Below are 54,385 nucleotides of genomic sequence, written 5' to 3' on the forward strand. Positions count from 1 at the left end.
GCGTAGCAGCTGTCGAGCCTTGGCGAGGCTGCGTTTGCGGCGCGTCTGACACACCGCCGACGCAGCCTCGCCAAGGCTCGACAGCTGCTACGCAGGGGGCTCGGCTCAAGATGTGTAGATACCTATGCCCCGATGAGGCCCTGATAGTCACTCAATGCTTAAGCTGACACCCCCGCATCCGCCCTCAACCCCAGCCCCTCGATCGCCGTGATCGCACACTGCTCATCAATATCCGACGTATCCCCGCTGATCCCGATCGCCCCCAGTACCGCCCCCGCCTGATCCCGAATCAACACCCCACCCGGCGCCGGCACCACGCTGCCCTGCCCCAGGCTGTTCAACGCTGCGATAAACGCCGGCCGTTGCTGTGCGTCCAGCGCCAGCAAGCGCGAGCCCTTGCCCAGCGCAATCGCACCCCAGGCCTTGCCGATGGCGATCTGCGGGCGCAGCAGGCTGGCGCCGTCTTCGCGCTGCAGAGTGATCAAGTGGCCGCCGCAGTCGAGGACCGCAACGGTCAGCGGTGCGGCTGAGATCGTGCGCCCTGCGCTGAGGGCCTGGCCGGCCAGGTGGGTGGCAATCTTCAAGGTTAAAGCGCTCATGGTGCCGTCCTTCTTTTGTTATTGGGAAAGCGGTGGAAGTCTGTTTGATCAGATGCTCGACCAAACAAATAGAACACAATGACATTTATTTTTGTATACAATATTTTCAAACAAAGACTCCATACGTCGAAAAAAGCCGTTCCGACGAACGCAAAGACCAATCAATAAAATGGATTGACCTGCGCAGCCCGCCGTGAATACACTTTGGACAGACACCACTTGTATACAATTACAAAACGCAAGAGGCACCAAAATCATGAGCAAAATGAGAGCAATCGAAGCCGCCGTCCTCGTCATGCGCCGTGAAGGCGTGGACACCGCCTTCGGTATCCCAGGCGCTGCGATCAACCCGCTGTACTCAGCCTTGCAGAAGGTGGGTGGCATCGATCACGTCCTTGCTCGCCACGTTGAAGGCGCCTCGCACATGGCCGAGGGTTACACCCGCACCAAGGCCGGCAATATCGGCGTGTGCATCGGCACCTCGGGCCCGGCGGGCACCGACATGGTCACCGGCCTCTACAGCGCCTCGGCCGACTCGATCCCGATCCTGTGCATCACCGGCCAGGCGCCACGGGCCCGCATGCACAAGGAAGACTTCCAGGCCGTGGACATCACCAGCATCGTCAAGCCGGTGACCAAGTGGGCGACCACCGTCCTCGAGCCGGGCCAAGTGCCGTACGCGTTCCAGAAAGCTTTCTATGAAATGCGCTCCGGCCGCCCTGGCCCGGTGCTGATCGACCTGCCGTTCGATGTGCAGATGGCCGAGATCGAATTCGACATCGACGCCTACCAGCCGCTGCCACTGGCCAAGCCACTGGCCACGCGCATCCAGGTCGAAAAGGCCCTGGCCCTGCTGGATCAGGCGGAACGCCCGTTGCTGGTGAGCGGCGGTGGCGTGATCAACGCCGATGCCAGCGAGCTGCTGGTGGAGTTCGTCGAACTGACCGGCATCCCGGTGATCCCGACGCTGATGGGCTGGGGCACCATTCCCGACGATCACCCCCAGATGGTCGGCATGGTCGGCCTGCAGACGTCCCACCGCTACGGCAACGCAACGCTGCTCAAGTCCGACGTGGTGCTGGGGATCGGTAACCGTTGGGCCAACCGCCACACCGGTTCAGTGGAGGTATACACCGAAGGGCGTAAATTCATTCACGTCGACATCGAACCAACCCAGATTGGTCGCGTATTCACCCCGGACCTGGGCATCGTGTCCGACGCCGGCTCCGCGCTGACGATGTTCATTGAAGTGGCCCGCGAGTGGAAAGCCGCCGGCAAGCTCAAGGACCGCAGTGCCTGGCTGCATGACTGCCAGCAGCGCAAGGCGACCCTGCAGCGCAAGACTCACTTCGACAACGTGCCGGTCAAGCCGCAACGGGTGTACGAAGAGATGAACCAGGTGTTCGGCAAAGACACCTGCTACGTCAGCACCATCGGCCTGTCGCAGATTGCCGGCGCGCAGTTCCTGCATGTGTACAAGCCCCGCCACTGGATCAACTGCGGCCAGGCCGGCCCGTTGGGCTGGACCATTCCGGCGGCGCTGGGCGTGGTCAAGGCCGACCCGAGCCGCAAGGTGGTGGCGCTGTCCGGCGACTATGACTTCCAGTTCATGATCGAAGAGCTGGCGGTGGGCGCACAGTTCAAGCTGCCGTACATCCATGTAGTGGTGAACAACTCCTACCTGGGGCTGATCCGCCAGGCCCAGCGCGGGTTTGAAATGGACTACTGCGTGCAGTTGTCTTTCGACAACCTCAACGCTCCCGAGCTGAACGGCTATGGCGTCGACCACGTCGCAGTTGCCGAAGGCCTGGGTTGCAAGGCCCTGCGCGTGTTCGAACCGGGACAGATCGCGCCGGCGTTGCGCAAGGCCGAACAAATGATCGAGGAGTTCAAGGTACCGGTGATCGTCGAGATCATTCTGGAGCGCGTGACCAATATTTCCATGGGCACCGAAATCAACGCCGTCAACGAATTCGAAGACCTGGCCCTGGTCGGCAACGATGCACCGACTGCCATTTCCCTGCTCGATTAAGGAGAACCCTATGCCGCGCTTTGCCGCCAACCTGTCCATGCTGTTTACCGAGCAGGACTTTCTCGCTCGCTTCAAAGCCGCTGCCGATGCCGGTTTCCAGGGTGTCGAGTACCTGTTCCCCTACGAATTCAGCTCGGCTGACATCAAGGCCCAGCTCGACGCCCACGGCCTGACCCAGGTGCTGTTCAACCTGCCGGCCGGTGACTGGGCCAAGGGCGAACGCGGCCTGGCGTGCCACCCGGACCGGGTCGAGGAATTCCGTGCTGGGGTCACGCTGGCCATCGCCTACGCCCAGGTGCTGGGCAATACCCAGATCAACTGCCTGGCGGGGATTCGGCCCCAGGGTGTGGATGATGAAACCGTGGAAAAGACCTTTGTCGCCAACCTCAAGTACGCCGCCGACAAGCTGCAGGCGGCGGGCATCAAGCTGGTGATGGAAGCGATCAACACCCGCGACATTCCGGGTTTCTACCTCAACAACACTGCACAGGCCCTGTCGATTCGCGAACAGGTGGGCAGTGACAACCTGTTCCTGCAGTACGACATCTACCACATGCAAATCATGGAAGGCGACCTGGCCCGGACCATGGCGGCGCACCTGGAGGAGATCAATCACATCCAGCTGGCGGACAACCCTGGGCGCAATGAGCCGGGAACCGGGGAGATCAACTACCGCTTCCTGTTCGAACATCTGGACCGCATCGGGTACGCGGGTTGGGTCGGCTGTGAATACAAGCCGCTGACCACCACCGAAGCGGGTTTGGGCTGGCTTAAAGCCCACAACGCCATCTAACCGACACCACACAAAACCTTGTGGGAGGGGGCTTGCTGTGGTGAGGGGGGCTTTACCACTGACCCCATGGGGCTGCTACGCAGCCAGCGCGGGACAAGCCCGCTCACCACAGCAAGCCCAGCGCCCACAGAGAATAAAAAGAGGACTTCATCATGGCTAAAATCGGATTTATCGGCACCGGCATCATGGGCCAGCCCATGGCCACGAACCTGCAGAAAGCCGGTCATCAACTGTTTCTTTCCGAACACCACGGCAAGGCGCCGGCCGAGCTGATCAGCGCCGGCGCCGTGGCCCTGGCCACCCCGCAGCAAGTGGCCCAGGAAGCCGAGTTCATTATCGTCATGGTCCCCGACACGCCGCAGGTCGACGACGTGCTGTTCCGTGCCGACGGTGTGGCGGCGGGCCTGTCGCCGAACAAGGTGGTGATCGACATGAGTTCGATATCTCCCACGGCCACCAAGGCGTTTGCGGCGAAGATCAACGAGCACGGCGCGCAGTACCTCGACGCCCCGGTGTCCGGCGGTGAAGTCGGCGCCAAGGCCGGGACCTTGAGCATCATGGTCGGTGGCGAACCACAGGCCTTCGAACGCGCCCTGCCGCTGTTCCAGAGCATGGGCAAGAACATCACCCTGGTGGGCGGCAATGGCGATGGCCAGACCGCCAAAGTGGCCAACCAGATCATCGTCGCGCTGAATATCCAGGCGGTGGCCGAAGCGCTGCTGTTCGCCGCCAGGAACGGCGCCGACCCGGCCAAGGTGCGTGAAGCGCTGATGGGCGGCTTTGCCTCGTCGAAGATCCTCGAAGTGCATGGCGAACGCATGATCAAGGGCACCTTCGATCCGGGTTTCCGCATCAACCTGCACCAGAAGGACCTGAACCTGGCCCTGGCCGGTGCCAGGGAACTGGGGATCAACCTGCCGAACACCGCCGGCACCCAGCAGGTGTTCAGCACCTGCGCGGCGCTTGGTGGCGGGAATTGGGACCACTCGGCGCTGATCAAGGGATTGGAGCATATGGCGAACTTCTCGATTCGCGATAAGTAACCCCCCTTTGAAAGGGCTGCACCTCTAATAACAAAAATCCCCCGGGAGCCCGCTTATGTCGGTCGATCCGCAACACCTGCTTCGCGAGCTGTTTGCCACAGCCATCGACGCCGCCCACCCCCGGCACGTCCTCGAACCCTGCCTGCCCGCCGACCGCAGCGGCCGCGTGATCGTGATCGGCGCCGGCAAGGCGGCCGCCGCCATGGCGCTGGTCGTCGAGAATTGCTGGCAAGGCGAAGTCTCGGGCCTGGTGGTGACCCGCTACGGCCACGGCGCCCCTTGCCAGAAAATCGAAGTGGTCGAAGCCGCCCACCCGGTGCCCGATGCCGCCGGCCTGGCGGTGGCCAAGCGCGTGCTGGAATTGATCAGCAACCTGGGCGAAGACGACCGGGTGATCTTCCTGCTCTCCGGCGGCGGCTCGGCACTCCTGGCACTGCCTGCCGAAGGCATCAGCCTGGCCGACAAGCAGGCCATCAACAAAGCCCTGCTCAAATCCGGCGCCACCATTGGCGAGATGAATTGCGTACGCAAGCACCTCTCGGCAATCAAGGGCGGTCGGCTGGCAAAGGCGGCCTGGCCGGCCACGGTCTACACCTACGCGATTTCCGATGTGCCGGGCGACCAGGCCACGGTCATCGCCTCCGGCCCCACGGTCGGCGACCCCAGCACTTCGCAACAGGCCCTGGCGATCCTCAAGCGCTATGGCATCGACGCACCGGCCGCCGTGCGCAGCTGGTTGCAGAATCCAGCCTCGGAAACCGTCAAGCCCGGCGACCCGGTACTCGCCCGCAGCCACTTCCAACTGATCGCGCGCCCGCAACAATCCCTGGAAGCGGTGGCGGTGAAAGCGCGCCAGGCCGGTTTCAGCCCACTGATCCTCGGCGACCTGGAAGGCGAGGCGCGGGACGTGGCCAAAGTGCACGCCGGCATCGCGCGGCAAATCGTGCAGCACGGCCAGCCGCTGGCGGCGCCGTGCGTGATCCTTTCCGGCGGTGAAACCACCGTCACCGTGCGCGGCAACGGCCGTGGCGGGCGCAACGCCGAATTCCTGTTGAGCCTGACCGACAGCCTCAAAGGCCTGCCGGGCGTGTACGCCCTGGCCGGCGACACCGACGGCATCGACGGCTCGGAAGACAACGCCGGCGCAATCATGACCCCGTGCAGCTATGCGCGCGCCGAAGCTCTGGGCCTGTCGGCCAGCGACGAGCTGGATAACAACAACGGTTATGGCTACTTCGCCGCCCTCGACGGCTTGATCGTTACCGAGCCGACCCGCACCAATGTCAATGACGTGCGCGCCATCCTGATCCTTGAGACTGCCCGCCATGACGCCTGACAAGAAGGTCAAGATCCTCGCCACCCTGGGCCCGGCCACCGACGGTATCGACGACATCCGCGAGCTGGTGCAAGCCGGGGTGAATATCTTCCGCCTCAACTTCAGCCACGGTGAGCATGCCGATCACGCCCGGCGTTACCACTGGATTCGCCAGGTGGATGAAGTGTGTTCCACGGCGCTGGAGATTGCCCAGGCCCAGGGCATGGCGCAGCGCGGGCAGACGGGGTCGACCAACTCCTTGCGTATAGAGACGCTGATCTAGCGCCTGTAGAGGCCCCATCGGGGGCAAGCCCCCGATGGGAACAACTCGGTCTCACTGAATACCCATCATGCACACCCCAACCTGCCCCGACTGGGCCGAAGCCCTGCTCAACGGCTTCAGCCAGATCTTCCTGCAACGCCATCCGTTGTGCGGCCTGCTGTGCCTGTTGGCGATCCTGATCGGCGCCCCGGCCTTGCTCGGCGGTGCGCTGCTGGGTGGGGTCGCCGGGTTGCTCACGGCCCAGCGTCGCGACTATCCCAAGGCCGGGCGCCAGGCTGGACTCTATAGCTACAACGGCGTGCTGCTTGGTTTGCTGATCAGCCAGCATTTCGCCTGGTCGGCCTTGTTGCCACCGCTGATCCTCGCGTGCGGCGGCTTGAGCGCGATTCTCACGCGGCAGTGGCTGAAACACGCCAGTCGGCCGCACGACCTGCCCGCCTACACCGCGCCCTTTGTCGGCCTGGGCTGGCTGCTGCTGGGCAGCGTCCCACACAGTGCCTTCGCCCTCGGCGAGCCCGATACCCTGGCGGTGCTCAGCGCGCCGTTCACCGGCCTCGCGCAAATCATGCTGCTGGACCAGCCGCTGGCGGGCGCGCTGATTGCCCTCGGCCTGTGGCTGGCGAACCGGCGTGCCGCGGTCTGGGCCGTGATCGGCGCCAGCAGCGGCGTAATGATCGCCTTGCTGCTGGACGACACCAGCGCCGCCCTCCTCGGCCTGCACAGCTACAACCCGGCTCTCGCGGCCCTGGCGCTGAGCCAGGCACGGCGCCAACCCTGGCTGCCGCTGCTCGGCATCCTGCTGGCGATCCTTCTCACACCGGGCTTTGCTGCCCTGCATCTGCCGGCACTCACCGCGCCGTTTGTCCTTGCCTGCTGGCTGGTACTCGCCGGCGCCCGAATACTCAGGAAACCCTGCATGGACAGCCCCTTCGAATCCCCCTAGGCTTGCTCGATATTCGATTCAGGCGGGCTTTATGGACAGCAACAACGACTGGCGTCAGCGGCTCTACGTCATGGTTTTTCAAAGCGACACCGTCGCCGGGCGGCGCTTTGACGGCATCCTGCTGTTGATCATCCTCGCCAGCCTGGTGATCGTGATGCTCGACAGCATCGACCAGGTCCACCAGAACTACGCCGATGTGCTGGCCTACATTGAATGGGGCTTCACCCTGATCTTCCTGATCGAGTACGGGTTGCGCCTGTACTGCTCGCCCAAGCCGTTGCGCTACGCCTTCAGCTTTTACGGGCTGGTGGATCTGCTCGCCATCGTGCCCGGCATCCTTGCGCTGTACTACAGCGACGCGCAGTACCTGCTGATCATCCGCATCATCCGGATGCTGCGGATTTTCCGCGTGCTCAAGCTCAGCCCGTACCTCAAGCAGGCCAACTACCTGATGGCGGCGCTGCGCGGCAGCAAGCAGAAGATCGTGGTGTTCCTGGTGAGCGTGTGCACCCTGGTCACGGTGTTCGGTACCTTGATGTATGTGATCGAAGGCCCGGAGCACGGCTTCACCAGTATCCCCAAGGGCATCTATTGGGCGATCGTGACGCTGACCACCGTGGGCTTTGGCGATATCGTGCCCAAGACGCCGTTGGGCCAGGTGATTTCGTCGCTGGTGATGATCACCGGTTACTCGATCATCGCCGTGCCCACGGGGATTTTTACTGCCGAGCTGGCCAGTGCCATGCGCGGTGAGCAACTGCAACACGACTGCCCGGTGTGCAGGAAAAACAGCCACGAGCCCAACGCGGCGTTCTGTTCGCGCTGCGGCAGCAATCTTTTTAAGAAAGTGGAATAAGCAAAGTTCTTTTTAATCTTTAAGCGACTAAGTGCCCCCGGCTATAGTCGCTGGCAATGTGCCTCCCCTCTTCTCCCGAACAACAAGGAATGAGCAGTGAAAAAACTCGTAAGCGCCTCTCTCCTGGCCGCCGGCCTTGCCCTGGCGGGCGCCGTCCAGGCCGCCCCGGTCACTCTGCTCAACGTCTCCTACGACGTGATGCGCGATTTCTACAAGGACTACAACGCCGCCTTCCAGAAGCACTGGGAGGCCGAGCACCCGAACGACAAGCTGACCCTGCAGATGTCCTTCGGCGGTTCCAGCAAACAAGCGCGCTCGGTGATCGACGGCCTGCCGGCTGACGTGATTACCATGAACATGGCCACCGACATCAACGCTCTGGTCGACAACGGCAAACTGGTGCCGGACGACTGGGTCACCCGCCTGCCGAACAACAGCGCGCCGTTTACCTCGGCCACCGTGTTCATCGTGCGCAAGGGCAACCCGAAAGCCCTGAAAGACTGGCCTGACCTGTTGAAAGATGGCGTGCAGGTGATCGTGCCCAACCCGAAAACCTCGGGTAACGGCCGCTACACCTACCTGTCGGCCTGGGGTTATGTGCTCAAGAACGGCGGCGATGAAGACAAGGCCAAGGCCTTTGTCGGCAAGCTGTTCAAACAGGCGCCCGTGCTGGACACCGGTGGCCGCGCCGCCACCACCACGTTCATGACCAACCAGATCGGCGACGTGCTGGTGACCTTCGAGAACGAAGCGGAAATGATCGCGCGTGAATTCGGCCGTGACCAGTTCGAAGTGATCTACCCAAGCGTCTCCGCCGAAGCCGAGCCGCCGGTGTCGGTGGTGGATAAAGTGGTCGAGAAGAAAGGCACCCGCGTGGCGGCTGAAGACTACCTGAAGTACCTGTGGTCGCCGCAAGGCCAGGAAATCGCCGCCAACAACTACCTGCGCCCGCGTGACCCGAAGGTGCTGGCCAAGTACACCGACCGCTTCCCGAAAGTCGACTTCCTGTCGGTGGAGAAGACCTTTGGTGACTGGCGCACCGTGCAGAAAACCCACTTCAATGATGGTGGGGTTTTCGACCAGATCTACTCCGGTCAGTAACTGACAAATGTGGGAGGAGGCTCGCCCCTCCCACATTTAGATCTGGGTTTTGCAGCTACATCGGCGGTGTCACGCCATCCTTGCCGGCTGAGATGGCTTGGGCCGTGATTTTCCCATCCGCCCCCTGCGCGGCAAACAACACCACCTTCACCCCCGGCTTGAGCAAGCTGCGGTCCCCCGGTTCCAGGTTGACGATCGGCACATCCTCCGGCACCACGATCTTCTGTTCGCCGCCTTTGTATTTCACGGTCAACGTCCGCCCTTTGCTGACCACCAGGTCGCCGACGGTGCCGTTGGTCATGCTGCTGCCTTCCTTCAGGTCAAACGCCCGATGCCCGTCCCCCGTGCCAGCCATGGCTGGCGGGAACACATGCACTTCCAGCGCCGTGAGAGTACCGTCGGCGTTGGGCATGGCGGCAGAGCCGATGTAGCTGCCGGGTTTTATTTCGTCGATCCTGGCCAGGGTAACGGCGCGCACCTGGGTATCCTTGGTCAGGTGCACGGTGACGTCTTCACCGCTGTTGACCTTGACCTGCATCGCATCCCCGTCCATCGCGGTGATTGCCCCGCGTACGCCTACGCGCGGGGCATCGGCGGCATTGGCCAGGCCCAGGGCCATTGCAGCAGCGAGGCTTGAAGCCAGGAGTATCTTGTTGAACGTGATTTTCATGGCGCTGGATTTCCTGTTTCAGCAGTTGTTTCTGAATGTATCATCACCCGGCATAAGTGATATCACCACAAACGGCCTACTCGCCGTTGAGCCTTGTCTTTACTCTCGCTCGCCATCTACCTTCGCTTTTATGAGAACACCATGAATGCTACCCCACACGCTACGAGCACCATGACCCGCGCAATGGTGATGCTGTTTGCGTTTTGCTGCGGCGCCATCGTCGCCAACATCTACTACGCCCAGCCGATCATCGAACTGATCGCCCCCGACATCGGCCTCACCCCCGCGATGGCCAGCCTGATTGTGTCCCTGACGCAGATCGGCTATGCCCTCGGCCTGTTTTTCCTGGTCCCCCTGGGCGACCTGCTGGAAAACCGCAAGCTGATGATCATGACGACCGTGGTGGCGATTGCCAGCCTGTTGGGCGCGGCCTTTACCGAACAACCGAACCTGTTCCTGCTGGTGTCGTTGCTGATCGGCTTCAGTTCGGTGTCGGTACAGATCCTGATCCCCCTGGCCGCACACCTGGCGCCTGCCGAGTCTCGGGGCCGGGTGGTCGGCAGCATCATGGGTGGCCTGCTGCTGGGCATCCTGCTGGCGCGGCCAGTGTCCAGCGTCGTGGCTGACCATTTTGGCTGGCGCGCGATGTTCATGGCCGCCGCCGCGTTAATGGCGTTTATCAGCGTGGTGCTGATGCTGACCATCCCCAAGCGCCAGCCTGACCACAGCGCCAGCTACGGCCAATTGCTACGTTCTTTGGGCACCCTGCTGCGTGAACAACCGCTGCTGCGCCAACGCGCGTTTTACCAAGGTTGCATGTTCGCCACGTTCAGCTTGTTCTGGACCGCCGCCCCGCTGGAGCTGGTGCGCAACCACGGCCTGAGCCAGACCCAGATCGCGATCTTCGCCCTGGTCGGTGCCATCGGCGCCATTGCCGCCCCCATCGCCGGGCGCCTGGCCGATGCCGGCCACACCCACCGCGCGTCGCTGCTGGCCATGGTCTTTGCGGTGTTGAGCTTCCTGCCGGCCTTCGTGCACCCGCTGTACAGCGTCATCGGCCTGGCGGTGACCGGCGTGGTCCTGGACTTCTGCGTGCAGATGAACATGGTCCTCGGCCAACGCGCCATCTACGCCCTCGACGCCAACAGCCGCAGCCGTTTGAACGCGCTGTACATGACCAGCATCTTCATCGGCGGTGCCTTCGGCTCGGCGATTGCCAGCAGCGTGTACGAACACGCTGGCTGGCTGGGTGTGATGCTGGTGGGCAGTGCGTTCCCACTGGTGGCGTTGTTGCGGTTCCTCAGTGCGTCGCGGCAAACGGCTGTCGCCACCGCCTAGGAACGCACCAACTTCTCCAAAGCCGCATCCGCCAGAAATGACGAGCGGCTTTTGACCTTGTGCTCGCGCACATACCGGTCGATTCGCTGGATGACATAGCCGGGCAAGGTCACATTGACCTTCTCGGTCTTGCCCAGATACGGCGAGATGTCCAGTTCCAGCATGCCCCAGCCCATCCCGGCGTAATCTTCGTGGGTGTGATGATCGGCCACCGACGTTGGCATCGGAATCACCCCGCCCTCTGCGGCGATCTCCTGCAGCAGGATGTGCGCGACTTCTACCGCGGCGTTGTAGGCCTCTTCGAAACTGTCCCCGGCGGTGACTGCGCCTGGAATATCGGGGATCTGGATTCCGGTGGCGGTGAAGTCATCGCCCCATTCGATACAGATTGGGTATTGCATGAATGCTCTCCTTAAAACTGAAACAGCCCGGCACGTTTCCTGATGCTTCTGATGGTGCCCAGCGGCAGATCCTTCTTCGGATGCGGCACCGGGATCGTGTACGGGTTATAGCGGTGGGTAAAAATAGGATGACTGCCCGTGACCCGATCCAGCACCCAACCCGCCTCTTGCAGCTCCTTGATCAATAGCCTGCTTTGCACACCAGCCTCCTTGGCTCGGCCCAAATAAAAGTAACCCTAGAGTTATCTTTACTCAAGCACAAAATAGGTCAGGCTGACTGATGGTTGTTTTGCGCGATGTTGAAAACCGCCAACCGAGTGACATGCCATGGGCATTCCCCACAGGCTTGTCTGTGCGTTGCAAGGGCCAAGGCGCTGGCGTTTGCCGACCATGGCAGGCGCTGATCAAGGCTTGAGCCTGTCAGCGCCTCGTCATGGCAGTGTTATCTGCGGGCATCCGACGGCTGGACGATGTTTTGTATCCACTGCAACAAGGCTGAGAACGCCTTGATCATTACCTCGCGTAACGCTGCAAGCGGGTCCGTGCTGCTATCCGGCGGGGGCGCCGGCGGCGGCGCAGGGGCCGGTGTGGGGACAACCTTCGGTGCGGGTTTAACCTCCGGCTTTTGCCCCTGCCACTGCACATCGCCGGGTTTGATCTGGCCAATGCTCTTGACCACCAGGTCGGCGCTGCCGCTCCCCTTCAGATCTATCTCCAGGCTTGAACGCCCGGTGGCCGCGTCGTGCCTGAGCAATGCCTCGCCGGCGCGACCAGAGAATCGATCAGTGAACGTCAGGGCACCGACGCGCGCCTCTTTCAATGCACCCGAGACGTCAATCTTGTCCGTCCCGCTGGTAAAGTCCTCGATCAGGTCAGGCTGCTGCGGTGTGGAGTCGCTGGCCTTGTCGTAGTCAAAAATATCCGCCCCGCCGCCGCCCCGCAGCCTGTCTGCACCCAAGCCGCCCTTGAGCCGATTGTCCGCCTCATTCCCCGTCAAGACATCACGTCCGGCCCCACCGATGGCGTTTTCAACCACGCAGCCCTTGGCGATGGAAACATTGCCCTTCAAGCCGCCCACATCGGAAAACGACTCGGCGTTCAAATTGATGTTCTGGTTCTGGGAAAACCCGGAACAATCCAGGGTGTCGTTACCGCCCCCATCCCATATGCAAAAGATAGCTTTATCCCTGGCACTGGTGAGGGTCATGGCGTCGCGGCCGGTATTGGAATTGAAACCGTAGGTGGTGTCGGTGTTGCGGGTTTTGTGATTGGCCCCATAGAGCCGCTGAACGGCTGCGATGTCATCCATCATCGGGGCAGAGGGATTCGAATACCGAAAATCATGGCCGGCCTGGTTCGTCTCCGACCAGTAGCTCATCACACTGCGTGCCTTTGTATCGCCGGCATACCTGGCACCATTGTTGTAATCAGCACCGCCGCCATTGTAGTCACCCGGATGCTGCAGGCCGATGGCGTGGCCGATTTCATGCACGGTAGTGACTGAAAAGTGACTGCCCTGCGCCGGCGAACTACTTTCTCGCAGTGTGCCGACCGTGGCCGTGGTGGTGGTAATGCCGCGCGAGGGTGAGCTGGCGACGCCACGGTCACCGCGCGGGTTGTTTTTGATGTGGACCGTGCCGTCGGCGCCGGCTGCCCGTTCCTTGAAACTGATGTTGGCCACGTCCTCCCAATATTGCACCGCCTGGCGCACTCGGCGTTGCTGCGCGACGCTGAACGTCGGGTCTACGGTATAGGAGAGGTCGATCCGCTTGTCGCCATTACGGTCGTGGAAATGCAGATTATTGCGGGTGATGTACTTTCCGGCCTGTTCCGTCGTGAAGGTTGGTTTGCGACCGGCGCCCACACCATAGGGGCCAGGATCGGAAGGCGGCAGGTTTTCAAGTGAGAAGTTGAGCCGAGAACGTTCAGAGCAAATCATGGGCAGTGCGCTCCCTATAGTAAGTTAATGAGTCGAGTCAATCAGAATCGACGCAATAAACTCCCATGCAGAAAACGCTCAGGACAGCGCTGATTTAGTTCGTACTGAAACACACTAAGGCGGCGCAACATGCGCTAAGACAGGCACTAAACCACTTGCAATTTAAACAACTGAACACACACTTTCGCGCAAAAAAACTTATTGGATTTTCAGGAAAAAAACATAATCCTACAAAACCGTGCTGATTTGACTACACCAAATCCGGCCTCACCCAGATACATGCACTTAAGGTTTTCCGCCGAATTCGCTGCATGTCAGGATCTCGCCGCTTGACATGCCCCGCACGTCACCGGTGCAGGCAGGGTCAGGCCCATACGCAATGCCCCTGGTTCAGGCAACACAGCAGGCGCTCGACCGTGTGTTCCAGTGGCCCGGAGTTATCCAGCACAAACAACCCCGAGCCATTGCCGGCGATCAGTTCGGCGGTGAACCGTGCATTGCGCGCCAGACGCTCCTCGATATCCGCCTGGGCCTCACGCCCCCGCGCCACCAGGCGCTGGCGCAATACGGCTTGATCCACCGCCAGCAACAGCACCCACACATCCGGGTAGCGCTCGCGGGTCTGCGCCAGGTGCGCGCGAGAACCATTGACCAGCACGTCCTCCCCCGCTGCCAGCCATTCGTCGATGACCTTGGGGATGCCGTAGGACAACCCGTTGGCGTGCCAGCTGAGGGCAAACGCACCCTCGGCCTGCATCACGGCGAATTGCTCCGGGCTGACGCCCTGGGCCGCCTCGCCCACCGCTTCCGCCGAGCGCGTGATCACGCGGCGCACAATCCGGCAACCGCGCTCGGCCAACCGCGGGCGTGCAGCCTCCAGCAGGCTGTCCTTGCCCGAACCCGATGGCCCGATGAGATAGATCAACCTGCCCGCCATCAAAACACCCTCTTCGCTTGTCGCCAGACGTGTTGCACCACGGGAAGCCCTGCGCGACTCCTGGCTTGGGCCAGGTCGGCGCGCAGGCCAATGGCGATTTGGCCCCACACTGGAAAGTATATCCAGCAATCCCTCGGCAGCGGCCACATTACCGAAGTGCGCGCCGCCTCAATATTTTCTGGGCGTAGTGCTTACTCAACCCTGACGGGTTGGTGAGGTTTTTTGAAAGTCGCGTGTTGCGGTGATTCAGTCCGTTTCAAAGGGCGAGATAGCCGGAAGTATCTTCAATTCAAAATCTTCCAGAGCCAACATCGCCCCATTTGAAGATGATTCAAGCCGCAAGCAGGTGCTAGCGGTGGTACGGATGGTTGAGATTGCGCAGTTGTTAGGGGGTGCGGCACTGGAGCGGGAGTGTACTGTGGCTTGATGGCCGAGGAGATCTCCTGTGGGAGGGGGCTTGCTCCCGATAGCGGGAGGTCAGTCAGGCATTAATCAACTGAAAGACCGCTATCGGGGGCAAGCCCCCCTCCTACATTTGCCCTCCAGTGTCTGGAAGAATGGGTTTCACAGGCATGAAGAAGGCGACTCGAAGATCGCCTTTTGTCATTGCGCGTACTGCTTGCTCAATCCCGGCGGCACGCCTTGCACGTCGGTGTCTTCCCAGGGTCCGTTGGGGCTGATGGAGCGGCTCCAGCCGTTGCTCCAGCGGTAGTAGGTGCGCTGGCGGTAGAAGGTGTCGGGCTGGTCGTCGAGCACGTACACCTGCATCTTGCCGTCCCAGTGGCTGGCGGCGCCCGGTGGTGGGGCGAAGGTGGGCGATTTGGTCGGCAGTGGCTTCGGCGGCGGGGTCACCGGGCCAGAGGGCTTGGTGCTCGGCTGGGTCGAAGGGCCTGACGGCGGGATGGTCGGGCCGGTCGGCGCAGGCGGTGGGCGGTGGACCGCACAGGCGCTCAGGCCCAGTACCAGGCTGAGCAGGGTGATGCGTGCAAATGCGGTCATGGGCGTTTCCTCGAAATTACTTGTCCGGACTGTCGATGGTCAGCTGCTGCAGTGCAGTGGTGGTGCTGGCCAAGGGTTGGCTGCGGCCGATCCACTCGCCGGTGGTCGGTTGACCGGCCCGGGATATGCGCGCAACCAGTTGGACTTCGGGGAAGTTGGACAGTTTCAACTGCGGCATCATCGCGTCGGCATCGCCGAGTTCGACGGTGACAGGCAACTCGGCAACGGTGACGCGCTTGGCCGCCAAGGGTGCCGGCGGGCCGCTGACGGCGCGGGCGAAGATAAATACGCTGTCGGTAGGCAGGGATTTGGCCTTAACATCCGCGGACAAATCCACGCGCACTTTAAGAACCGCTCCAGGCGCCGGGGCGACGGTGCCGCCGCTCTCTTTCAACTTCTCGGCTGCGCGGTCGATGCCACCTTGCAACGCGACACGGGAACTGTCTTGCGGCGGCAACTGGGCCAGCAGACGCTTCCAGTAGTCGATTGCCTCTTGATAACGCTGGCCTTCGAACGCGGCGATACCGAGCAGGCCGAGGCTGGTGACTTCCTTCGGGTCAAGCTTCAAGGCTTCGTCGGTCAGCGCCTGGACCTTGGGCGACCACTGTTTGTTGTCGGCAAAGTACTGCGCCTGGGCCCACTGGCCGAGCAGTTCCGGCTGGCGCCCGGCCAGCGCCACGGTACGCTCGAAGACCTTGGCGGCATCGGCGGAACGATCCTGGGCCATATAGGCGCGACCGAGGAAGTACAGGCCTTCCGCCGAGTCCGGTTGGGCGGCGGCGGCGCGTTCCAGGCGCTGGGTCATGTCTTCCATGGACACCGGCGGTTGGGAAAACTCGCGGGTCAGTTCAACCTTGTCGCTGGCACCGAAATGCATATACAGGCCAAGGCCGAGCACCGGCACAAGGATGGCGGCGAGCAACGGCAGCGGCTTGCCCAGGCGCGATTCGCGGGGCTTTTCCACGCCTTCGGTGTCGGCCAGCAGCTCGCGGGCGGCTTCGGCGCGGCCGCTGTCGAGCTGCGCGGCGTCGAGCACACCTTCGTCCTGCTGCACTTGCAGCTCGGCCACACGTTCTTGGTAAAGCGCCACGTTCAGCGCGGTGCGATCCTCTTCACGCTGGGCGCGGCGGCCACGCAACACAGGGATCAACAGGAAACTCAGGGCAATCAGAAGCAGCAAGCCGGCTGCGAGCCAGAAATCAATCATCAGTCTTGGTGTCCAGCAATTGGTCGAGGCGTTTACGCTCTTCGGGGGATAGCGCGTCGGAACCATCGGTAGGCGCGGCGCGGCGACGGCGGACGATCACGGCCATCACCACCACGCCGGCCAGCAGCAGCCCGGCGGGGCCGAACCAGAGCAACGCGGTCTTGCCGGTGAGGGCCGGTTTGTAGCGCACGAAATCACCGTAGCGGTCGACCATGAAGTCGATGATCTGCTGGTTGTCCTTGCCCTCCCCCAGCATGCGGAAGATTTCCTTGCGCAGGTCGGCGGCGATGGGCGCGTTGGAGTCGGCGATGTCCTGGTTCTGGCACTTGGGGCAGCGCAGCTCCTTGGTCAGTTCGCGGAAACGCTCGCGGTCACTGTCCTTGGCGAATTCGTAAGTGTCGATGGCAGCGTGGGCCACCCCGGCCAAGCCCAGCGCCAGCACGGCAGCGGCTAACAGGCGCTTCATGGCTTGGCCTCGTCGACCAGCGCCTGATACTTGGCGGCCAGTTGCTCGCGCCACACCACTTCGTCGATCACGCCGACGTATTTGTCGCGGATCACACCCTTGGCATCGATGAAGAAGGTTTCCGGGGCGCCATACACGCCGAGGTTCAAACCAAGGTTGCCGTCTTCATCACGGATATCCAGCTGGTAGGGATTGTGGAACTCCGCCAGCCACTTCAAGGCCGCCGCGTTGTCGTCCTTGTAGTTGATGCCGTAGATCACCACGCCCTTCTCGGCCAGCTTGTTCAGCACCGGGTGCTCGACGCGGCAGGAGATGCACCAGGTGCCCCACACGTTGACCAGCGCCGGTTTGCCGAGCAGGTCGGCCTGGGTCAGGGTCTTGTCACCCTGCACGGTCGGCAGGCTGAACGCGGGGAACGGCTTGCCGATCATCGCCGAGGGCAGCTCGGCCGGGTCCAGGTACAAGCCGCGATACAGGAATACCGCCACTACCAGAAACAGGGCCAGCGGCACGACCATCAACCAACGCTTCATACCGCCGCTCCTTGCAGGCCCAGCGCTTCACGCACCCGGCTCTTGACCTTGACCCGATACCGGCGATCCAGTGCCGCGAGCAAACCACCAAAGCCGGTGAGCAAACCACCGAACCAGATCCAGCGCACGAACGGTTTCACATGCACGCGCACGGCCCAGGCGCCCTCGCCCAGGGGTTCACCCAGGGCCACGTAGAGGTCACGGGTGAAACCGGCGTCGATACCGGCTTCGGTCATCATCGAACTCTGCACGGTGTACAGGCGTTTTTCCGGGTGCAGCACGGCGATCTCTTTACCGTTACGCACTACGCGCACGGTGCCTTTGTCTGACGTGAAGTTCGGCCCTTCGAAGTGCTTGGCGCCTTCGAAGATGAACTGGTAACCGGCCAGGTCCATGGACTCGCCCGGCGCCAGGCGCAGGTCGCGCTCGGCGCTGTTCTGGCTGGAGAGCACCACGCCGAGGGCGCACACGGCGATGCCGATGTGGGCGATCTGCATGCCCCAGTAGCTGCGGGTGAGGGTCGGCAGGCCTTTGACCAGGCCTTTGTGGCGGGTCTTGTCGACGATGTCACGCACACCGGCCAGCAGTACCCAGGCGGCGAGCAGGAAGGTGGCGAGCACCGCCCAGTTGAAGTCGCCATAGGCGATACCGGCGACCACGGCCAGGGCCACGCTGCCGAGCAGCACCGGCATCAACATGCCGGCCAGCCATTTGACCGGGGTGTCCTTCCAGCGCACCAGCACACCGACCGCCATCACCCCCATCAACAGGCCCATCAACGGAATAAACAACGCGTTGAAGTACGGCGGGCCGACGGACAGCTTGGCGCCGCTCAGGGCATCCAGCACCAAGGGGTACAAGGTGCCGAGCAGGATCATCGACGCGGCCACCACCAGCACCAGGTTATTGCCCAGCAGCAGGGTTTCCCGCGACCACAGGTTGAAGCCGACCTGGCTCTTGACCACCGGTGCGCGCAGGGCGAACAGGGTGAGGGAGCCGCCGACCACAAACAGCAGGAAGATCAGGATGAACACACCGCGCTCCGGGTCGGAGGCAAACGCATGCACCGAGGTCAACACGCCCGAACGCACGAGGAAGGTGCCGAGCAGGCTGAGGGAAAATGCCGCGATGGCCAGCAACACGGTCCAGCTCTTGAACACGCCGCGTTTTTCGGTGACGGCCAGGGAGTGAATCAGTGCAGTGCCGACCAGCCATGGCATGAAGGACGCGTTTTCCACCGGGTCCCAGAACCACCAGCCGCCCCAGCCGAGTTCGTAGTAGGCCCACCACGAACCAAGGGTGATGCCGATGCCGAGGAACGCCCAGGCGACGATGGTCCACGGCCGCGACCAGCGCGCCCAGGCCGCATCAAGGCGCCCGCCGAGCAAGGCGGCGATGGCGAAGGCAAAGGCTACGGAAAAACCCACGTAGCCCATGTAGAGCATCGGCGGGTGCACGATCAGGCCGATGTCCTGCAGCAGCGGGTTGAGGTCGTGACCGTCCGCCGGGATCTGCGGCAGGATGCGGGTGAACGGGTTGGAGGTCATGATCAGGAACAGCAGGAAGCCGATGCTGATCATGCCCATCACCGCCAGCACCCGTGCGAGCATGACTTGCGGCAACTGGCGCGAGAACACCGACACCGCGAAGGTCCAGCCGCCGAGGATCAACGCCCACAGCAGCAGCGAACCTTCATGGGCGCCCCACACCGCGCTGAACTTGTAGTACCAGGGCAAGGCGCTGTTGGAGTTATTCGCTACATAGGCGACGGAAAAGTCGTCGGTCATAAAGGCGTAGGTCAGGCAGCCGAACGCGAACACCAGGAACGCACACTGGCCCCAGGCCGCCGGCTGCGCCAGGCTCATCCACAGGCGGTCACCGCGCCAGGCACCGAGCAACGGCACCACCGCCTGGACGATGGCAAAGCACAGGGCGAGGATCATCGCCAACTGGCCCAGTTCCGGAATAAACAATGCAGACGTCATCACTTAGCCCTCCTTGGCGGGGGTGGGTGCGGACTGGCCGCTGTCTTTCAAGGCCTTGGTGACTTCCGGCGGCATGTATTTCTCATCGTGCTTGGCCAGCACTTCATCGGCCACCACCACGCCGTCGGCGTTGAGCTTGCCCAGGGCGACGATGCCCTGGCCTTCGCGGAACAGGTCCGGGAGGATGCCGCGGTAGGTGATGGTCACGGCCTTGTTGAAATCGGTAACCACGAAGGTGACGTCGAGGGAGTCGCCGGAACGCTTCAGCGAGCCCTTCTCCACCATGCCGCCGGCACGGATGCGCGTGTCCAGCGGCGCTTCGCCGTTGGCGATCTGGGTCGGGGTGTAGAACAGGTTGATGTTCTCCCGCAGGGCGCTCATCGCAAGGCCCACGGCAATACTGACGCCGGCCAGGATGGCAAGGATGATCAACAGACGCTTTCTACGCAGCGGATTCACTTTTCGGTCTCCCGGCGCAGACGACGCGCCTCTTGTTGCAGGTAACGCTTGCGGGCCAGGATCGGCGCGACGACGTTGAGGGCCAGCACGGCCAGGCAGATGCCATAGGCCGTCCAGACATACAGGCCGTGGTGGCCCATGGCGAGAAAATCACTGAAAGAAGCAAAACTCATCCGCGCGCTCCCAGGCAGCTTTGCACTTCGGCCTTGACCCAGCTGGCGCGGGCTTCACGCTTGAGCACTTCGAGGCGCATGCGCATCAGCAGCACGGCGCCGAAGAAGCAGTAGAACCCCAGCACCATCAGCAGCAACGGTGCCCACATTTCCACGGGCATTGCCGGTTTTTCGGTGAGGGTGAAGGTGGCGCCCTGGTGCAGGGTGTTCCACCACTCCACCGAGTACTTGATGATCGGGATGTTGATCACGCCGACAATCGCCAGCACCGCGCAGGCCTTGGCGGCGCTGTCACGATTGCTGATCGCGTTGCCCAGGGCAATAAGACCGAAGTACAGGAACAGCAGGATCAGCATCGACGTTAGTCGCGCATCCCACACCCACCACGAGCCCCAGGTGGGTTTGCCCCAGATCGCACCGGTGACCAGCGCCACGGCGGTCATCCACGCCCCGATGGGCGCGGCGCATTGCAGGGCGACGTCCGCGAGTTTCATCTTCCACACCAGGCCGACGACGCCGCACACCGCCAGCATCACGTAGCAGGACTGGGCCAGCATCGCGGCAGGCACGTGGATGTAGATGATGCGAAAGCTGTTGCCTTGCTGGTAGTCCGGCGGTGCAAAGGCCAGGCCCCAGACCAGGCCGATGCCGATCAGCAACACGGCGGCGATGCTGAACCAGGGCAGCAGTCTGCCACTGATGCCGTAGAACCATTTGGGCGAGCCGAGCTTGTGAAACCAGGTCCAGTTCATTGCTGTTTCCATCACGGTTGCTTCTTGTCTTGGCAAGAAGCGTAGGGTCTTTACTGACTATGCGTATACCGCCCAGTCAGACCTCATTATTCACCGACGCTGATCTTCAGGCCGGCGGCTATAGCAAAGGGTGTCAGGGTTACCGCCAGGGCGGTCAGGCTGCCAAGCCACAGGAGGTAACCGGTCGCCGGCATGCCCATGAGCGCGGCTTGCAACGCGCCGCTGCCCAGGATCAGTACCGGGATGTACAAAGGCAGAATCAACAGGGCCAGTAACAGGCCACCCCGTTTCAAGCCGACGGTCAACGCGGCACCCACCGCCCCCAACAGGCTGAGTACCGGGGTGCCGAGCAGCAGGCTCAGCAGCAGGATCGGCAGGCATTCGCCGGGCAATCCGAGCATCATCGCCAGCAGTGGCGAGAGCAAGACTAGCGCCAGGCCGGAAAAAGCCCAGTGTGCCAGTACCTTGGCCAGGACCAGAAGTGGCAGGGGGTGCGACGAAAGGACCCACTGCTCGAGGGAACCGTCTTCGAAATCACTGCGAAACAGCCCGTCCAGCGAGAGCAGGACGGACAAAAGCGCCGCGACCCACACCAGTCCCGGCGACAAGGTTTGCAACAGTTTAGTCTCCGGGCCGACCGCCAACGGGAACAATGCGATCACGATGGCAAAGAACACCAGCGGGTTGGCCAGTTCGGCCGGGCGACGGCACAGCAACCGCGCTTCGCGGGCGACCAACAGGGCAAACACACTCATACCGACCACCGCCCCAGGTCGAGGTCGCGGTAACCGACGGGCATGCGCGCCAGGGTGTGGTGGGTGGTGAGCACCACCTGGCCGCCCTGCTCGCAGTGCTGCGCCAGGTGCTGTTCCAATTGGGTGACGCCTTGTTTGTCGAGGGCGGTGAAGGGTTCGTCGAGAATCCACAGCGGCGGGCCAGGCAGGTACAGGCGCGCCAGGGCCACGCGGCGCTGCTGGCCGGCGGACAGGGTGTGGCAGGGCACGTCTTCGAACCCCTTGAGGCCGACGGCGGCCAGGGCCTGCCAGATGGCGTCGCGGGTCGCGGGATGATGCAGGGCGCTGAGCCAGCTGAGGTTTTCTTCGGCGGTGAGCACGTCCTTGATGCCGGCGGCGTGGCCGATCCAGATCAGGTTGCGTGCCAGTTCGGTGCGTTGTTCGTTGAGCGGCCTGCCGTTCAGTCGGACTTCACCGACAGTGGGCTGCATCAAGCCGGCCAGCAGGCGCAGCAAACTGGTCTTGCCGCTGCCGTTGGGGCCGCTGATCTGCACCATGTCGCCGCCCGCCACCCGCAGGTCGAGGTGCTCGAACAGCAGGCGCAGGTCGCGTTCACAGGAGAGCGCTACGGCTTCAAGAAGAGGGCTGGTCAAGAGATCGCGGGCCTTTACGGTTCAAGTCGGCGGTGCAGCGGCCGTTATAGAAAGAAGCACAATAACGGCTTTGGCGACCGATTTTAGAGAGCTGGATCAAATAGTTGTGAGGTTTTTACCGCTCTCTTTGCAGACGCGCGGCATTATACATGCGATGCCCTACGCTAAAGAGGGCTATTTCCCAGAGACGATGCGCACGATGACCGGCGAGATCAACCTTCCTACGCTTCCTCCCACCCCGGCAACCGGGCAAAGCCCTGCGCCTGCGCCCGGGGCGCTGCTGAAACTGCTGGAGCCGCAGATCGGGCTGATCGACCCGGGCAAAACCGTGAATGCCGAGGTGCTCGCCCTGAAACAAGGCGGCGAGGCGTTTCAGCTGTTGCTCAAGCTGACCCTTGAAGGCGGCCGCCAGACGCTGGTGCAAGCCAGCAGCCCACAACCCTTGCCGTTGGGCAGCAATGTGGCTGTGAGCCAGACGCCCGCAGGCAACCTGGCCATCAGCCTGCAACAAGCCCTGAGCGCCAACGTTGCCGCCCTCACCCGTATCGATACGGCCAGGATGCCGGAAGGCACCCTGCTGCAGGCCAAGGTGCTGACCACCCAGGCCCTGCCCCAAGGCACCGCGCAGCCGGCGATCTACCGTTCGTTGGTGACCGTACTCAATAGCGCCCTGGCCGGCGCGACCCTGACACTGGAAAGCCCGCAACCGTTGCGCGTGGGCAGCTTGCTCAGCGCCGTGGTGCAGAACGCGCAAACCCTGAATTTTGTGCCGTTGAGCGGGCTCAAGGATCAACTGGCCGTCACCCAGCAATTGTCGACCCAGCAAAGTCGCCAGGGCTCCCTGGATGCGGTGTTCAAGGCGTTGCAAAATCTGCCCCGCGGCGACAGCACCTCCGCCGACCTGCGCGCCGCCGCCGACCGTTTGCTGGCGGCCTTGCCCGACCTGGCACAGGTGAGCAACCCCAAGGTGCTGGCCCAGGTGATCCAGAACAGCGGCGCCTTTCTTGAAGCCAAGTTACTCGCCGGGCAAAACCCGCAGGTGCCACCGCTGGATATGAAGGGCGCGCTGCTGCGCCTGGTCGCCGACCTGCTGCCTGCCTTGCCCGCCAGCACCAACCTGAATGCCATTCTTGCCGCCAACACCCTGGCCCAGGTGCTGCCCAACTTCGTGCGCAGCCCGTTGGGCACCCTCGGCCAGGTCGGCGCGCGGCAAGCACCGGTCAGCTTCCCACTGCCGGAGCGGCTGATGGCAAAACTGGAGGGCGAAGGCGACCTGGAAAACCTGCTGCGCCTGGCCGCCGGGGCCATTTCCCGCTTGCAGAGCCACCAGCTGTCGAGCCTGGAGCAAACCGGCACCACCGCCGATGGCCGCCTGCAAACCACCTGGCAGTTGGAGATCCCCATGCGCACCCTGCAGGACATCGTGCCGTTGCAGGTCAAGTTCCAGCGCGAAGAGCCGGCGCCGGACAAGGACCAGCCCGAACGCAAGGATTCCAAGGAGCCCAAACAGATGCTCTGGCGCGTCGAACTGGCCTTCGACATGGAGCCCCTGGGGCCGTTGCAGGTCCAGGCGCAGCTGACTCAGGGCAAGCTGTCCAGCCAACTGTGGGCAACCCGACCTTTCACTGCCAGCCTGATCGAAAGCCATTTGGGCAGCCTGCGCGAGCGCCTGGTGTCGTCAGGGCTGAATGTCGGCGACCTGGACTGCCACCTCGGCACCCCGCCACGCGGGCCGAAAACCGGACTGGAACAACGCTGGGTGGATGAAACCGCATGAACAACGCCAACCCGCCGCGCCAGGCGATTGCCCTCAAGTACGACGGCCAGCAAGCGCCGACCCTGACCGCCAAGGGCGACGATGCCCTGGCCGAAGCCATCCTCAAGTTGGCACGGGAAAATGAAGTGCCGATCTATGAAAATGCCGAGCTGGTGAAACTGCTGGCACGCATGGAACTGGGCGACAGTATCCCGGAGGAGTTGTACCGCACCATCGCCGAGATCATTGCGTTTGCCTGGACGTTGAAGGGCAAGTTCCCGGTGGGCTATGACCCGGATGCGCGGCCGGTGGAGCGGGATGTCACGGAGCGTGGCGACGATTACTGAATAGCCACAGGCATATACAGGTTCAAATGTGGGAGGGGGCTTGCCCTAAGGCTTTTTGTAGGAGCGAGCTTGCTCGCGAAAAACTCACAGGCGCCGCGTTCATTCAGGAAGAACGCGTTATCGTTGACGTTTTTCGCGAGCAAGCTCGCTCCTACAGGAGGCGATGTACGCTTAACTGACTGGCATCAGGGCAAGCCCCCTTCCACATTTGGATTGGGGGTCAATTCAAGACTTCACTCAGAGGGATGAAATTGACTCGATCGCCGATGTCCAGCGTCGTCCCTTCCAACACCTCCACAAACCCCTCCGCCCACGCCGCGCTGCGCAGCACGCCGGAGCTCTGGTTGCGGTAGATGATCGCCTTGCCCTGTTCGATGCGCCCGCGCAGATACTCGCGGCGGTTGCCCGGCTTGGGCCAGGTGAACCCCACCGGCACGTCGAAACGCAGCGGTTCCACGTCCGCCACACCCTGGCGGCGCAGCAAGTAGGGGCGCGCCAACAGCGCAAAGGTCACCAGGGTCGAGGCCGGATTGCCCGGCAGGCCGATCACCGGCACGCCACGGAAATGACCAAAAGTCAGGGGTTTGCCCGGCTTGATCGCCAGCTTCCATAACGCCAGCTCACCCTCTTCGCGCAGGGCAATACCAAGGAAATCCGCCTCGCCCACCGACACACCGCCCGTGGACAAAATCAGATCAACCGCCCTCAAGCCTGCCAGGCGCGAACGGGTCTGCTCCAGGTCGTCCGGCAGGATGCCTGCGTCGATGACTTCGCAACCCATGCGCTCAAGCCAGGAACACAACACGCGGCGATTGCTGTTGTAGATCTGGCCCGGACCGAGGGGCAAACCGGGCTCGATCAGTTCATCGCCGGTGGACAACACCGCGACACGCGGGCGGCGGATCACGTCCAGCCGATCACGGCCAAGGGAAGCCGCCAGGCCCAGCTCGATCGGGCCCAGGCGCGTACCGGCCGTGAGCACCCGCTCGCCGACGGTGGTTTCCTGGCCTTGGGGGCGGATGTTCTGGTTGGGCTGCAACGGTTCGCTGAAGCTCACGCGCTCATCGGCGTGGACCACGGCGTTTTCCTGCATTTCCACGCAGTCCGCGCCTTCCGGTACCGGCGCCCCGGTGAAGATGCGCGCACAGGTGCCGGCCGCCAGCGGCTGCGGCGCCTGGCCAGCGAAAATACGCTGGCTGACGGGCAAGGGTTCACCGGTCCAATCCGCCAGGCGCACGGCGTAACCGTCCATGGCGCTGTTGGGCCAGGGCGGCAGGTCGAGGGTGGAGACCAGATCCTGGGCCAATACACGGCCGTCGCACTCGGCCAGGGGCAGCACGTGCTGCTCGCGGATCGGCGCGGCTTCGGCCATCGCCAGCAGCTGTTGCAGGGCGTGTTCTACCGGCATCAGGGCGCCGGTCTTGCCGGGCTTACCCACGGGATTCACAGGGTTCGGCCAGCTTCAGGTGCGGCACGAAGTTGCAGGGGCGATGACGGTTATCCAGTTGTTCGGCGAGGATGCCATCCCAACCGGTGCGCACGGCATTGGTGGAGCCCGGCAGGCAGCACACCAGGGTGCCGTTGGCCAGGCCGGCCAGGGCGCGGGATTGCACGGTGGAGGTGCCGATGTCGGCCACGGAGATCTGGCGGAACAGTTCGCCAAAGCCGTCGACCTGTTTGTCGAGCAGGCAGCCGACCGCTTCGGGGGTGCTGTCGCGGCCGGTGAAGCCGGTGCCGCCGGTGATCAACACCACTTGCACCACGTCTTCGGCAATCCAGTGGGCGACCTGGGCGCGGATCTTGTAGAGGTCGTCCTTGAGCAGCACGCGCTCGGCCAGGTGGTGGCCGGCGGCGGTGAGGCGGTCGACGAAGACCTGGCCCGAGGTGTCGGTGTCCAGGGTGCGGGTGTCGCTGACGGTCAATACCGCGATATTCAGGGGTACGAAGGGTGCATCGGCCTTGGCTTTCATGGCACGGTCCGGTTGTCGAAGGAACGGCCCGATGTTATATCACAGGCCCCTGTTCAGCTGCCTGCGCGGAACCCACATGCCACTCGACTCAATCCCCCTGCCCTGTTCGATCCTGCTGTTGGCCGGTGGCCGCGGCCAGCGCATGGGCGGCCAGGACAAAGGCCTGCTGGATTGGCACGGCCTGCCCTTGATCGCACACGTGCAGCGCCTGGTACGGCCACTGACCGATGACCTGATCATCTCGTGCAACCGCAACCAGGCGCAGTACGCCGCCTATGCCGACCAGTTGGTAAGCGACGACAGCCCGGATTTTCCCGGGCCGCTGGCAGGTATCCGCGCAGGACTGGCCGCCGCGCGCCATGGGCACCTGCTGATCCTGCCGTGCGATGTGCCCCATATCGACGCTCGACTCCTCGCCGACCTGCGTGAAACCGCACAACGCCATCCCTTGTTGCCGGTGATGGTGCGCCACGGTGAATTCTGGGAACCCTTGATCTGCATCCTCCCCATCGGCCTGCGAACCGAGGTAGAACAGGCCTGGCATGCCGGTGAACGCAGCCCGCGAAAGATCCTCCTGCAATTGGGCGGCGTGGGCGTGGAATGCCCAACCGATGACCCGCGCCTGGCCAACCTGAATACACCAGAGCTGTTGCGCCCAAGGTCTGACGTGTCAGAATGAACCTTCGCACAAGGAACTTTGGCGACGTCTCACACGTCTCAAGGTCAGCAATCAAAAAGTATTCTCTTGGAGACAACACCCATGACTCAACGGACCATCGCCGCTCTCATGCTTGCACTGGGCCTGGCTACCCTCGCCGGTTGCGCCTCGCCGACAGTGATCACCCTGAATGACGGTCGCGAAATCCAGGCCGTCGACACCCCGAAATACAACGAAGATTCGGGTTTCTACGAATTCGAACAGCTTGATGGCAAGCGAACCCGCATCAACAAAGATCAGGTTCGCACCGTTAAAGACCTGTAAGCCTCAGCGCTTGCACACAAGGCCCGCCTCGCGCGGGCCTTGTCGTTTCCGGGGGTTACCAGTCGAGGGTGATGAGGCTTCGAAACCGGCGTTCTTCAGCGGTGACCGGGTCGATAAACCGCACGCCCTGGGCCAGCAGCTTGAGGGGATTGGCGTAATCATCGACCGCATCCTTGATCACGTCCGGATAGAACGGATCGTTGCAGATGCTCGCCCCCAGCGCGGTCATGTGTACACGCAGCTGGTGTTTCTTGCCGGTCACGGGAAACAGGCCGTAGCGCCATAAGTCGCCGTTCTTTTCCCGCACCTCCACCGCTGTTTCGGTGTTGCTGGCACCGGGGCCTTCCTGCATGCGGAAGAAAGGTTCGCCATCCACCAGGCGGCTTTTGTGTACCAACGGGAACGTCAGGCCAGGCAAAGCCGGGGCGATGGCTTCGTAGAATTTATCGATCCGGCGCGTGGGAAACAGCCGCTGATAGGCCGAACGGCTGGCCGGGTTGGCCGAGAACAGCACCAGCCCGGCGGTGTGTCGGTCGATGCGGTGCAGGGGCACCAGCGCCGGGTTGTCCAGGCGGCGAATCAGGCGGCGCAGCAGGGTTTGCTCGACGTACTCGCCGGCCGGGGTCACGGGCAGGAAGTGCGGTTTGTCCGCCACCACCAGGTGCTCATCGGCGTAGAGGATGCTTTCCTGCACCGGGATGACTTTTTCGTTGGGGACTTCACGGAAGTAATAGATGCACAGGCCTTCCCTGTAGGCCAGGTCCAGGGGGATCGGGGTGCCAGTGACATCCAGCACCCGCCCACGGGCGATGCGGTCCAGCCACTGTTCGCGACTGATCGCCGCAAAGTGCTCGCACAGGCACTCCAGCACCGTAGCCCAGCGGCCAGGTGGCAGGTACAGGGTGCTGGCTTGGTGCTGGGACGCGGAAAAAGCGGATGTGGACATGCTCGAAGCCTTGAAAAAACAGGCGGGCATTATCCCGCATCAAGCGGGATGAAACCTAGGGCGGATCTCAGGCCTTGGCCAATTCCGCGCGCAGGATCGGCGAAGCACTCGCCGCCTCGGTGAACTCCTTGAGCCAGCGCAGCACGTCCACCGCTTCCCAGCGGCCGGGATCGTAAAGCGCGTACAACAGGCCCTGGTAACCCACCACATCGAGCTGCTTGTGATAACCGGCGCGCTGGAACAACGCCTCGATCTCGGCAAAGCAGGTATTGAAATGCACTTTGTTAAACGGCGTCTTGCCTTCCGTGACCAGGCCGTCGAGGCGCAGCTCGTTCACCGCGTCGCGCACGACATCGGCAGACATGCGATTGACGCTGCTTTTCAGTTGTTCAACATTCACCACGGGCGTTCCCTCTATTCAATCGCTGTACAAACATACAGTAACGTAATATTCGGAAACCCGCCATCGCATAAACGTCAGCGCAGGAAGGCGACAACCTGATCCGCATCGAAGGGCCAATCCAGTTCAGCCCCCGTGTCCACCCGCCGAAGCACCGGAATCCTTAGGCCATAGGCGTCGGTCAGGTCGTCGGGGTCGGTGATATCAACCAACTCGACCAGCAACCCGCGTTCGACGAGCGGCATGATTTCGGCTTCGGCAATTTCACAAAGATGGCAACCCAGGGTGCCGAACAACTGGCATTCAGGAAGCATGACGAATGGCCCTGATCAGTAAGTAGACAAGCATTCTAATCCTCACAAAAACCTGTGGCGAGCGGGCTTGCCCCGCGTTGGGGCGCGAAGCGGCCCCGGTAGTGCCACCGCGCTCCTTCAGACAGAAATACGGTGCTTGTTTTGGGGCCGCTTCGCAGCCCAACGCGGGGCAAGCCCGCTCGCCACAGGTACAGCGTTCGCTCCCCGGAAACCTGCCGGCCACAATAAACCCTGACCCAGATCACCATGGCCTATAACTGATTCAGCGATTCTCGCGGCTTTTTGCCCGCTCACCCTGCAACGGAGATGCTTGTGTTCGCCAACCTGCTGATCATTCTGGCCTCATCCCTGGTGGTGATTGCGCTGTTTCGCCGGCTGCAACTACCGCCCGTGCTGGGCTACCTGTGCGTGGGCCTGGCCGTAGGGCCGACTGCCCTGGACTGGGTGAATGACAGCGAAGAGCTGCCCGACCTTGCCGAACTGGGCGTGGTGTTCCTGCTGTTTTCCCTGGGCCTGGAGTTTTCCCTGACCAGGATGCTCGCCCTGCGCCGCGTGGTGTTTGGCCTCGGCAGCTTGCAGGTGCTGGGGTGCAGCGTGCTGCTGGGGGGCCTGTTGATGGCCTTCGGTGTGGCACCGGGCATCGCCTTGTTGCTGGGTGCGGGGCTGGCGCTGTCGTCCACGGCGATCGTCAGCAAGGAACTGACCAGCCTCGGCGAAATCTTCAGCAGCCATGGCCAGAACGCGATCGGTGTGTTGCTGTTCCAGGATGTGGTGGCGGTGTTGCTGCTGACGCTGGTGCCGGTGTTCGCCGGCAGCAGCGAACAGGCCTGGTACTGGGCGTTGCCGCTGACGCTGGGCAAAACCGTGGTGTTGTTCGTGGGCCTGTTGCTCGCCAGCCGCTGGTTATTGCCGCGCTTGTTTCATGAGGTCGCCGCTTCCCATTCGGCGGAGCTGTTTGTGCTGCTGGCGCTGGTGATCGTCTTGCTGACCGCCTGGCTCACGCATCTGCTGGGCCTCTCCCCTGCCCTCGGTGCCTTCCTGGCCGGCATGCTGCTGGGCGAAAGCCATTACCGCCATCAGATCGAAGCGGATATCCGGCCCTTCCGCGACATCCTGCTGGGGCTGTTTTTCGTCAGCATCGGCATGCTTATCGACCTGCAGTTGTTCGTCAGCCACAGTCTGTTGATCCTCGGCATGACCCTCGCGCTGATGCTGATCAAAGGCAGTGTGGTGGCTGCGCTGGTCAAGCTGCGCGGCAGCGACAGTGAAACCGCCTGGCGCAGCGGCCTGGCCCTGGCCCAGGGCGGTGAGTTCTGTTTTGCGCTGATGGCGCAGATGCAACAGAGCCGGCTGATACCCGATGAATTCAACGGTCTGCTGCTCGCCGCCACGTTCTGTTCGATGCTGTTGACGCCACTGCTGTTGCGCGCCGCGCCGGCGATTGCCCTGCGCCTGCATCGTAAGCCCAACCAACAGGTACAACTTGAAGAAATTGCCGCCCTCAACGCCCAATTACACGGGCATGCGGTCATCTGCGGCTATGGCCGGGTCGGGCAATCCATCGGGCGCTTTCTGCGCAATGAGCAACAGGCGTTTATCGCCCTGGATGACGACCCGGAACGGGTCCAGGAAGCCGCCACCGAAGACAGCAGCGTGCATTACGGCGACTGTCGCCGTGGCGCCTTGCTCAGTGCCGTGGGCCTGGAACGGGCGCGCCTGGTGGTGATTGCCGTGGACAACAGTGATGTGGCCCTGGCGGTGCTCAAGGAAGCCCGCCATATCAACCCCGACGTGCCGATCCTGGTGCGCACCCGCGATGACAGCCAGTGGGCTGAATTGAAAGCCGCGGGCGCCAGCGAAGTGGTGCCCGAGCTGCTGGAGTCAAGCCTGATGCTCGCCTCCCACGCCTTGATCCTGCTGGGCCTGCCGGACCAACAGGTGCAGGCGCGGGTCGATGAAGTCCGGCATAACCGCTATCGCCTGCTGCACGGTTTCTACACGCACCCGAGCACCGACGAAGAGGCGCCTATCAATCCTGACTGACCGCACCGATCTTGTGGATCGACAGATCTGCGCCGTAATACTCCTCCTCCTGGCTCAGGCGCAGCCCGTGTACGCGCTTGATCACGCCATACACCAGCAGGCCGCCGCCGAACGCGACGACCACACCGAGCCCCGTACCGATCAATTGGCTGATCAGACTCACGCCGCCCAATCCCCCCAGCGCCTTTTGCCCAAAGATGCCGCAGGCAATCCCGCCCCATACACCGCACAGGCCATGCAGTGGCCACACCCCCAGCACATCGTCGATCTTCCAGCGGTCCTGGGCGGCGATAAAGCACCACACAAACAGCCCGCCCGCAACCACACCGGTGACCAGCGCGCCCACCGGATGCATCAGGTCGGAACCCGCGCAGATCGCCACCAGCCCGGCCAACGGACCGTTATGCAGGAAGCCTGGGTCGTTGCGGCCGATCACCAGGGCGGCGACGGTGCCGCCGACCATGGCCATCAGCGAGTTCACCGCCACCAGGCCGCTGACGCCGTCCAGGGTCTGCGCGCTCATCACGTTAAAGCCGAACCAGCCGACAATCAGGATCCACGAGCCCAACGCAAGGAACGGAATGCTCGACGGCGCAAACGCCACCAGGCGCCCTTCCCGGTAGCGCCCATTGCGCGGGCCCAGCAGCAGCACCGCCGCCAGCGCCAGCCAGCCGCCCATGGCATGCACCACCACCGAGCCGGCAAAGTCATGGAAGCTGGCGCCGAACGTCTTGAGCAACCAGGCCTGCAAACCGAAATTGCCGTTCCACACCATGCCTTCGAAAAACGGATAGATAAACGCCACGATCAACGCGGTGGCGCACAACTGCGGAGCGAACTTTGCACGCTCCGCAATACCGCCGGAGATGATCGCCGGGATCGCTGCCGCAAACGTCAGCAGGAAGAAGAACTTCACCAGGCCATAACCATGGTCGGCGCTGATCACGGCCGCCGGTTGCATGAAGCTCACCCCGTAGGAGATCCAATAGCCTATAAAGAAATAGGCCAGGGTGGAGATGGCGAAGTCGCTGAGGATCTTCGACAGGGCGTTGACCTGGTTTTTCTGGCGCACCGTCCCGACTTCCAGAAACGCGAAGCCGGCGTGCATGGCCAGGACCATGACCGCACCGATCAGGATAAACAGGGTATTGGAGCTGTGGACCAGAGTGTCCACCGCACTTTGCAGATTTTCCATTGAAGTTGGCAGGCCTGTGTAAGGCAAAAAGCACCAAAGCGGTTCAAGCCAGGGGTTGCGCGCACTAAATTGGCACCTCCGGCACCGCCCCTCTTCAGAGGGCGTGAACCGCTTTAGCGCAGCGTTCAACACAACCGGCCGTTGCCGACAGGGTTTTTCCGCGAGTTTGAGTTATTTAGGGTAAGGTTTTTCGAGACCTGAGCCCCGACCGCCCGGATTCAGCGCAAGCCACGGGGCGTGCGCACCAAGGCAAAGCAAAAGCTGTACCAGACAATTGCACTGAACCTTCACCGATACCGGTGACTCGAAACCACACGTACCGATCAGCCAATCACGGAGATAACCATGGCCAGAAGAACTGCAAAGACTGCTCAAGAAATACTGATGGCGGATTTTCAAACCCTGGTGACTGACACCGAAAGGTTGCTGGACGACACCAAGGTGCTTGCGGGCGACCAGGCCGATGAGCTGCGCGCCAAGATTCATGACACGCTGTTGCAGGCCCGCGAAACCCTCAAGCAAACCGAAGACTCCCTGCGCGAACGCGGCCAGGCGGCGGTCACCGCGACCGAAGATTACGTGCAGGCCAACCCTTGGCAGTCGGTAGGCATTGCCGCCGGCGTGGGCTTTCTGATCGGCCTGCTGGCCACAAGGCGCTAATCATGTCTATCGGCGAAACTGGCTCGTCCACGGGTACCACCTCACGACGCCTGGGCGCGGCCGTTCTTGGCTTGCTGCACAGCCACGTCGAACTGTTTGGCATCGAATTGCAGGAGCAGAAGGCCCGTACCGTCAGCCTGCTGCTGTTTGCCGGCCTGGCGCTGGTATTTGCCCTGTTGTTGCTGGTGGGGTTGTCGACACTGGTGATGATCCTGGTATGGGACACCGGCTACCGCCTGACCGGGATCATCTGCCTCTGCGTGTTCTACAGCCTGGCCGCTGCCTTCTGCGGAGTGCGCTTGAAAGCGGCGGTGTTCGATGAGTCCACGCCGTTCCACGCCACCCTTGAAGAGCTGGCCAATGATCGGGAGCGCCTGCTGCCATGAGCTCGAATGAAATCCAGCAAACCTCCCGCCGGGAAATGCGCAAGGCCTTGATCCGCCTGCGCATGGAGATGCACCGCCAGGAGATACGCCACGAATCCCAGCAATTGATGGCGCCGCTGAACAAGGTGCGCAACCTGGGCCAAAACTTTCAGGGCGGCATGGGCATCAAGCACGCGCCGCTGTGGGGCGTGGCCGCTGTAACCCTGATCGGTTTCTTCACCGGCAAGGGCGCCAAGGGCGGCGGTATCAGCAGTGTGACGCGCCTGGTGCGCCTCGGTGCCGGCCTGATCCCGCTGATCAAACTGGCCATGCAGGGCAATTCACGCAAAGGTTGAGCCTGCTGGCTGCATTCTTGCTAACAGAATGGCCCGGTCCTCGTTTCGAGGGCCGGGTCTTTTTTCGCCAGTGTTTTTAAGGAGGCCCCGTGATCGACGGGCAACCGCTCGCCTGCTTCCAACCGTTTATCGATACCGCCACCGGGCGCATTGCCGGCGTCGAGGCCTTGGGGCGTCTACGCCAGGCTGATGGCCGCCTGCAGTCCGTTGGCCCGCTGTTCGCCGACCCACGCACGCCAGGCGCGAGCTTGCGCCGTCTCGACCGGCAGATTCGCGACAACGCGTTAAGCCGCCTGCATGAAGCCCCCGAAGACTGGTTCCTCAGCCTGAATATCTCGCCGCGCTGGATCAACCAATTGCGTCCGGGCCAGGCGCTGCCAAGCCTCAAACAGATCCACAGCCATGGCGTCGACCCGCAGCGCATCGTGTTCGAGATCACCGAACTGGGCGGCGACATCCAGCGCCTGGCCGAGGTGGTGGCACGTTATCGCGAGGCCGGTGCGCGCATCGCCATCGATGATTTCGGCGCCGGCTATTCCCAGCTTGACCGGGTATTGGCGCTGCAGCCGGACATCCTCAAGCTGGACATGCGCCTGTTCCAGCAAGCCGCCAGGGGCGGACCGAGCAGTGACGTCGTGCGGGCGCTGGCGCAGATGGCGGAAAAGACCGGCTGCTGGATCATTGCCGAAGGCGTGGAAACCGAGGCGCAGCTGAGCTTCGCCCTGGAATGCGGTTCGCGCTACGTGCAGGGCTATCTGTTTGCCCAGGCGCAATTGGACTGGTTCGCCACCGACGCCTTCGTGCCGCGCTTTGACCAACTGCGCGCGGCGTATGTCCAGCAGAAGCTGGCCGAACGCGGGCGCATCATGCAACTGCGCCAGCAATTGACCGAACTGATGAAGATCCTGCAATCCTGGGCACAGGCACAAGCCCCGCTGGATCACTTGCCCCAACTGCCGGCCTTCCCCTGGCTGCTGCGTTTTTACCAATGCGACCGGCATGGCACCCAGTTGACCCCCAACTTCGAATGGCGCCAGGACGCCTGGCAGGCCGACAGCCGCTACCTGGGCCACAACTGGTCATGGCGCCCGTACTTCTATCACCTGCTGGCCGAAGGTTGGGAGGAGCGTCGCCTGACGCTGTCCTCGACCTACCGCGATGCCACCACCAACCAGTACTGCCTCACCGCCGGACAATTCTTCGATAACGGTCAGCGCTTGCTGTTAATCGATATCGACGCGGCCGGCCTGTAGATTTTCGCTTGCCCCGCCAAGGCGGAACCGGGAAGCTGGGCGGGTCATTCACCGTACGGAGAGTACCCGCCTTGGATTGGCCCACCCTGCTTACCCGCGAACGCCTTGGAAAACCCCTGCACAGCCCGGAAGAACTAGGCCGCAGCCCGTTTCACAAAGACCATGACCGCATTATCTTCTCCGGCGCGTTTCGCCGCCTGGGCCGCAAGACCCAAGTGCACCCGGTGTCCAGCAACGACCATATCCACACACGCCTGACCCACTCCCTGGAAGTCAGTTGCGTAGGCCGCTCCCTCGGCATGCGCGTGGGCGAAACCCTGCGCAGCGCCCTGCCCGACTGGTGTGACCCGAGCGACCTGGGCATGGTGGTGCAATCGGCCTGCCTGGCCCATGACATCGGCAACCCGCCGTTCGGGCATTCAGGCGAAGACGCCATCCGCCACTGGTTCCAACAGGCAGCGGGGCGCGGCTGGCTGGACGACATGAGCAGCGCCGAGCGCAATGACTTCCTCAACTTCGAAGGCAATGCCCAAGGCTTCCGGGTACTGACCCAACTGGAATACCACCAGTTCGACGGCGGCACGCGCCTGACCTACGCGACCTTGGGCACGTACCTCAAGTACCCCTGGACCGCCCGCCACGCCGATTCCCTGGGTTACAAGAAACACAAGTTCGGCTGCTACCAGAGCGAACTGCCGATCCTCGAACAGATCGCCAGCAAGCTCGGCCTGCCGCAACTCGAGGAACAACGCTGGGCTCGCCACCCACTGGTCTATCTGATGGAGGCGGCAGACGACATCTGCTACGCCTTGATCGACCTGGAGGACGGCCTGGAAATGGACCTGCTGGAGTACACCGAAGTCGAGTCACTGCTGCTCGACCTGGTGGGCGACGACCTGCCGCAGACCTACCGGCAACTGGGCGCCCAGGACTCGCGCCGACGCAAGCTGGCGATCCTGCGCGGCAAGGCCATCGAGCACTTGACCAACGCCGCGGCGCGCGCCTTCGTCGAACAACAGGAGGCCTTGCTTGCCGGCACCCTGCCCGGCGACCTGGTGGAGCACATGCACGGCCCCGCCAAACGCTGCGTGCTGGATGCCAAGGACATGGCGCGCAAGAAAATCTTCCAGGACAAGCGCAAGACCCTCCACGAGATCGGCGCCTACACCACCCTGGAAATCCTGTTGAACGCCTTCTGCGGCGCGGCCCTGGAGCAGCACGGCGGACGCACGCCGTCGTTCAAGAACCGGCGCATTCTCGACCTGTTGGGCAACAACGCGCCGGACCCTGCATGGCCGCTGCACAGGTCGTTCCTGCGGATGATCGACTTCATCGCCGGCATGACCGACAGCTACGCCACCGAGATGGCACGGGAGATGACCGGGCGCTCCAGCCCTCAATAACCTGGCTGATCACGCCGCCTGTTCACTGAACAGAATCTGCCTACGATGGGAACAGAGCGGCCTGATCGAATTCGCACAAGCGCCCGAAGAATAATCGCGCACGCTCCGGGCAGGTCTGGCGAACAGTTCCTACGTGCCCCCTATCGACGCTTGACTCACCGTGTGCCTTCTATGCCCCACTACCCCTTTCGGATCCTGTTGGTGGAGGACCATCCCTTTCAGCTCCTCGCCACCCAATGCCTGCTGAGAAGCTTCGGCTTCGAGCACCTGGCCCCGGCCGAAAACGCCGAGCAGGCAATCCGTTTGATGACCCAGGCCGAGGCTCCCTTCGACATCATCCTCTGTGACCAGTGCCTGCCCGACCTGCCCGGTCTTGAGTTGATTGAAATCGCCAGTCGCCAATGCTTTATCAAGGCCGCCATCTTGCTCAGCGGACTTCCCGAGGCAGAACTTTCAGCGTTGCAAACCCAAGCCCTCAAACGTGGCCTGCCATTGCTCGGTTACTTGCCAAAGCCGTTGAATAAAGATGAGCTTGCACGTTTGACCCATACATTACTCACGTTATAAATGTAGGACTTTAAACAGATCGACCGGTCGGAAAAATCGCGCATAACCACCGTTAAGTCCTTGCCATGTTCCTTCGGCCCATGCCCCTGCGGAACCTTGGCCTCTTGCGTTACAGCTCCTTAGAGACAGGTAGGCTTTTACCTTTTTTAATGTAGGAACTTTCCTGTTTTATACCTGCCACCCCCCAAGTTCATGCTTATCCATCGGCTTCTGAGCTAATGTGCCCGCTTTATTTGTACTTGCATGGAATATGATCATGAATACAGTTTTTATTATTGACGACCATCCGGTTATAAGACTTGCCATACGAATGTTGTTGGAACACGAAGAAAATTTCAAAGTAGTCGGCGAAACGGATAACGGATGCGACGCCATCCAAATGGTCCGCGAATGCATGCCGGACCTGATCATCCTCGACATCAGCATTCCAAAACTCGACGGGCTGGAAGTGCTTTGCCGATTCAACGCCATGAACGCGTCGATGAAAACCCTGGTGCTGACGGCTCAATCCCCCACCCTGTTTGCCACGCGTTGCATGCGTTCGGGAGCCGATGGCTACGTGTGCAAGGAAGGTGACCTGAGCGAGCTGATGAGCGCCATCCGCGCTGTACTGTCCGGTTATAACTACTTCCCCAGCCAAGCCTTGAACACCAACGATGAGGCCTGCAAGGAACTTGAACTGTTCAAGGCGGTTAACGATCGGGAGTTGATGGTATTGCAACTTTTCGCACAAGGCCGCACCAACAAGGAAATAGCCAAAGGTATGTTCTTGAGCAACAAAACAGTAAGCACTTATAAAAAGAGGCTGATGCAGAAACTTCAAGCCAAGTCCTTGGTAGAACTTATCGAGATGGCAAAACGGAACGCGCTAGTGTGAGAAACAGGATGCCCAGGCGTATAAAGGACTATTTGATTATATTGAGTGCCGGTTTGTGCTTCAGCACCGCCGTGCCTGCCACCCCTCCAGCGAGCCCGGAGCATTTCAACCTTTTGAGTCGTGCGAGCTCCGTGCAGCTGGAACCCTACCTGAACAAGGCCCAGCGCCAATGGCTCCAGAACAAACGCGAACTGGTACTGGGCGCGGCGTTTCCTGACTACCCGCCTTTTGACCTCACCTCCAGCGGGCGTGACTATGAGGGACTCACCGCCGACTACGCCGGCTTGCTGGCAATGGCGCTGGACGTGCCGGTAAAAGTGTTGCGCTACCCCTCCCGAGAGGCCGCCATTCATGCCCTCGAAGCGGGTGAAATCGATTTACTGGGTTCCTCCAACAGCTTTGAAGCGGCAAATCCCAACCTGACCCTGTCGGAGCCGTACGCCGTGGACCGGCCAGTGCTGGTGACCCGCGAAGGCGAAACCCGCAGCCTGGCTGATGGGCTGGCCGGCATGCGCCTGGCACTGGTCTATCACTATCTGCCACTGCACGAAGTGGAAAGGCTCTACCCCAAGGCAATCATCCGTGCCTACCCTTCTTATCAAAACGCCTTGAATGCAGTGGCCTTCGACCAGGCAGACGTCTTTCTCGGCGATACCATTTCCACCCACTACATGATCAACAAGGGTTACCTGAAAAACATTCGCATGGCGAACTTCGGCAAACATGAAGCCTATGGATTCAGCTTTGCCATGCCCCAGGAACAGCAGACGCTGTTGAGCATCGTCGACGCCGTCCTGAGGGCCGTGCCCGCTGCCGAACGGGAAACCATTGCCAAACGCTGGAGTGCCGGCAGCGACATCCTCCTGACCGACCAAAAGCTGCAACTGACCCTTCGCGAAGAACGTTGGCTGAGGGAGAACCCGGTCGTCAAAGTGATCGTGAACCCTACCTTTGCGCCGCTGACCTTCTTCGACGCCGATGGCAATTTTCGCGGCATTACCGCCGACCTGCTGGAACTGATTCGCCTACGCACCGGGCTGCGCTTCGAGATCCAGCGCGGGCGTGATGTGAACACCATGATCGAGCATGTAGAGAGCGGCAAAGCGGACATCGTCGGCGCAATCATCCCCAGCGTCGAGCGAGAAGCCCAACTGAACTTCAGTCGTCCCTACCTGGAAAACTCCTACGTGATGCTGACACGCAAGGACGGCCAGGCCCCTACGGGCCTGGAGGAAATGGAGGGCAAGCGCCTGGCAATCACGCAGGGCAGTCCGCTGAAAAAATTCCTGCGTGAGCACTTCCCAAAGATTCAGCTGGTAGATACCGGCGACACGTTCAAGTCAGCCGAACTGCTGGTACAAGGCCATGTAGAGGGCGCGGTGAATACCCTGGTGGTCGCCAATTACTTCCTGTCCTCGCAGATACTCCAGGACAAGATCCAAATCAGCTTCAGCATTGGCACGATGCCGGCCACCTTCGGGCTGGCGACATCCCGCAGCGCCACCGAACTCAGCTCGATTCTCGACAAGGCGTTGCTCAGCATCGCCCCGGACGAACTGGGCGTGATCAACAGTCGTTGGCGCGGTTATACCGCGGCCTCGGACAGTTACTGGCGCGACTATCACCAACTGATTGCGCGCATCGTCATCGGGACCGGCCTGCTGCTGCTGATTTCCCTGAGCTGGAACGCGTACATGCGCCGCCAGATCAAGCACCGCAAAATGGCCGAGCGCGCCCTCAATGATCAGTTCGAGTTCATGCGCGCCCTGGTCAATGAAACCCCACACCCGATCTACGTGCGTGACAACAAGGGGCTGCTGCAGACCTGCAACGACAGTTACCTGCAGGCGTTCGACGTCAAGCGCGAGGACGTGATAGGTAAAAGCGCGGTCCAGATCAGCACAGCCCTCGCAGTCGAGGCGGCGCAATACCATGCCGACTATCAGCGCGTGGTGGCCGAGGGCAACCCGTTGATCCTGGACCGCACCCTGCATATTCGCGGAAAAAAACTGACGATCTACCACTGGATCCTGCCGTACCGCGACTCCGTCGGTGAAGTCCAGGGCATCATCGGTGGCTGGATCGATATCAGTGAGCGACGCCAGTTGTTCGACGAACTCCGCACCGCCAAGGAGCGAGCCGACGAAGCCAATCGGGCCAAGAGCACGTTCCTCGCCACCATGAGCCACGAAATCCGCACACCGATGAACGCGGTGATCGGCATGCTCGAGCTGACCCTCAAGCGGGCGGACCAGGGCCACCTCGACCGCCCGGCCATCGAAGTCGCCTACAACTCGGCCAAGGATCTGCTGGAGCTTATCGGCGACATCCTGGACATCGCGCGGATTGAATCCGGTCGCCTCAGCCTGGCACCGGAACGCGTCAACCTGAGGGAGGTGATCGAGTCGGTGGTGCGTGTCTTCGACGGCCTGGCACGCCAGAAGACCCTTAGCCTGTTGCTGGAGTTCACGCCTGATCTGGAACACACCGAAGTGCTGATCGACCCGCTGCGCTTCAAGCAGGTGCTGTCCAACCTGATCAGCAACGCCATCAAGTTCACCGAACGTGGCCAGGTAAAGATCAAGGTGGAAGTATCGGCCACCGAACTGCCGCAGCAGGTCGAGATGAAACTGGTGGTGGAGGACACCGGCATCGGTATCAGCCGGGACGACCAGATGCGCCTGTTCGAACCCTTTGCCCAGGCGGACAACTCAGGACAGCTGGCCAGGAGCGGTGCGGGCCTCGGGCTGGTGATCTGTCGCAGCCTGTGCGCGATGATGGGCGGGCAACTGAGCCTGAGCAGCGTGCCCATGGTGGGCACCCAGGTGCATGTGAGCCTGAAGATGAATCGCCTGCAGGCGCTGCAGGTGGCCGAAGAACTCAAGCCCGCCGAGACCTCGAACGTGCCGGTGCTCAACGTGCTGGTGGTGGACGATCATCCGGCGAATCGCCTGTTGATGTGCCAGCAGCTCGGCTACCTGGGCCATCAGTACACCGCCGCCCGGAACGGCGCCTCCGGCTTCCAGGCCTGGCGCCAGGAGCACTTTGACCTGGTGATCGCCGATTGCAACATGCCGATCATGAATGGCTACGAACTGAGTCGTTCGATCCGCGAATACGAGGAGCGCGAACAACTGACGCCTTGCGTGGTACTGGGTTTTACCGCCAATGCCCAGCCCGAAGAGAAACAACGCTGTGCGCAGGCGGGCATGAATGACTGCCTGTTCAAACCCATCAACCTTACGGCGCTGGAGCTGCAACTGGCGAAAATCAGTCCTCAACCCAGCGGCATGACCCTGGACATCGGCAACTTCGAGGCCCTCACCGGTGGCGATCCGCACATGAGCCGTCTCTTGCTGGAGGAGTTGCTGAGCAGCAGTCGCCAGGATCGCCAGGAGTTGGTTGCACTGATCGCTGCGCAGGCCTTGCCCGAAGAAATCATCGAACAGGCTCACAAGATCAAGGGGGCCGCGCGCATCGTTCAAGCCTCTGCGCTGGCCTCGCAATGCGAAGCCGTCGAACAGGCCTGTGCCCGGGGCGATGATCGGCCCCTGATCGAAGCGGGGGTGAAATCCCTGGAGAAGCTGATGCTGGAGTTGGAGAGGATGCTGCAAGTGCGGCTTGACGAACTGGATGGCCGATAAGGGGCGGGGCTGCGCCCCTATTTCGATCAGCAGTCGGTCAAACGCAGGAAAATCGCCGCCAGCTGTTCGATACCGGCCTGATCCTGGGGGGTAAAGCGGGCCAACGACGGGCTATCGAGGTCAAGGACACCAATCAATGTGCCGTCCTTGACCAGTGGCACCACCAGTTCGCTGTTGGACGCGCTGTCACAGGCGATATGCCCGGGGAACGCGTGCACATCGTCTACTCGCTGGGTTTGCCGCGAGGCCGCGGCCGCGCCGCACACCCCACGGCCGAACGGAATACGCACACAGGCGATCTGCCCCTGGAACGGGCCAAGCACCAGCTCTTCATTGCGGTTGAGGTAAAAGCCCGCCCAGTTCAGGTCATCCAGCTGGCTGAACAGGAAAGCCGAAAACTGGGCGCTGTTGGCGATGAAATCACGCTCATCGGCCAGCAGCGACTCCAGCTGGGCACTCAGCAAGGCATAGCCACCGAGGCCGGTGCCGGCCTGTTGTAAATCGATCATGGTTGACGCTCCAGCAATTTGAGACCCACCCAGTAACGGGCGAATTGATACGCGCAACGACCGTTGCGGTTGCCGCGCCCGGTGGCCCAGCGCACGGCGAGAATGTCGAGGTCCTCATCACGCTGCCACTGCAAACCCGCCTTGTTCGCCAGCTCGCCGATCCAGTGCTCGACCACGTCCAGGAAATGTTCCTGGGTGAACGGGTAGAACGACAGCCACAAGCCAAAGCGGTCGGACAAGGCAATCTTGTCTTCCACCGCCTCGCTCGGGTGCAACTCACCGTCCACGCGCTTCCAGTTATCGTTGTCGCTCTGGTTTTCCGGCACCAGGTGGCGGCGGTTGGACGTGGCATACAGCAGCACGTTTTCAGGGGCCTGTTCCAGGGAGCCATCCAGCACGCTCTTGAGCACCCGATAGTCGCCTTCGCCGGCTTCGAACGACAAGTCGTCGCAGAACAGGATGAAACGTTGCGGCAACTTGAGCAGTTGCTCGACCACCCGCGGCAGGTCGGCCAAGTGGTCACGCTCGATTTCGATCAGGCGCAGACCGGCCTTGGCGTGTTGAGCGAGCAAAGCGCGCACCATGGACGATTTACCGGTGCCCCGCGACCCCCACAGCAACGCATGGTTGGCAGGCAGGCCATCCAGGAACTGCTGGGTGTTGCGCGCCAGGGTTTCACGTTGCTTGTCCACGCCGATCAGGTCGGACAAGCGCATGTCCAGGCTCACGTCCAGCGGCAACAGGAAGCCACTGCGGCCCTCACGCTGCCAGCGGGCGGCCAGGCACTGGTTCCAGTCGATGGTTTGGCGCGGCGCGGGCAACAAGGGTTCCAGGCGGGCGAGCACGGCATCGGCTCGCTCCAGAAAGGCACTCAATCGAGAATCCACGATTATTCCTCTGGCAAGTTCTTGCAAAAGATGGCGTATTGGCAACCCTGCGACAGACCGCTTGGGGCTGCGTAAAAACGTTTCATGCCGGGCAGGCCTGGGCGTGTGGATGTTCAGCTATGCTTGCCGGGCGAAGGGAAACGTGAAGTGGTTCAACACTCAATGGATATCAAGTTCGCCCACCGCTTGTCTTATAAACAAGCCAGATTGACGGTGCTGGTCGGTTTCGTCTTGGGAACCTTGCTCAGCCTGATCCAAATCGGCATTGATTATGCCAGCGAAGACGCATCCATCAACCGCGAAATACGTTCGCTGATCGAAATCAGCCATAACCCCGCGTCACGTATCGCCTACAACATCGATGCCGAACTGGCCCAGGAACTGACCCTGGGCCTGCTGCACTCCCCCGCCATCATTCGCGCGCAGTTGATCGACAACAACGGCGTGGTGCTGGCCGATGTCGACCGGCCACGCAAGGAAAGCACCTACCGGCCTATCAGTGACTTCATGTTTGGCGCCAACCGCCAGTTCGAAGACCAACTGTTCCTGAGCCACATGCCCAACGAGTCACTTGGCGTACTGCGCCTGGACGTCGACACCTACGCCTTTGGCAGCCGGTTCCTGCGCCGCGCCGAGATCACCCTGCTCAACGGGTTCGCGCGTAGCCTGCTGCTGACCGGGATTCTGCTGGGCCTGTTCTACGTCATGCTGACCCAACCGCTGGTGCGCATTATTCGTGAGCTGAGTACCCGCAAGCAGGCACGCCTGGACTGCCCGCCAGGGCATGAGCACGATGAAATCGGCGTGCTGGTGGACGTCGCCAACCAGCAATTCGAAAACATGGAAACCGAAATCCAGCAGCGCCGCCACGCCGAGGATCGGCTGACCGAATACCTGGGGCAACTGGAACATATCGTGTCCGCGCGCACCCTTGAACTCAAGGCCAGCAACCAGCGGCTGACCCAGTCCAACGATGAGCTGGAAGCCGCCAAGATGCATGCATTGGGCATGGCACAGGCCCGGGCGGCCTTCCTGGCGAACATGAGCCACGAAATCCGCACCCCGCTCAACGGCCTGCTGGGCATGATCGCACTGTCGCTGGACAGCCCGTTGAACGCCGAACAACGCCAGCAACTGTCTATCGCCCATGACTCCGGCAAAGTGCTGGTGGAACTGCTCAACGATATTCTCGACCTGTCCAAGTTCGACGCCGGCCAGTTGGAGCTGGAGCGCATCCCCTTCGACCTCGGCGCGCTGGTGGAAGACACCGCCAACCTGTTATCGCAGAACGCCGCACCGAGCGTGGAGCTGAGCTGCCTGATCGACCCGCAGTTCCCGGCCCAGGTGCTCGGTGACCCGACCCGTGTGCGGCAGATTGTCAGCAACTTGCTCTCCAACGCCTTGAAGTTCACCCGCTTTGGTCGGGTTGATGTGCGCCTGGGTACCCACGACGGCGGCGTACGCATTGAAGTCTGCGATACCGGCATCGGTATTGCGCAGGAAGCGCAGGTGAAAATCTTCCAACCGTTCACCCAGGCCGGCGCCGGCATCACTCGCCAGTATGGCGGGACGGGCCTGGGCCTGGCACTGACGCACAACCTGTGCGAAGCGATGAAGGGGCGCTTGAGTATCAGCTCGGAAGTGGGCTTTGGCAGCCAGTTCTGCGCAGACCTGCCACTGCCCGCCCATTTGCCCGCAGTGCAGCCAGCGCCTCTCAAAGGCGAGGTCATCGCCATCACCAACGCCGGCAGCGGCCTGACAGAGTTGCTCACGACCCTGCTGCCCTGCTGGGGACTGTCCCTGCGTTGTTTCACCATGGATGACGATTTGAGCGGGCAAACCCCCGACCTGCTGATTACCGACTGCCCGGAATGCCTGTTCCGCATACGGCCGGGCATTACCGCGCCCATCCTGCTGGTGACCGCCTATGGCAACTTCATGCCCAGCGAAGAAGTGGCGGCACTGGCGCCGTTGCACCAACAGGCACGCCCCTTGAGCCGCAACGCGCTGTACCAGATCCTGCAACGCAACTTACGCACCGACGCGCACCTGGTGCTTGACCCCGTCCAAGTGGATGCCGCACCGCTCGCACATCGGGCGCGCATCCTGCTGGTGGAGGACAACCCGGTCAACCAACTGGTGGCCAAGGGCATGCTCAGCAAACTGGGCTGCGAAGTGATCGTGGCCGCCCACGGTGGCGAAGCGCTCAAGTTTCTTGAAGAACAGCGCTTCGATATGGTGCTGATGGACTGCAACATGCCGGTGATGGATGGCTATGAGGCCAGCCGGCAGATTCGGCGCAGCGGACGCTGGCCGGACCTGCCGATTGTCGCGTTGACCGCCAATGCCCTGTCCGAAGAGCGCGAGCGCTGCCGTGCGGCGGGGATGAATGATTACCTGGCCAAGCCGTTCCGCCGCGAAGAACTCAATGCCCTGCTGGACTTGTGGGTGCCTGGGACGACAAGTCTTTAAGTTGCACAAGCAACTGGTCGAGACCATCGCGCAAGGCATCGGCTTGATTCAGGTCGATGCCGCGATCACACAACAGGCGGGTCTTCAGGCCATGGGCCTGGTCCCGCAGTTGCACACCGGCCTCGGTCAGGCTCAAGTGCACTTCACGCTCATCCCTGGCACTGCGCCGACGCGTCACTAACTCAAGCTGTTCAAGGCGCTTGAGCAGCGGCGTCAGCGTGCCTGAGTCGAGCATCAGGCGCTCCCCCAGGGCCTTGACCGTCGGCTGCAGCGCAGGCGTGGCGTGCCACTCCCACAACACCAGCATCACCACATATTGCGGGTAGGTCAGACCCAACTGGTCGAGCATCGGCTTATAAGCGCGGGTGACAGCACGTGACGCAGCGTAGAGCTTGAAACACAGCTGGTTGTCCAGGGCCAGGGACACACTGGGCAAGTCGGTCATTTGAGCAAGGCTTCGATCTCTTGGGTCAAGTCCTGCGGCTTGGTGGCAGGACCGAAGCGCTTGACCACCTGGCCGTCGCGGCCGATGAGGAACTTGGTGAAGTTCCACTTGATGCCCTTGGACCCCAGCAGCCCCGGCGCCTGTTTTTTCAGTTGCACGAACAGTGGATGGGCATCGCTGCCATTGACGTCGATCTTCTTGAACAACGGGAAGCTGACACCGAAGTTCAGCTCGCAGAATTCGGAAATCGCACCTTCGTCACCGGGCTCCTGCTTGCCGAACTGGTTGCAAGGAAAGCCCAATACCACCAGGCCCTGGTCCTTGTACTGCTGCCAGAGTTGCTCCAGGCCCTTGTACTGCGGGGTGAAGCCGCATTTGCTGGCAGTGTTGACCACGAGGACGGCCTTGCCGGCGAAATCGGCCAAGGTCTTTTGCTCACCCTTGATGGTGGTGCAAGGGATGCTCAGCAGGTTGTTGCTCATGGCAGTGCCTCGATAAGGAAGAAAGAGGATGAAACATAGTAGGCAATTCAATTGCGTGCAATTTAATTGACCACACTGATGACACCTCATCAACACTCTGTAGGAGCGAGCTTGCTCGCGAAAAACTCAAGGACACCGGGCTGAACCAGAATGCCCGTGTAATCGTTGACGACTTTCGCGAGCAAGCTCGCTCCTACAGGCGCCCGCCGTCAGTCGAGTTAACGGGGTACAAGCTCCAGGCACACCGAGTTGATGCAATACCGCAGCCCCGTCGGCGGCGGACCGTCCGGGAACACATGGCCCAGATGCGCATCGCATTTGGCGCAGGTGACTTCGGTGCGGATCATGCCGTGGCTGACGTCACGGATCTCGATCATTGCACTGTCGGCGATCGGCGCGTAGAAACTCGGCCAGCCGCAGCCGGAGTCAAACTTGGTGGTCGAATCGAACAGTGGCGCATTGCAGCAGATACAGTGATACACGCCATCGGTCCGGGTCTCATTGTACTTGCCGCTGAAAGGACGCTCGGTGCCCTTGAGACGGCACACGTTGTACTGCTCCGGATCGAGCATTGCCTTCCATTCTTCAACGGTTTTCTGCAACTTTTCCATCGGTACACCTCGGCAACTGAAAAAGCCTGATCTGTATCTTTTCCACGGATCAGGCGGCACGTATGATTGCGCCTCTTCAAAACGCCAGTCTGGCACCCGCGCTACCGGCATTCAAACGTATTTATGGGTGCGGGCCTTGCAGCATTCACAGTACGGTAGTGCCCACACCGTCTGGATCGTTCATTTTCAGGATCACATCGCCATGCAGGTCAGCAAATCGAACAAGCTCGCCAACGTCTGCTACGACATTCGCGGCCCGGTGCTCAAGCACGCCAAGCGCCTGGAAGAGGAAGGCCATCGCATCCTCAAGCTGAACATCGGCAACCCGGCGCCCTTTGGTTTCGAAGCGCCGGATGAAATCCTCCAGGATGTGATCCGCAACCTGCCCACCGCCCAGGGCTACAGCGACTCCAAGGGCCTGTTCAGCGCGCGCAAGGCCGTGATGCAGTACTACCAGCAGAAGCAGGTCGAAGGCGTCGGCATCGAAGACATCTACCTGGGTAATGGTGTGTCCGAGCTGATCGTGATGTCCATGCAGGCCCTGCTCAACAACGGCGACGAAGTGCTGGTGCCAGCACCGGACTACCCACTGTGGACCGCCGCCGTGACCCTGGCCGGCGGCCACCCGGTGCATTACCTGTGCGACGAGGGCGCCGACTGGTTCCCGGACCTGGCCGACATCAAGGCCAAGATCACGCCGAACACCAAGGCCCTGGTGATCATCAACCCGAACAACCCCACCGGTGCGGTGTACTCCAGGGAAGTGCTGCTGGGCATGCTCGAGCTGGCACGCCAGCACAACCTGGTGGTGTTCTCCGACGAGATCTACGACAAGATCCTCTACGACGATGCGGTGCATATCTGCACCGGTTCCCTGGCGCCGGACCTGCTGTGCCTGACCTTCAACGGCCTCTCCAAGTCCTACCGCGTGGCGGGCTTCCGCTCCGGCTGGATCGCGATTTCCGGGCCCAAGCACAATGCCCAGAGCTACATCGAAGGCATCGACATGCTGGCCAACATGCGCCTGTGCGCCAACGTGCCGAGCCAGCACGCAATCCAGACCGCCCTCGGCGGCTACCAGAGCATCAATGACCTGATCCTGCCCCAGGGCCGCCTGCTGGAACAGCGCAACCGTACCTGGGAGCTGCTCAATGCAATCCCGGGCGTGAGCTGCGTCAAGCCCATGGGCGCGCTGTACGCCTTCCCGAGGATCGACCCGAAGGTCTGCCCGATCCTCAACGACGAGAAATTCGTGCTCGACCTGCTGCTCTCGGAAAAGCTGCTGGTGGTCCAGGGCACGGCGTTCAACTGGCCGTGGCCGGATCACTTCCGAGTGGTGACCCTGCCCCGCGTGGATGACCTGGACATGGCCATTGGCCGTATCGGCAATTTCCTCAAGTCCTATCGCCAGTAACCGACGTGGCGCTGTACGACCGGCATTCGGTCGTACAGCGATTATCTGGCAACACTTCTCTGGCTGTGCACTTTCCCCGTACTGCATTTGCGTTTCTACATCCACAAGCCCCTGTGGTTACGGGGCCGCAAGGCAAAAAATAGCTTTTCACGGATAACATCCGTCATCGGAAAATCCCTTCAAGGCTCTACATTCAGGCTGTAGGACACAGTTTGAAATAGTCGCTCGGTTGAATCACCCCAAGCCGCACCTTATATACCCCGCAGTACGCGACATATTAAGCATGAGGAGAACTCTACAACCATGATGCGCATCCTGCTGTTCTTGGCCACCAACCTGGCGGTCGTGCTGATTGCCAGCATCACCCTGAGCCTTTTCGGCTTCAACGGGTTCATGGCGGCCAACGGGGTTGATCTGAACCTCAATCAGCTGCTGATTTTCTGTGCGGTCTTTGGTTTTGCCGGTTCGCTGTTCTCGCTGTTCATCTCCAAGTGGATGGCGAAGATGAGCACCAGCACCCAGATCATCACTCAACCACGCACCCGCCATGAACAATGGCTGATGCAGACCGTGGAGCAGTTGTCTCAAGAAGCAGGTATAAAAATGCCCGAGGTCGGGATTTTCCCTGCTTACGAGGCCAACGCCTTTGCGACGGGCTGGAACAAGAACGACGCCCTCGTGGCGGTCAGCCAAGGGCTGCTCGAGCGCTTTTCACCCGATGAGGTGAAGGCGGTCCTCGCGCACGAGATCGGCCACGTAGCCAACGGCGACATGATTACCCTTGCGCTGGTGCAGGGCGTGGTGAACACCTTCGTGATGTTCTTTGCGCGGATCATCGGCAACTTTGTCGACAAGGTGATCTTCAAAAACGAAGGCGGCCGCGGAATCGCCTACTTCGTAGCGACCATCTTTGCCGAAGTGGTACTGGGCTTCCTGGCCAGCGCGATTGTGATGTGGTTCTCGCGCAAACGAGAGTTCCGTGCAGACGAAGCCGGCGCGCGCCTGGCTGGCACCAGTGCAATGATCAGTGCGCTGCAGCGCCTGCGCTCCGAACAGGGCCTGCCGGTGCATATGCCCGACAGCCTGACCGCCTTTGGCATCAACGGTGGTGTCAAGCAGGGCCTGGCTCGCATGTTCATGAGCCACCCGCCGCTGGAAGAGCGTATCGACGCGCTGCGTCGTCGGGGCTGATACCCGGTAATGCAAAAGGGGCGATTGGATCGCCCCTTTTTTGCGCGCGGGTTTTACCCCTTGGTGAGCCGATAAACGCGCTCTTCAAGACACGTGACACCGTCCTGCACGAACTTCCAGCTCTCACCCAGGATATCCTGGGCTTCGAGCACCTCCAGGCTCCACTGCAAACCCAGCAGCACCTTCACCTCATCATCCGGCACCGCAAAGGGCGGGCCGGCTTTTTGCGTCTGGTCGTAGTCCAGGGTGATCAGTATTCCCTGGCAGCCTGGCCGCAACAGGCTGTTCAACTGCTCGGCGTACTGCGCGCGCATCAGCGGCGGCAGGGCGATCAGTGCGGCACGGTCATAGAGCGCAGTGCAGTCAGCCAGTGCCCCGGCGTCCAAGGCAAAGAAATCGCCGCACCATATTTCGATCAAATCAGCCTGGTACACCTTGAACACGCCGTGCCGAGTGATGCGCGGCGTCAGGTTCTGCTCGCTGAAAAAGGCTTCTACCGCCTGCTCCGACAGTTCAACGCCGAATACGTGATAGCCGTTGCTGGCCAGCCACATCAGGTCCAGGCTTTTACCACACAGCGGCACCAGCACCTTGGCGCCCTGGGCAAGGCCCAGCGCAGGCCAATACCGCAGCAGGTAAGGATTGACCTCGGGCAGGTGAAAGCCAATCTGATTGCGCGCCCAGCGCTCCTGCCAGAATTTGGGCTCCATGGAATCACCTCCGAAAATTCGATCAAAAAGCGCTAAAACTTATATTAGATTTAGATCAATGATCTGATTGAAGATGGGCCCATGTTAAACCTCAGGACCTTCCTTATGTTGCCCAGCCTGTTTATCTCCCACGGATCGCCCATGCTTGCCCTGCAACCCGGCGCCAGCGGCCCCGCCCTGCAGCGCCTGGCCGCTGAACTGCCGCGGCCGAAGGCAATTGTGGTGGTGTCGGCACATTGGGAAAGTCAGGAACTGCTGGTCAGCGGCAGTGCTGCGCCCGAGACCTGGCACGACTTCGGCGGTTTCCCCCGGGAGCTGTTCGCCGTGCAGTACCCGGCACCGGGCGACTTGCAATTGGCCAACGAAATTGTCGAACTGCTTCATGCCGACGGCTTGAATGCGCGGATCGATGAGCGCCGCCCTTTTGACCATGGCACCTGGGTGCCGCTCTCGCTGATGTACCCGGCAGCGGATATTCCAGTGGTGCAAGTCTCCTTGCCCAGTCACATGGGCCCTGCCCTGCAAACCAGCGTCGGGCATGCCTTGGCCAGCTTGCGCGAACAGGGCGTACTGTTGATAGGCTCCGGCAGCATCACCCATAACCTGGGCGAGCTGAACTGGCAGGCCGGACCTGAGAGTATCGAGCCTTGGGCACGCGACTTCCGTGACTGGATGGTGGAGACACTCGCCGCCAACGACGAGGCGGCCTTGCATGATTACCGTCGCCAGGCGCCCCACGCCGTGCGCAATCATCCCAGCGATGAACATTTGTTGCCGCTGTACTTTGCGCGCGGCGCAGGGGGTGACTTCAGCGTTGCACACCAGGGGTTCACCATGGGCGCGCTGGGTATGGACATCTACCGCTTCGGTTAACAGCGGACAAAAAAAATCCCCGAACCAGTCGGGGATTTTTTATGTGCGATCAATCAGCCCAAGGGCGGATCAATCTTCGCGGTAGCGACGCAGCTTCAATTGCTTGCCGGCAACGCGGGTGTCTTTCAGCTTGGTCAGCAGTTTTTCCAGACCGTCTTCCGGCAGCTCCACCAGGGAGAAGCTGTCACGGACCTGGATGCGACCGATGGCTTCACGTGCCAGGCCACCCTCGTTGAGGATAGCGCCCAGCAGGTTCTTGGCAGCGATACCATCACGTGCGCCCAGCGCGGTACGGCAACGAGCACGGCCTTCAGCCAATGGAACCGGAGCGCGACGCTCACGATCACCACGGTCCGGACGGTCGCCGGTACGCTCTGGACGATCACCGCGTGGCGCGTTGTTCGGCACCAGTGGGCGCTCTTTCTCGATGGCTGCCAGGGTCAGGGCCTGACCGTTGGTAGCCTTGCGCAGCAGGGCTGCAGCCAGGGCACGCGGGGTGCAACCGATATCGGCGGTCAGGCGGTCCAGCAGGTCGCCGTGGGTCGATTCAGCGTCAGCCACCAGCGGCGACAGGCTGTTGGTCAGTTTCTTGATGCGGGCATCGAGAACAGCCTGGGCATCCGGCAGGCGGACTTCGGCGACTTTCTGACCGGTTACACGCTCGATCACTTGCAGCATGCGGCGCTCACGTGGCGTCACCAGCAGCAGTGCACGACCTTCGCGACCGGCACGGCCGGTACGGCCGATACGGTGAACGTAGGATTCCGGATCGTAAGGCATGTCAACGTTGAACACGTGGGTGATACGCGGCACGTCGAGACCACGAGCCGCTACGTCGGTCGCCACAACGATGTCCAGGCGGCCATCCTTGAGGGAGTCGATCACGCGCTCACGTTGGTTCTGGGCGATGTCACCGTTCAGCGCAGCGGCTTTGTAGCCTTTGGCTTCCAGGGCACTGGCCAGGTCCAGGGTCGCTTGCTTGGTACGCACGAACATGATCAGGGCGTCGAAGTCTTCGACTTCCAGCAGGCTCAATACAGCCGAGGTCTTCTGGTCAGCGTGAACCAACAGGTGAGCCTGTTCGATCGCGGTAACGGTCTGGGTCTTGGTCTGGATCTTCACGTGTTGCGGATCGCGCAGATGGCGTTCGGCAATGGCACGGATCGACTGTGGCAGGGTAGCCGAGAACAGGACGGTCTGACGGGTCGGAGGCAGTGCCTTGAAGATGACTTCCAGGTCATCCATGAAGCCCAGCTTCAACATTTCGTCAGCTTCGTCCAGAACCAGGTGGTTCACGGTCGACAGGACTTTCTCGTCGCGACGCAGGTGGTCGCACAGACGGCCCGGGGTGGCAACAACAATCTGAGCGCCATTACGGATGGCTTTCAGTTGCGGGCCCATCGGCGCGCCGCCATAGACGGCAACAACGGTAACGCCTGGCATTTGCTTGGCGTAGGTTTCGAAAGCGGTTGCTACTTGCAGCGCCAACTCACGCGTTGGCGCCAGGATCAGGGCTTGCGGTTCGCGCTTGGCAGGATCGATGCAGTGTAGGATAGGCAGGGCGAACGCGGCGGTTTTACCGGTACCGGTTTGCGCCTGGCCAATCATGTCCTGGCCGGCCATGATGATCGGGATCGATTGCTGCTGAATCGCCGAAGGTTCTTCGTAGCCGGTCGCGATGACGGCAGCGAGAATGTTCGGGTTAAGATTAAAAGCGGCGAAGCCGCCGGTTTCCTGGGTCATGGGTCTGCCTCTAAGTGCATCCGCAAAGACCCATGCTCCAAAGCTGCGCATGCCGTGTTGAGACTCAAGAGTCGCCCTGGCTGCTTTGTCGGCGGGGATTTGCGAAAACGAATGAATGAAAAAGATTCGTCAAGGGAGAGTCCGCTGTGCGGACGTGCAGCCGAAGCTGACTTCGGGGAATTGCGCTACCTAAACGCGGCCCGGTTAAAGGCCGGCGCGCACTATACCGGAAATACCTGAAAAAGGGAGCTTTTTTTATCGCCAGGCGCCGATAAACCGCGCTGCATCACAGTCTTTGCAGATAAGCGCGGCAGGGTCTATTTTTCAAAGGCCCGGCCCTGCTGGTCATAACGCTTAAACGGTTCACCTTGCATCGAGACCCTTTGGTCTGAAACCCTTCATTGCGCCCGAGGGAACACCCGATGAATCAAGCCAGCAGCAGCCGCGTCAGCCGTGAACTCCAGGGCCATGTCCTGCTGTTGGGCCTGGATCGGGTCGCCAAGCGCAACGCCTTTGACCTGGACTTGCTCAATGAACTGAGCCTGGCTTATGGCGAATTTGATCGAAATGACGAAGCACGGGTGGCCGTAGTATTTGCCCACGGCGACCACTTCACCGCGGGCCTGGACCTGGCCAATGTCAGCGCTGTGATGGCTGGAGGCTGGCAACCGCCCCTGGGCGGTTGCGATCCCTGGGGCGTTTTCGCCGGCCCCAGGGTCAGCAAACCGGTGATCGTCGCGGCCCAGGGCTATTGCCTGACCATCGGTATCGAGTTGATGCTCGCGGCGGATATCAACCTGTGCGCGAGCAATACCCGCTTTGCGCAGATGGAAGTGCAACGTGGGATTTTTCCGTTTGGAGGCGCGACATTGCGCTTTCATCAGATCGCCGGCTGGGGCAACGCCATGCGCTGGCTGCTCACCGGCGATGAATTCGACGCCCATGAAGCCCTGCGCCTGGGCCTGGTGCAGGAAGTCATGGCCAGTGAAGACCTGCTGCCCCGCGCCATCGAACTCGCCAGCCGCATCGCGCGCCAGGCCCCGCTTGGCGTCCAGGCCACCTTGATGTCGGCCCGCCTGGCACACATGGAAGGCGAAACCGTTGCCGCCGCCGCGCTGCCGCCGATGGTGGATAAATTGCTGAACAGCGAGGATGCCAAGGAAGGCGTGCGGGCGATGGTCGAGAAGCGGCCGGGGGTGTTCAAGGGCATCTAGCTTATGTAGCCGGACGAATCGCCTTGATCAACGGCTGCAACGAATAACCCAGACGCGGCGCCAACAACTCAGCCCGAGTAGAAAGCGCATCCAGATCCAGCGCCTGGTCCAGCTCCGAAGGCACCAACAGGATCACATTGCCCTCCTTCACCGGCAGTTCCCAATAATGCCGGTGGTACAAACCACGAAGCAACGCCGCGCCCAAAGGTTTGCCATCATCGGTCGCCCACTGGTTGATCACCAGCCAACCGCCGGGGTTGAGTTTCTTCTGGCAGTTTTCCAGGAAGGTCCAGGCCAGGTGTCCGACGCCGGGACCGACATCCGTGTAGAGGTCGACGAAAATCAGGTCCGCCGATTCAGCGCTCTCCAACAATTCCAAGGCGTCGCCGATGCGGATATACAGGCGCGGATCATCATCCAGCCCCAGGTATTCGATGGCCAGGCGCGGCACATCGGGGCGCAGCTCGATGGCTTCGACATCCTCCAGCGGCAGGAACTTGAGGCACGCCTGGGTCAAGGTGCCAGCTCCCAGGCCGAGGAACAGT

At 61.7% G+C, this 54,385-nt stretch carries 56 protein-coding genes and 2 pseudogenes (1 of these 58 cut by a window edge); 27 read left to right on the top strand and 31 right to left on the bottom strand.

All coding sequences use genetic code 11. The features are described from left to right. Positions 1-158: 158 nt before the first annotated feature. Entirely contained in the window at positions 159-599 is a 441-nt protein-coding gene (locus PspCFBP13509_RS27220; protein WP_137212955.1) for a GlcG/HbpS family heme-binding protein, read from the bottom strand. Between the two features lie 256 nt (positions 600-855). Between PspCFBP13509_RS27220 and gcl the strand changes: the two genes are divergently transcribed. The 8 genes and pseudogenes from gcl (at position 856) to PspCFBP13509_RS27260 (ending at position 8,965) form a co-directional block, all read left to right on the top strand. Continuing rightward, a complete protein-coding gene (gene gcl, locus PspCFBP13509_RS27225; RefSeq protein ID WP_137212956.1) occupies positions 856-2,631 on the top strand; it encodes a glyoxylate carboligase in 1,776 nt (591 codons plus the stop codon). A 10-nt stretch (positions 2,632-2,641) separates the two neighbouring features. Next, on the top strand, positions 2,642-3,424 hold the full coding sequence (gene hyi / locus PspCFBP13509_RS27230) for a hydroxypyruvate isomerase (RefSeq protein WP_065924478.1): 783 nt from the start codon (positions 2,642-2,644) through the stop codon (positions 3,422-3,424). A gap of 152 nt (positions 3,425-3,576) precedes the next feature. Continuing rightward, a complete protein-coding gene (locus tag PspCFBP13509_RS27235) occupies positions 3,577-4,467 on the top strand; it encodes a 2-hydroxy-3-oxopropionate reductase (protein ID WP_065947268.1) in 891 nt (296 codons plus the stop codon). A gap of 55 nt (positions 4,468-4,522) precedes the next feature. Then, on the top strand, positions 4,523-5,803 hold the full coding sequence (locus tag PspCFBP13509_RS27240) for a glycerate kinase type-2 family protein (protein WP_065924476.1): 1,281 nt from the start codon (positions 4,523-4,525) through the stop codon (positions 5,801-5,803). Further along, positions 5,793-5,990: pseudogene (locus PspCFBP13509_RS32000) on the top strand (pyruvate kinase); the annotation flags it as partial. The gene PspCFBP13509_RS27240 and the pseudogene PspCFBP13509_RS32000, both read left to right, overlap by 11 nt. 142 nt (positions 5,991-6,132) lie before the next feature. After that, positions 6,133-7,008 carry an urea transporter gene (locus PspCFBP13509_RS27250; RefSeq protein WP_137212957.1) on the top strand — a complete coding sequence of 292 codons (876 nt, stop codon included), beginning with the start codon at positions 6,133-6,135 and terminating at the stop codon, positions 7,006-7,008. 31 nt (positions 7,009-7,039) lie between these two features. Then, positions 7,040-7,864, top strand: a complete 825-nt coding sequence (locus PspCFBP13509_RS27255; protein ID WP_065924473.1) for an ion transporter — start codon at positions 7,040-7,042, stop codon at positions 7,862-7,864. Between the two features lie 96 nt (positions 7,865-7,960). Next, complete coding sequence (locus PspCFBP13509_RS27260; protein ID WP_065947265.1) at positions 7,961-8,965, top strand: sulfate ABC transporter substrate-binding protein; 1,005 nt, start codon at positions 7,961-7,963, stop codon at positions 8,963-8,965. A 55-nt stretch (positions 8,966-9,020) separates the two neighbouring features. On the opposite strand, the gene PspCFBP13509_RS27265 is transcribed toward PspCFBP13509_RS27260, so the two are convergent. Then, complete coding sequence (locus PspCFBP13509_RS27265) at positions 9,021-9,635, bottom strand: DUF5666 domain-containing protein (protein WP_065924471.1); 615 nt, start codon at positions 9,633-9,635, stop codon at positions 9,021-9,023. A 141-nt stretch (positions 9,636-9,776) separates the two neighbouring features. On the opposite strand from PspCFBP13509_RS27265, the gene PspCFBP13509_RS27270 reads away from it, so the two are divergent. Continuing rightward, positions 9,777-10,973: an MFS transporter gene (locus PspCFBP13509_RS27270; RefSeq protein WP_137212958.1), complete on the top strand. Its 1,197-nt coding sequence runs from the start codon at positions 9,777-9,779 to the stop codon at positions 10,971-10,973. Here PspCFBP13509_RS27270 and PspCFBP13509_RS27275 read toward each other — a convergent pair. From PspCFBP13509_RS27275 to ccmA, 15 genes and pseudogenes are all read right to left on the bottom strand, one after another. After that, complete coding sequence (locus PspCFBP13509_RS27275) at positions 10,970-11,374, bottom strand: type II toxin-antitoxin system HicB family antitoxin (RefSeq protein WP_065924469.1); 405 nt, start codon at positions 11,372-11,374, stop codon at positions 10,970-10,972. The two genes, PspCFBP13509_RS27270 and PspCFBP13509_RS27275, sit on opposite strands and share 4 nt — an antisense overlap. An 11-nt stretch (positions 11,375-11,385) precedes the next feature. Beyond that, positions 11,386-11,574 carry a type II toxin-antitoxin system HicA family toxin gene (locus PspCFBP13509_RS27280; RefSeq protein ID WP_065924468.1) on the bottom strand — a complete coding sequence of 63 codons (189 nt, stop codon included), beginning with the start codon at positions 11,572-11,574 and terminating at the stop codon, positions 11,386-11,388. 242 nt (positions 11,575-11,816) lie between these two features. Continuing rightward, positions 11,817-13,313, bottom strand: a complete 1,497-nt coding sequence (locus PspCFBP13509_RS27285) for a M10 family metallopeptidase C-terminal domain-containing protein (RefSeq protein WP_137212959.1) — start codon at positions 13,311-13,313, stop codon at positions 11,817-11,819. Between the two features lie 364 nt (positions 13,314-13,677). Continuing rightward, positions 13,678-14,250, bottom strand: coding sequence for a phosphonate metabolism protein/1,5-bisphosphokinase (PRPP-forming) PhnN (phnN, locus tag PspCFBP13509_RS27290; RefSeq protein WP_065924466.1), 573 nt, complete (start codon positions 14,248-14,250; stop codon positions 13,678-13,680). Next, positions 14,250-14,354 (bottom strand): annotated as a pseudogene (locus PspCFBP13509_RS32305) (PhnM protein); the annotation flags it as partial. The pseudogene PspCFBP13509_RS32305 and the gene phnN, both read right to left, overlap by 1 nt. 499 nt (positions 14,355-14,853) lie before the next feature. Further along, positions 14,854-15,249, bottom strand: coding sequence for a hypothetical protein (locus PspCFBP13509_RS27300; RefSeq protein WP_074844687.1), 396 nt, complete (start codon positions 15,247-15,249; stop codon positions 14,854-14,856). 16 nt (positions 15,250-15,265) lie between these two features. Further along, on the bottom strand, positions 15,266-16,456 hold the full coding sequence (ccmI, locus tag PspCFBP13509_RS27305) for a c-type cytochrome biogenesis protein CcmI (RefSeq protein ID WP_137212961.1): 1,191 nt from the start codon (positions 16,454-16,456) through the stop codon (positions 15,266-15,268). Next, positions 16,449-16,922, bottom strand: coding sequence for a cytochrome c-type biogenesis protein (locus tag PspCFBP13509_RS27310; protein WP_065924463.1), 474 nt, complete (start codon positions 16,920-16,922; stop codon positions 16,449-16,451). The genes ccmI and PspCFBP13509_RS27310 overlap by 8 nt, the downstream gene beginning before the upstream one ends. Beyond that, on the bottom strand, positions 16,919-17,455 hold the full coding sequence (locus PspCFBP13509_RS27315) for a DsbE family thiol:disulfide interchange protein (RefSeq protein ID WP_010211784.1): 537 nt from the start codon (positions 17,453-17,455) through the stop codon (positions 16,919-16,921). Before PspCFBP13509_RS27315 ends, PspCFBP13509_RS27310 begins: the two co-directional genes overlap by 4 nt. Continuing rightward, entirely contained in the window at positions 17,452-19,440 is a 1,989-nt protein-coding gene (locus PspCFBP13509_RS27320; RefSeq protein ID WP_074844683.1) for a heme lyase CcmF/NrfE family subunit, read from the bottom strand. The genes PspCFBP13509_RS27315 and PspCFBP13509_RS27320 overlap by 4 nt, the downstream gene beginning before the upstream one ends. 3 nt (positions 19,441-19,443) lie before the next feature. After that, entirely contained in the window at positions 19,444-19,899 is a 456-nt protein-coding gene (gene ccmE, locus PspCFBP13509_RS27325) for a cytochrome c maturation protein CcmE (protein WP_027607026.1), read from the bottom strand. Further along, positions 19,896-20,072: a heme exporter protein CcmD gene (ccmD, locus tag PspCFBP13509_RS27330; protein WP_065924460.1), complete on the bottom strand. Its 177-nt coding sequence runs from the start codon at positions 20,070-20,072 to the stop codon at positions 19,896-19,898. The genes ccmE and ccmD overlap by 4 nt, the downstream gene beginning before the upstream one ends. Further along, entirely contained in the window at positions 20,069-20,824 is a 756-nt protein-coding gene (locus tag PspCFBP13509_RS27335; RefSeq protein ID WP_065924459.1) for a heme ABC transporter permease, read from the bottom strand. The genes ccmD and PspCFBP13509_RS27335 overlap by 4 nt, the downstream gene beginning before the upstream one ends. Before the next feature lie 86 nt (positions 20,825-20,910). Further along, positions 20,911-21,579, bottom strand: coding sequence for a heme exporter protein CcmB (gene ccmB / locus PspCFBP13509_RS27340; RefSeq protein WP_065924458.1), 669 nt, complete (start codon positions 21,577-21,579; stop codon positions 20,911-20,913). Beyond that, complete coding sequence (gene ccmA, locus PspCFBP13509_RS27345; protein WP_137212962.1) at positions 21,576-22,211, bottom strand: cytochrome c biogenesis heme-transporting ATPase CcmA; 636 nt, start codon at positions 22,209-22,211, stop codon at positions 21,576-21,578. Before ccmA ends, ccmB begins: the two co-directional genes overlap by 4 nt. A 199-nt stretch (positions 22,212-22,410) precedes the next feature. Here ccmA and fliK point away from each other — a divergent pair, with 199 nt between their 5' ends. After that, on the top strand, positions 22,411-23,988 hold the full coding sequence (fliK, locus tag PspCFBP13509_RS27350; protein WP_074845171.1) for a flagellar hook-length control protein FliK: 1,578 nt from the start codon (positions 22,411-22,413) through the stop codon (positions 23,986-23,988). After that, the gene (locus tag PspCFBP13509_RS27355) at positions 23,985-24,314 is read left to right on the top strand and encodes an EscU/YscU/HrcU family type III secretion system export apparatus switch protein (RefSeq protein ID WP_027607021.1); all 330 of its coding nucleotides are present in this window, start codon (positions 23,985-23,987) and stop codon (positions 24,312-24,314) included. The genes fliK and PspCFBP13509_RS27355 overlap by 4 nt, the downstream gene beginning before the upstream one ends. A gap of 220 nt (positions 24,315-24,534) precedes the next feature. On the opposite strand, the gene PspCFBP13509_RS27360 is transcribed toward PspCFBP13509_RS27355, so the two are convergent. Continuing rightward, a complete protein-coding gene (locus PspCFBP13509_RS27360; RefSeq protein ID WP_137212963.1) occupies positions 24,535-25,761 on the bottom strand; it encodes a molybdopterin molybdotransferase MoeA in 1,227 nt (408 codons plus the stop codon). Beyond that, on the bottom strand, positions 25,745-26,284 hold the full coding sequence (gene moaB, locus PspCFBP13509_RS27365) for a molybdenum cofactor biosynthesis protein B (protein WP_027607019.1): 540 nt from the start codon (positions 26,282-26,284) through the stop codon (positions 25,745-25,747). Before moaB ends, PspCFBP13509_RS27360 begins: the two co-directional genes overlap by 17 nt. Before the next feature lie 76 nt (positions 26,285-26,360). Here moaB and mobA point away from each other — a divergent pair, with 76 nt between their 5' ends. Both mobA and PspCFBP13509_RS27375 read left to right on the top strand, forming a co-directional pair. Continuing rightward, positions 26,361-26,963 carry a molybdenum cofactor guanylyltransferase MobA gene (gene mobA, locus PspCFBP13509_RS27370; RefSeq protein ID WP_137212964.1) on the top strand — a complete coding sequence of 201 codons (603 nt, stop codon included), beginning with the start codon at positions 26,361-26,363 and terminating at the stop codon, positions 26,961-26,963. A gap of 81 nt (positions 26,964-27,044) precedes the next feature. Next, positions 27,045-27,266, top strand: coding sequence for a YgdI/YgdR family lipoprotein (locus PspCFBP13509_RS27375; protein ID WP_010211805.1), 222 nt, complete (start codon positions 27,045-27,047; stop codon positions 27,264-27,266). Positions 27,267-27,321: 55 nt separating this feature from the next. Here PspCFBP13509_RS27375 and PspCFBP13509_RS27380 read toward each other — a convergent pair whose 3' ends face one another. The 3 genes from PspCFBP13509_RS27380 to PspCFBP13509_RS27390 all read right to left on the bottom strand — a co-directional run bounded on the left by PspCFBP13509_RS27380 (position 27,322) and on the right by PspCFBP13509_RS27390 (position 28,926). Continuing rightward, positions 27,322-28,212, bottom strand: a complete 891-nt coding sequence (locus PspCFBP13509_RS27380) for a pseudouridine synthase (protein ID WP_137212965.1) — start codon at positions 28,210-28,212, stop codon at positions 27,322-27,324. A 67-nt stretch (positions 28,213-28,279) separates the two neighbouring features. Further along, entirely contained in the window at positions 28,280-28,615 is a 336-nt protein-coding gene (locus PspCFBP13509_RS27385) for a hypothetical protein (RefSeq protein WP_010565034.1), read from the bottom strand. Between the two features lie 74 nt (positions 28,616-28,689). Then, the gene (locus PspCFBP13509_RS27390; RefSeq protein ID WP_027607016.1) at positions 28,690-28,926 is read right to left on the bottom strand and encodes a glutaredoxin family protein; all 237 of its coding nucleotides are present in this window, start codon (positions 28,924-28,926) and stop codon (positions 28,690-28,692) included. Positions 28,927-29,232: 306 nt separating this feature from the next. Between PspCFBP13509_RS27390 and PspCFBP13509_RS27400 the strand changes: the two genes are divergently transcribed. Further along, positions 29,233-30,969, top strand: coding sequence for a cation:proton antiporter (locus tag PspCFBP13509_RS27400; protein WP_137212966.1), 1,737 nt, complete (start codon positions 29,233-29,235; stop codon positions 30,967-30,969). Here PspCFBP13509_RS27400 and PspCFBP13509_RS27405 read toward each other — a convergent pair. Continuing rightward, complete coding sequence (locus PspCFBP13509_RS27405) at positions 30,956-32,164, bottom strand: ammonium transporter (protein ID WP_065924455.1); 1,209 nt, start codon at positions 32,162-32,164, stop codon at positions 30,956-30,958. The genes PspCFBP13509_RS27400 and PspCFBP13509_RS27405 overlap by 14 nt on opposite strands. Before the next feature lie 345 nt (positions 32,165-32,509). On the opposite strand from PspCFBP13509_RS27405, the gene PspCFBP13509_RS27410 reads away from it, so the two are divergent. The 8 genes from PspCFBP13509_RS27410 (at position 32,510) to PspCFBP13509_RS27445 (ending at position 41,289) form a co-directional block, all read left to right on the top strand. Then, on the top strand, positions 32,510-32,824 hold the full coding sequence (locus PspCFBP13509_RS27410; RefSeq protein ID WP_012723021.1) for a DUF883 family protein: 315 nt from the start codon (positions 32,510-32,512) through the stop codon (positions 32,822-32,824). Between the two features lie 2 nt (positions 32,825-32,826). Then, a complete protein-coding gene (locus PspCFBP13509_RS27415; protein ID WP_012723020.1) occupies positions 32,827-33,210 on the top strand; it encodes a phage holin family protein in 384 nt (127 codons plus the stop codon). Further along, a complete protein-coding gene (locus tag PspCFBP13509_RS27420) occupies positions 33,207-33,545 on the top strand; it encodes a hypothetical protein (RefSeq protein ID WP_137212967.1) in 339 nt (112 codons plus the stop codon). The genes PspCFBP13509_RS27415 and PspCFBP13509_RS27420 overlap by 4 nt, the downstream gene beginning before the upstream one ends. An 89-nt stretch (positions 33,546-33,634) precedes the next feature. Then, the gene (locus PspCFBP13509_RS27425) at positions 33,635-34,798 is read left to right on the top strand and encodes an EAL domain-containing protein (RefSeq protein ID WP_027607012.1); all 1,164 of its coding nucleotides are present in this window, start codon (positions 33,635-33,637) and stop codon (positions 34,796-34,798) included. Positions 34,799-34,869: 71 nt separating this feature from the next. Beyond that, the gene (locus tag PspCFBP13509_RS27430) at positions 34,870-36,201 is read left to right on the top strand and encodes a deoxyguanosinetriphosphate triphosphohydrolase (RefSeq protein WP_065924453.1); all 1,332 of its coding nucleotides are present in this window, start codon (positions 34,870-34,872) and stop codon (positions 36,199-36,201) included. A gap of 171 nt (positions 36,202-36,372) precedes the next feature. After that, complete coding sequence (locus PspCFBP13509_RS27435; protein WP_065924452.1) at positions 36,373-36,768, top strand: response regulator; 396 nt, start codon at positions 36,373-36,375, stop codon at positions 36,766-36,768. A 256-nt stretch (positions 36,769-37,024) separates the two neighbouring features. Then, the gene (locus tag PspCFBP13509_RS27440; RefSeq protein WP_065924451.1) at positions 37,025-37,645 is read left to right on the top strand and encodes a response regulator transcription factor; all 621 of its coding nucleotides are present in this window, start codon (positions 37,025-37,027) and stop codon (positions 37,643-37,645) included. Between the two features lie 8 nt (positions 37,646-37,653). Next, complete coding sequence (locus PspCFBP13509_RS27445) at positions 37,654-41,289, top strand: transporter substrate-binding domain-containing protein (RefSeq protein ID WP_137212968.1); 3,636 nt, start codon at positions 37,654-37,656, stop codon at positions 41,287-41,289. Positions 41,290-41,315: 26 nt separating this feature from the next. On the opposite strand, the gene PspCFBP13509_RS27450 is transcribed toward PspCFBP13509_RS27445, so the two are convergent. After that, the gene (locus PspCFBP13509_RS27450; protein ID WP_065924449.1) at positions 41,316-41,798 is read right to left on the bottom strand and encodes a GAF domain-containing protein; all 483 of its coding nucleotides are present in this window, start codon (positions 41,796-41,798) and stop codon (positions 41,316-41,318) included. Next, positions 41,795-42,685 carry an ATP-binding protein gene (locus PspCFBP13509_RS27455; RefSeq protein WP_027607006.1) on the bottom strand — a complete coding sequence of 297 codons (891 nt, stop codon included), beginning with the start codon at positions 42,683-42,685 and terminating at the stop codon, positions 41,795-41,797. The genes PspCFBP13509_RS27450 and PspCFBP13509_RS27455 overlap by 4 nt, the downstream gene beginning before the upstream one ends. A 162-nt stretch (positions 42,686-42,847) precedes the next feature. On the opposite strand from PspCFBP13509_RS27455, the gene PspCFBP13509_RS27460 reads away from it, so the two are divergent. Continuing rightward, entirely contained in the window at positions 42,848-45,157 is a 2,310-nt protein-coding gene (locus tag PspCFBP13509_RS27460; protein WP_065924448.1) for a hybrid sensor histidine kinase/response regulator, read from the top strand. Here PspCFBP13509_RS27460 and PspCFBP13509_RS27465 read toward each other — a convergent pair. From PspCFBP13509_RS27465 to msrB, 3 genes are all read right to left on the bottom strand, one after another. Next, entirely contained in the window at positions 45,111-45,602 is a 492-nt protein-coding gene (locus tag PspCFBP13509_RS27465; RefSeq protein WP_065947252.1) for a MarR family winged helix-turn-helix transcriptional regulator, read from the bottom strand. The genes PspCFBP13509_RS27460 and PspCFBP13509_RS27465 overlap by 47 nt on opposite strands. Then, positions 45,599-46,084, bottom strand: a complete 486-nt coding sequence (locus PspCFBP13509_RS27470) for a glutathione peroxidase (RefSeq protein ID WP_027607003.1) — start codon at positions 46,082-46,084, stop codon at positions 45,599-45,601. Before PspCFBP13509_RS27470 ends, PspCFBP13509_RS27465 begins: the two co-directional genes overlap by 4 nt. A gap of 218 nt (positions 46,085-46,302) precedes the next feature. After that, positions 46,303-46,695 (bottom strand): peptide-methionine (R)-S-oxide reductase MsrB, encoded by a 393-nt coding sequence (msrB, locus tag PspCFBP13509_RS27475; RefSeq protein WP_065924446.1) that lies wholly within the window; start codon positions 46,693-46,695, stop codon positions 46,303-46,305. Between the two features lie 202 nt (positions 46,696-46,897). Here msrB and PspCFBP13509_RS27480 point away from each other — a divergent pair, with 202 nt between their 5' ends. After that, complete coding sequence (locus PspCFBP13509_RS27480) at positions 46,898-48,109, top strand: pyridoxal phosphate-dependent aminotransferase (protein ID WP_065924445.1); 1,212 nt, start codon at positions 46,898-46,900, stop codon at positions 48,107-48,109. 303 nt (positions 48,110-48,412) lie between these two features. Further along, a complete protein-coding gene (gene htpX / locus PspCFBP13509_RS27485) occupies positions 48,413-49,300 on the top strand; it encodes a protease HtpX (protein ID WP_027607000.1) in 888 nt (295 codons plus the stop codon). Positions 49,301-49,353: 53 nt separating this feature from the next. Here htpX and PspCFBP13509_RS27490 read toward each other — a convergent pair whose 3' ends face one another. Further along, a complete protein-coding gene (locus PspCFBP13509_RS27490) occupies positions 49,354-50,010 on the bottom strand; it encodes a thiopurine S-methyltransferase (RefSeq protein ID WP_065924444.1) in 657 nt (218 codons plus the stop codon). Between the two features lie 105 nt (positions 50,011-50,115). On the opposite strand from PspCFBP13509_RS27490, the gene PspCFBP13509_RS27495 reads away from it, so the two are divergent. Then, positions 50,116-50,883: a DODA-type extradiol aromatic ring-opening family dioxygenase gene (locus tag PspCFBP13509_RS27495; RefSeq protein ID WP_137212969.1), complete on the top strand. Its 768-nt coding sequence runs from the start codon at positions 50,116-50,118 to the stop codon at positions 50,881-50,883. 69 nt (positions 50,884-50,952) lie between these two features. On the opposite strand, the gene PspCFBP13509_RS27500 is transcribed toward PspCFBP13509_RS27495, so the two are convergent. Next, complete coding sequence (locus PspCFBP13509_RS27500) at positions 50,953-52,626, bottom strand: DEAD/DEAH box helicase (RefSeq protein ID WP_027606997.1); 1,674 nt, start codon at positions 52,624-52,626, stop codon at positions 50,953-50,955. A gap of 422 nt (positions 52,627-53,048) precedes the next feature. On the opposite strand from PspCFBP13509_RS27500, the gene PspCFBP13509_RS27510 reads away from it, so the two are divergent. Next, positions 53,049-53,840, top strand: coding sequence for a crotonase/enoyl-CoA hydratase family protein (locus PspCFBP13509_RS27510; RefSeq protein WP_065924442.1), 792 nt, complete (start codon positions 53,049-53,051; stop codon positions 53,838-53,840). A gap of 1 nt (position 53,841) precedes the next feature. Here PspCFBP13509_RS27510 and PspCFBP13509_RS27515 read toward each other — a convergent pair whose 3' ends face one another. Further along, positions 53,842-54,385, bottom strand: partial view of a spermidine synthase gene (locus PspCFBP13509_RS27515; RefSeq protein ID WP_065939972.1) — the 3' portion only. It continues 212 nt past the right edge of the window; the window shows 544 of its 756 coding nt (coding positions 213-756); its start codon lies off the right edge, out of view; it ends in the stop codon at positions 53,842-53,844.

It is taken from the genome of Pseudomonas sp. CFBP13509, assembly GCF_005233485.1.
Taxonomy (GTDB): Bacteria; Pseudomonadota; Gammaproteobacteria; order Pseudomonadales; family Pseudomonadaceae; genus Aquipseudomonas; species Aquipseudomonas marginalis.

What these genes read in the sequence shown, in the direction of transcription:
- PspCFBP13509_RS27335 (WP_065924459.1), bottom strand. Translation starts at nt 20,824, where the DNA reads ATGAACTGGACCTGGTTTCACAAGCTCGGCTCGCCCAAATGGTTCTAC.
- PspCFBP13509_RS27390 (WP_027607016.1), bottom strand. Translation starts at nt 28,926, where the DNA reads ATGCTTCCTGAATGCCAGTTGTTCGGCACCCTGGGTTGCCATCTTTGT.
- PspCFBP13509_RS27375 (WP_010211805.1), top strand. Translation starts at nt 27,045, where the DNA reads ATGACTCAACGGACCATCGCCGCTCTCATGCTTGCACTGGGCCTGGCT.
- PspCFBP13509_RS27410 (WP_012723021.1), top strand. Translation starts at nt 32,510, where the DNA reads ATGGCCAGAAGAACTGCAAAGACTGCTCAAGAAATACTGATGGCGGAT.
- hyi (WP_065924478.1), top strand. Translation starts at nt 2,642, where the DNA reads ATGCCGCGCTTTGCCGCCAACCTGTCCATGCTGTTTACCGAGCAGGAC.
- PspCFBP13509_RS27480 (WP_065924445.1), top strand. Translation starts at nt 46,898, where the DNA reads ATGCAGGTCAGCAAATCGAACAAGCTCGCCAACGTCTGCTACGACATT.
- ccmI (WP_137212961.1), bottom strand. Translation starts at nt 16,456, where the DNA reads ATGATTGATTTCTGGCTCGCAGCCGGCTTGCTGCTTCTGATTGCCCTG.
- PspCFBP13509_RS27450 (WP_065924449.1), bottom strand. Translation starts at nt 41,798, where the DNA reads ATGATCGATTTACAACAGGCCGGCACCGGCCTCGGTGGCTATGCCTTG.
- PspCFBP13509_RS27220 (WP_137212955.1), bottom strand. Translation starts at nt 599, where the DNA reads ATGAGCGCTTTAACCTTGAAGATTGCCACCCACCTGGCCGGCCAGGCC.
- PspCFBP13509_RS27255 (WP_065924473.1), top strand. Translation starts at nt 7,040, where the DNA reads ATGGACAGCAACAACGACTGGCGTCAGCGGCTCTACGTCATGGTTTTT.
- PspCFBP13509_RS27470 (WP_027607003.1), bottom strand. Translation starts at nt 46,084, where the DNA reads ATGAGCAACAACCTGCTGAGCATCCCTTGCACCACCATCAAGGGTGAG.
- PspCFBP13509_RS27510 (WP_065924442.1), top strand. Translation starts at nt 53,049, where the DNA reads ATGAATCAAGCCAGCAGCAGCCGCGTCAGCCGTGAACTCCAGGGCCAT.
- PspCFBP13509_RS27380 (WP_137212965.1), bottom strand. Translation starts at nt 28,212, where the DNA reads ATGTCCACATCCGCTTTTTCCGCGTCCCAGCACCAAGCCAGCACCCTG.
- mobA (WP_137212964.1), top strand. Translation starts at nt 26,361, where the DNA reads ATGCCACTCGACTCAATCCCCCTGCCCTGTTCGATCCTGCTGTTGGCC.
- PspCFBP13509_RS27240 (WP_065924476.1), top strand. Translation starts at nt 4,523, where the DNA reads ATGTCGGTCGATCCGCAACACCTGCTTCGCGAGCTGTTTGCCACAGCC.
- PspCFBP13509_RS27460 (WP_065924448.1), top strand. Translation starts at nt 42,848, where the DNA reads ATGGATATCAAGTTCGCCCACCGCTTGTCTTATAAACAAGCCAGATTG.
- msrB (WP_065924446.1), bottom strand. Translation starts at nt 46,695, where the DNA reads ATGGAAAAGTTGCAGAAAACCGTTGAAGAATGGAAGGCAATGCTCGAT.
- fliK (WP_074845171.1), top strand. Translation starts at nt 22,411, where the DNA reads ATGACCGGCGAGATCAACCTTCCTACGCTTCCTCCCACCCCGGCAACC.
- PspCFBP13509_RS27235 (WP_065947268.1), top strand. Translation starts at nt 3,577, where the DNA reads ATGGCTAAAATCGGATTTATCGGCACCGGCATCATGGGCCAGCCCATG.
- PspCFBP13509_RS27400 (WP_137212966.1), top strand. Translation starts at nt 29,233, where the DNA reads ATGCTTGTGTTCGCCAACCTGCTGATCATTCTGGCCTCATCCCTGGTG.
- moaB (WP_027607019.1), bottom strand. Translation starts at nt 26,284, where the DNA reads ATGAAAGCCAAGGCCGATGCACCCTTCGTACCCCTGAATATCGCGGTA.
- PspCFBP13509_RS27300 (WP_074844687.1), bottom strand. Translation starts at nt 15,249, where the DNA reads ATGACCGCATTTGCACGCATCACCCTGCTCAGCCTGGTACTGGGCCTG.
- PspCFBP13509_RS27490 (WP_065924444.1), bottom strand. Translation starts at nt 50,010, where the DNA reads ATGGAGCCCAAATTCTGGCAGGAGCGCTGGGCGCGCAATCAGATTGGC.
- gcl (WP_137212956.1), top strand. Translation starts at nt 856, where the DNA reads ATGAGCAAAATGAGAGCAATCGAAGCCGCCGTCCTCGTCATGCGCCGT.
- phnN (WP_065924466.1), bottom strand. Translation starts at nt 14,250, where the DNA reads ATGGCGGGCAGGTTGATCTATCTCATCGGGCCATCGGGTTCGGGCAAG.
- PspCFBP13509_RS27315 (WP_010211784.1), bottom strand. Translation starts at nt 17,455, where the DNA reads ATGAAGCGTTGGTTGATGGTCGTGCCGCTGGCCCTGTTTCTGGTAGTG.
- PspCFBP13509_RS27310 (WP_065924463.1), bottom strand. Translation starts at nt 16,922, where the DNA reads ATGAAGCGCCTGTTAGCCGCTGCCGTGCTGGCGCTGGGCTTGGCCGGG.
- PspCFBP13509_RS27320 (WP_074844683.1), bottom strand. Translation starts at nt 19,440, where the DNA reads ATGACGTCTGCATTGTTTATTCCGGAACTGGGCCAGTTGGCGATGATC.
- ccmB (WP_065924458.1), bottom strand. Translation starts at nt 21,579, where the DNA reads ATGAGTGTGTTTGCCCTGTTGGTCGCCCGCGAAGCGCGGTTGCTGTGC.
- PspCFBP13509_RS27265 (WP_065924471.1), bottom strand. Translation starts at nt 9,635, where the DNA reads ATGAAAATCACGTTCAACAAGATACTCCTGGCTTCAAGCCTCGCTGCT.
- PspCFBP13509_RS27250 (WP_137212957.1), top strand. Translation starts at nt 6,133, where the DNA reads ATGCACACCCCAACCTGCCCCGACTGGGCCGAAGCCCTGCTCAACGGC.
- PspCFBP13509_RS27405 (WP_065924455.1), bottom strand. Translation starts at nt 32,164, where the DNA reads ATGGAAAATCTGCAAAGTGCGGTGGACACTCTGGTCCACAGCTCCAAT.
- PspCFBP13509_RS27275 (WP_065924469.1), bottom strand. Translation starts at nt 11,374, where the DNA reads ATGCAATACCCAATCTGTATCGAATGGGGCGATGACTTCACCGCCACC.
- PspCFBP13509_RS27465 (WP_065947252.1), bottom strand. Translation starts at nt 45,602, where the DNA reads ATGACCGACTTGCCCAGTGTGTCCCTGGCCCTGGACAACCAGCTGTGT.
- htpX (WP_027607000.1), top strand. Translation starts at nt 48,413, where the DNA reads ATGATGCGCATCCTGCTGTTCTTGGCCACCAACCTGGCGGTCGTGCTG.
- ccmD (WP_065924460.1), bottom strand. Translation starts at nt 20,072, where the DNA reads ATGAGTTTTGCTTCTTTCAGTGATTTTCTCGCCATGGGCCACCACGGC.
- PspCFBP13509_RS27285 (WP_137212959.1), bottom strand. Translation starts at nt 13,313, where the DNA reads ATGATTTGCTCTGAACGTTCTCGGCTCAACTTCTCACTTGAAAACCTG.
- PspCFBP13509_RS27415 (WP_012723020.1), top strand. Translation starts at nt 32,827, where the DNA reads ATGTCTATCGGCGAAACTGGCTCGTCCACGGGTACCACCTCACGACGC.
- PspCFBP13509_RS27440 (WP_065924451.1), top strand. Translation starts at nt 37,025, where the DNA reads ATGAATACAGTTTTTATTATTGACGACCATCCGGTTATAAGACTTGCC.
- PspCFBP13509_RS27420 (WP_137212967.1), top strand. Translation starts at nt 33,207, where the DNA reads ATGAGCTCGAATGAAATCCAGCAAACCTCCCGCCGGGAAATGCGCAAG.
- PspCFBP13509_RS27495 (WP_137212969.1), top strand. Translation starts at nt 50,116, where the DNA reads ATGTTGCCCAGCCTGTTTATCTCCCACGGATCGCCCATGCTTGCCCTG.
- PspCFBP13509_RS27500 (WP_027606997.1), bottom strand. Translation starts at nt 52,626, where the DNA reads ATGACCCAGGAAACCGGCGGCTTCGCCGCTTTTAATCTTAACCCGAAC.
- PspCFBP13509_RS27355 (WP_027607021.1), top strand. Translation starts at nt 23,985, where the DNA reads ATGAACAACGCCAACCCGCCGCGCCAGGCGATTGCCCTCAAGTACGAC.
- PspCFBP13509_RS27435 (WP_065924452.1), top strand. Translation starts at nt 36,373, where the DNA reads ATGCCCCACTACCCCTTTCGGATCCTGTTGGTGGAGGACCATCCCTTT.
- PspCFBP13509_RS27270 (WP_137212958.1), top strand. Translation starts at nt 9,777, where the DNA reads ATGAATGCTACCCCACACGCTACGAGCACCATGACCCGCGCAATGGTG.
- PspCFBP13509_RS27445 (WP_137212968.1), top strand. Translation starts at nt 37,654, where the DNA reads ATGCCCAGGCGTATAAAGGACTATTTGATTATATTGAGTGCCGGTTTG.